The organism is Paenibacillus sp. GYB004 (assembly GCF_036577605.1).
Lineage (GTDB): Bacteria > Bacillota > Bacilli > Paenibacillales > NBRC-103111 > Paenibacillus_AB > Paenibacillus_AB oceani.
Window position 1 is genome coordinate 403,699 of the sequence record NZ_JARBDB010000011.1, and the last position, 56,540, is coordinate 460,238.

Annotated in this window: 50 protein-coding genes; 34 read left to right on the plus strand and 16 right to left on the minus strand. The window is 53.8% G+C overall.

The genetic code is table 11. The features are described from left to right. Nucleotides 1–140: 140 nt before the first annotated feature. Nucleotides 141–2,252 carry a glycosyl hydrolase family 28-related protein gene (locus PV433_RS07665; RefSeq protein ID WP_332071589.1) on the plus strand — a complete coding sequence of 704 codons (2,112 nt, stop codon included), beginning with the start codon at nt 141–143 and terminating at the stop codon, nt 2,250–2,252. Between the two features lie 144 nt (nt 2,253–2,396). Here PV433_RS07665 and PV433_RS07670 read toward each other — a convergent pair whose 3' ends face one another. The 3 genes from PV433_RS07670 to PV433_RS07680 are packed head-to-tail and all read right to left on the minus strand — an operon-like array spanning nt 2,397 to nt 5,220. Next, a complete protein-coding gene (locus PV433_RS07670) occupies nt 2,397–2,864 on the minus strand; it encodes a RidA family protein (protein WP_332071590.1) in 468 nt (155 codons plus the stop codon). Nucleotides 2,865–2,909: 45 nt separating this feature from the next. Continuing rightward, nucleotides 2,910–4,517, minus strand: coding sequence for an N-acyl-D-amino-acid deacylase family protein (locus tag PV433_RS07675; RefSeq protein ID WP_332071591.1), 1,608 nt, complete (start codon nt 4,515–4,517; stop codon nt 2,910–2,912). Nucleotides 4,518–4,560: 43 nt separating this feature from the next. Next, the gene (locus PV433_RS07680) at nt 4,561–5,220 is read right to left on the minus strand and encodes a helix-turn-helix transcriptional regulator (RefSeq protein ID WP_332071592.1); all 660 of its coding nucleotides are present in this window, start codon (nt 5,218–5,220) and stop codon (nt 4,561–4,563) included. A gap of 163 nt (nt 5,221–5,383) precedes the next feature. On the opposite strand from PV433_RS07680, the gene PV433_RS07685 reads away from it, so the two are divergent. The 7 genes from PV433_RS07685 to PV433_RS07715 all read left to right on the plus strand — a co-directional run bounded on the left by PV433_RS07685 (nt 5,384) and on the right by PV433_RS07715 (nt 14,616). Continuing rightward, nucleotides 5,384–7,156, plus strand: coding sequence for a cache domain-containing sensor histidine kinase (locus PV433_RS07685; protein ID WP_332071593.1), 1,773 nt, complete (start codon nt 5,384–5,386; stop codon nt 7,154–7,156). Further along, nucleotides 7,153–8,706, plus strand: coding sequence for a response regulator (locus PV433_RS07690; protein ID WP_332071594.1), 1,554 nt, complete (start codon nt 7,153–7,155; stop codon nt 8,704–8,706). The genes PV433_RS07685 and PV433_RS07690 overlap by 4 nt, the downstream gene beginning before the upstream one ends. 107 nt (nt 8,707–8,813) lie before the next feature. Next, nucleotides 8,814–9,905 carry an alanine racemase gene (locus PV433_RS07695; protein WP_332071595.1) on the plus strand — a complete coding sequence of 364 codons (1,092 nt, stop codon included), beginning with the start codon at nt 8,814–8,816 and terminating at the stop codon, nt 9,903–9,905. Between the two features lie 64 nt (nt 9,906–9,969). Then, nucleotides 9,970–11,160 carry a M20 family metallopeptidase gene (locus PV433_RS07700; protein WP_332071596.1) on the plus strand — a complete coding sequence of 397 codons (1,191 nt, stop codon included), beginning with the start codon at nt 9,970–9,972 and terminating at the stop codon, nt 11,158–11,160. Between the two features lie 210 nt (nt 11,161–11,370). Beyond that, nucleotides 11,371–12,702, plus strand: a complete 1,332-nt coding sequence (locus PV433_RS07705) for an extracellular solute-binding protein (RefSeq protein ID WP_332071597.1) — start codon at nt 11,371–11,373, stop codon at nt 12,700–12,702. A gap of 124 nt (nt 12,703–12,826) precedes the next feature. Then, entirely contained in the window at nt 12,827–13,705 is an 879-nt protein-coding gene (locus PV433_RS07710; protein WP_332071598.1) for a carbohydrate ABC transporter permease, read from the plus strand. Nucleotides 13,706–13,734: 29 nt separating this feature from the next. After that, entirely contained in the window at nt 13,735–14,616 is an 882-nt protein-coding gene (locus tag PV433_RS07715) for a carbohydrate ABC transporter permease (protein WP_332071599.1), read from the plus strand. 61 nt (nt 14,617–14,677) lie between these two features. Here PV433_RS07715 and PV433_RS07720 read toward each other — a convergent pair whose 3' ends face one another. Then, complete coding sequence (locus PV433_RS07720) at nt 14,678–15,751, minus strand: LLM class flavin-dependent oxidoreductase (protein ID WP_332071600.1); 1,074 nt, start codon at nt 15,749–15,751, stop codon at nt 14,678–14,680. A 97-nt stretch (nt 15,752–15,848) separates the two neighbouring features. Beyond that, nucleotides 15,849–16,607 carry a DUF4184 family protein gene (locus PV433_RS07725; RefSeq protein ID WP_332071601.1) on the minus strand — a complete coding sequence of 253 codons (759 nt, stop codon included), beginning with the start codon at nt 16,605–16,607 and terminating at the stop codon, nt 15,849–15,851. A gap of 223 nt (nt 16,608–16,830) precedes the next feature. Here PV433_RS07725 and pdxK point away from each other — a divergent pair, with 223 nt between their 5' ends. From pdxK to PV433_RS07750, 5 genes are all read left to right on the plus strand, one after another. Then, nucleotides 16,831–17,646 carry a pyridoxine/pyridoxal/pyridoxamine kinase gene (pdxK, locus tag PV433_RS07730; RefSeq protein WP_332071602.1) on the plus strand — a complete coding sequence of 272 codons (816 nt, stop codon included), beginning with the start codon at nt 16,831–16,833 and terminating at the stop codon, nt 17,644–17,646. 431 nt (nt 17,647–18,077) lie between these two features. Next, complete coding sequence (locus PV433_RS07735; protein ID WP_332071603.1) at nt 18,078–18,695, plus strand: DNA-3-methyladenine glycosylase family protein; 618 nt, start codon at nt 18,078–18,080, stop codon at nt 18,693–18,695. A gap of 108 nt (nt 18,696–18,803) precedes the next feature. Next, the gene (locus tag PV433_RS07740) at nt 18,804–20,039 is read left to right on the plus strand and encodes a helix-turn-helix domain-containing protein (RefSeq protein WP_332071604.1); all 1,236 of its coding nucleotides are present in this window, start codon (nt 18,804–18,806) and stop codon (nt 20,037–20,039) included. A gap of 42 nt (nt 20,040–20,081) precedes the next feature. Beyond that, complete coding sequence (locus PV433_RS07745; RefSeq protein ID WP_332071605.1) at nt 20,082–21,104, plus strand: iron-siderophore ABC transporter substrate-binding protein; 1,023 nt, start codon at nt 20,082–20,084, stop codon at nt 21,102–21,104. A 55-nt stretch (nt 21,105–21,159) separates the two neighbouring features. Continuing rightward, nucleotides 21,160–22,002: an alpha/beta hydrolase gene (locus tag PV433_RS07750; protein WP_332071606.1), complete on the plus strand. Its 843-nt coding sequence runs from the start codon at nt 21,160–21,162 to the stop codon at nt 22,000–22,002. Nucleotides 22,003–22,047: 45 nt separating this feature from the next. Here PV433_RS07750 and PV433_RS07755 read toward each other — a convergent pair whose 3' ends face one another. Both PV433_RS07755 and PV433_RS07760 read right to left on the minus strand, forming a co-directional pair. Further along, nucleotides 22,048–23,343, minus strand: coding sequence for an MFS transporter (locus PV433_RS07755; RefSeq protein WP_332071607.1), 1,296 nt, complete (start codon nt 23,341–23,343; stop codon nt 22,048–22,050). Between the two features lie 78 nt (nt 23,344–23,421). Further along, entirely contained in the window at nt 23,422–24,081 is a 660-nt protein-coding gene (locus tag PV433_RS07760; protein WP_332071608.1) for an ArsR/SmtB family transcription factor, read from the minus strand. A gap of 217 nt (nt 24,082–24,298) precedes the next feature. On the opposite strand from PV433_RS07760, the gene PV433_RS07765 reads away from it, so the two are divergent. After that, nucleotides 24,299–25,006 (plus strand): DNA alkylation repair protein, encoded by a 708-nt coding sequence (locus PV433_RS07765; RefSeq protein WP_332071609.1) that lies wholly within the window; start codon nt 24,299–24,301, stop codon nt 25,004–25,006. A 95-nt stretch (nt 25,007–25,101) separates the two neighbouring features. On the opposite strand, the gene PV433_RS07770 is transcribed toward PV433_RS07765, so the two are convergent. The 4 genes from PV433_RS07770 to PV433_RS07785 form a co-directional block, all read right to left on the minus strand. Further along, nucleotides 25,102–25,920, minus strand: a complete 819-nt coding sequence (locus PV433_RS07770; protein ID WP_332071610.1) for an SPL family radical SAM protein — start codon at nt 25,918–25,920, stop codon at nt 25,102–25,104. A 72-nt stretch (nt 25,921–25,992) separates the two neighbouring features. Next, nucleotides 25,993–26,709 carry a 2OG-Fe(II) oxygenase gene (locus PV433_RS07775; protein WP_332071611.1) on the minus strand — a complete coding sequence of 239 codons (717 nt, stop codon included), beginning with the start codon at nt 26,707–26,709 and terminating at the stop codon, nt 25,993–25,995. Then, complete coding sequence (locus PV433_RS07780; RefSeq protein WP_332071612.1) at nt 26,702–27,253, minus strand: methylated-DNA--[protein]-cysteine S-methyltransferase; 552 nt, start codon at nt 27,251–27,253, stop codon at nt 26,702–26,704. Before PV433_RS07780 ends, PV433_RS07775 begins: the two co-directional genes overlap by 8 nt. Nucleotides 27,254–27,269: 16 nt before the next feature. After that, nucleotides 27,270–27,845 (minus strand): bifunctional transcriptional activator/DNA repair enzyme AdaA, encoded by a 576-nt coding sequence (locus PV433_RS07785; protein WP_332071613.1) that lies wholly within the window; start codon nt 27,843–27,845, stop codon nt 27,270–27,272. A 190-nt stretch (nt 27,846–28,035) separates the two neighbouring features. On the opposite strand from PV433_RS07785, the gene PV433_RS07790 reads away from it, so the two are divergent. From PV433_RS07790 to PV433_RS07805, 4 genes are all read left to right on the plus strand, one after another. Continuing rightward, nucleotides 28,036–28,512, plus strand: coding sequence for a MarR family winged helix-turn-helix transcriptional regulator (locus PV433_RS07790; protein ID WP_332071614.1), 477 nt, complete (start codon nt 28,036–28,038; stop codon nt 28,510–28,512). A gap of 146 nt (nt 28,513–28,658) precedes the next feature. Next, nucleotides 28,659–30,038, plus strand: a complete 1,380-nt coding sequence (locus PV433_RS07795; protein ID WP_332071615.1) for a serine hydrolase — start codon at nt 28,659–28,661, stop codon at nt 30,036–30,038. 289 nt (nt 30,039–30,327) lie between these two features. Next, nucleotides 30,328–32,148, plus strand: coding sequence for an ABC transporter ATP-binding protein (locus PV433_RS07800; protein ID WP_332071616.1), 1,821 nt, complete (start codon nt 30,328–30,330; stop codon nt 32,146–32,148). Beyond that, nucleotides 32,145–33,959: an ABC transporter ATP-binding protein gene (locus PV433_RS07805; RefSeq protein ID WP_332071617.1), complete on the plus strand. Its 1,815-nt coding sequence runs from the start codon at nt 32,145–32,147 to the stop codon at nt 33,957–33,959. The genes PV433_RS07800 and PV433_RS07805 overlap by 4 nt, the downstream gene beginning before the upstream one ends. An 83-nt stretch (nt 33,960–34,042) precedes the next feature. On the opposite strand, the gene PV433_RS07810 is transcribed toward PV433_RS07805, so the two are convergent. Then, nucleotides 34,043–35,371, minus strand: coding sequence for an ABC transporter substrate-binding protein (locus tag PV433_RS07810; RefSeq protein WP_332071618.1), 1,329 nt, complete (start codon nt 35,369–35,371; stop codon nt 34,043–34,045). A 514-nt stretch (nt 35,372–35,885) separates the two neighbouring features. On the opposite strand from PV433_RS07810, the gene PV433_RS07815 reads away from it, so the two are divergent. The 8 genes from PV433_RS07815 to PV433_RS07850 all read left to right on the plus strand — a co-directional run bounded on the left by PV433_RS07815 (nt 35,886) and on the right by PV433_RS07850 (nt 47,506). Beyond that, a complete protein-coding gene (locus tag PV433_RS07815) occupies nt 35,886–37,211 on the plus strand; it encodes an ABC transporter substrate-binding protein (protein WP_332071619.1) in 1,326 nt (441 codons plus the stop codon). 394 nt (nt 37,212–37,605) lie between these two features. Next, nucleotides 37,606–39,963 (plus strand): response regulator, encoded by a 2,358-nt coding sequence (locus PV433_RS07820; protein WP_332071620.1) that lies wholly within the window; start codon nt 37,606–37,608, stop codon nt 39,961–39,963. A 67-nt stretch (nt 39,964–40,030) separates the two neighbouring features. Further along, nucleotides 40,031–42,367 carry a PAS domain-containing hybrid sensor histidine kinase/response regulator gene (locus PV433_RS07825; RefSeq protein WP_332071621.1) on the plus strand — a complete coding sequence of 779 codons (2,337 nt, stop codon included), beginning with the start codon at nt 40,031–40,033 and terminating at the stop codon, nt 42,365–42,367. Continuing rightward, a complete protein-coding gene (locus PV433_RS07830; protein WP_332071622.1) occupies nt 42,364–42,729 on the plus strand; it encodes a response regulator in 366 nt (121 codons plus the stop codon). The genes PV433_RS07825 and PV433_RS07830 overlap by 4 nt, the downstream gene beginning before the upstream one ends. Nucleotides 42,730–42,771: 42 nt before the next feature. Continuing rightward, nucleotides 42,772–43,830 carry an HD-GYP domain-containing protein gene (locus PV433_RS07835; RefSeq protein WP_332071623.1) on the plus strand — a complete coding sequence of 353 codons (1,059 nt, stop codon included), beginning with the start codon at nt 42,772–42,774 and terminating at the stop codon, nt 43,828–43,830. Between the two features lie 378 nt (nt 43,831–44,208). Beyond that, the gene (locus PV433_RS07840; protein WP_332071624.1) at nt 44,209–45,576 is read left to right on the plus strand and encodes an ABC transporter substrate-binding protein; all 1,368 of its coding nucleotides are present in this window, start codon (nt 44,209–44,211) and stop codon (nt 45,574–45,576) included. A 326-nt stretch (nt 45,577–45,902) separates the two neighbouring features. After that, nucleotides 45,903–46,793 (plus strand): helix-turn-helix transcriptional regulator, encoded by an 891-nt coding sequence (locus PV433_RS07845; protein ID WP_332071625.1) that lies wholly within the window; start codon nt 45,903–45,905, stop codon nt 46,791–46,793. 92 nt (nt 46,794–46,885) lie between these two features. Further along, a complete protein-coding gene (locus PV433_RS07850) occupies nt 46,886–47,506 on the plus strand; it encodes a copper amine oxidase N-terminal domain-containing protein (RefSeq protein ID WP_332071626.1) in 621 nt (206 codons plus the stop codon). A 125-nt stretch (nt 47,507–47,631) separates the two neighbouring features. On the opposite strand, the gene epsC is transcribed toward PV433_RS07850, so the two are convergent. Further along, nucleotides 47,632–48,540 carry a serine O-acetyltransferase EpsC gene (gene epsC, locus PV433_RS07855; RefSeq protein ID WP_332071627.1) on the minus strand — a complete coding sequence of 303 codons (909 nt, stop codon included), beginning with the start codon at nt 48,538–48,540 and terminating at the stop codon, nt 47,632–47,634. Nucleotides 48,541–48,711: 171 nt separating this feature from the next. On the opposite strand from epsC, the gene PV433_RS07860 reads away from it, so the two are divergent. Further along, nucleotides 48,712–49,116: a hypothetical protein gene (locus PV433_RS07860; RefSeq protein WP_332071628.1), complete on the plus strand. Its 405-nt coding sequence runs from the start codon at nt 48,712–48,714 to the stop codon at nt 49,114–49,116. Between the two features lie 74 nt (nt 49,117–49,190). On the opposite strand, the gene PV433_RS07865 is transcribed toward PV433_RS07860, so the two are convergent. Then, on the minus strand, nt 49,191–50,045 hold the full coding sequence (locus tag PV433_RS07865; protein WP_332071629.1) for a sugar phosphate isomerase/epimerase family protein: 855 nt from the start codon (nt 50,043–50,045) through the stop codon (nt 49,191–49,193). Between the two features lie 236 nt (nt 50,046–50,281). On the opposite strand from PV433_RS07865, the gene PV433_RS07870 reads away from it, so the two are divergent. The 7 genes from PV433_RS07870 to PV433_RS07900 all read left to right on the plus strand — a co-directional run bounded on the left by PV433_RS07870 (nt 50,282) and on the right by PV433_RS07900 (nt 55,118). Beyond that, nucleotides 50,282–50,815 carry a sigma-70 family RNA polymerase sigma factor gene (locus PV433_RS07870; RefSeq protein WP_332071630.1) on the plus strand — a complete coding sequence of 178 codons (534 nt, stop codon included), beginning with the start codon at nt 50,282–50,284 and terminating at the stop codon, nt 50,813–50,815. Then, nucleotides 50,808–52,178 carry a DUF4179 domain-containing protein gene (locus PV433_RS07875; RefSeq protein ID WP_332071631.1) on the plus strand — a complete coding sequence of 457 codons (1,371 nt, stop codon included), beginning with the start codon at nt 50,808–50,810 and terminating at the stop codon, nt 52,176–52,178. The genes PV433_RS07870 and PV433_RS07875 overlap by 8 nt, the downstream gene beginning before the upstream one ends. Before the next feature lie 144 nt (nt 52,179–52,322). Next, a complete protein-coding gene (locus tag PV433_RS07880; protein ID WP_332071632.1) occupies nt 52,323–52,772 on the plus strand; it encodes a hypothetical protein in 450 nt (149 codons plus the stop codon). Nucleotides 52,773–52,938: 166 nt separating this feature from the next. Then, complete coding sequence (locus tag PV433_RS07885) at nt 52,939–53,694, plus strand: aminoglycoside phosphotransferase family protein (protein WP_332071633.1); 756 nt, start codon at nt 52,939–52,941, stop codon at nt 53,692–53,694. 518 nt (nt 53,695–54,212) lie between these two features. Beyond that, entirely contained in the window at nt 54,213–54,569 is a 357-nt protein-coding gene (locus PV433_RS07890; protein WP_332071648.1) for a HesB/IscA family protein, read from the plus strand. A 25-nt stretch (nt 54,570–54,594) separates the two neighbouring features. Beyond that, nucleotides 54,595–54,837 (plus strand): indolepyruvate ferredoxin oxidoreductase subunit alpha, encoded by a 243-nt coding sequence (locus PV433_RS07895; RefSeq protein WP_332071634.1) that lies wholly within the window; start codon nt 54,595–54,597, stop codon nt 54,835–54,837. A gap of 23 nt (nt 54,838–54,860) precedes the next feature. Beyond that, entirely contained in the window at nt 54,861–55,118 is a 258-nt protein-coding gene (locus PV433_RS07900) for a DUF1450 domain-containing protein (protein ID WP_332071635.1), read from the plus strand. 96 nt (nt 55,119–55,214) lie between these two features. Here PV433_RS07900 and PV433_RS07905 read toward each other — a convergent pair whose 3' ends face one another. Together PV433_RS07905 and PV433_RS07910 are read right to left on the minus strand one after the other, a co-directional pair. Continuing rightward, nucleotides 55,215–55,490 carry a hypothetical protein gene (locus tag PV433_RS07905; RefSeq protein ID WP_332071636.1) on the minus strand — a complete coding sequence of 92 codons (276 nt, stop codon included), beginning with the start codon at nt 55,488–55,490 and terminating at the stop codon, nt 55,215–55,217. Between the two features lie 130 nt (nt 55,491–55,620). Then, the coding region (locus PV433_RS07910) for an IS1380 family transposase (protein WP_332071637.1) at nt 55,621–56,540 on the minus strand (920 nt) is incomplete at its 5' end.

Here is a 56,540-nt window from a genome sequence, read left to right on the forward strand (position 1 = left end):
CAAGTGCGGCTCCATCGATTAAAGTATGGATCGGAAGGGCACTTATGCGGGGCGGGAAGGATCTGTACGGATGCTTTCCGTCTTTAGCCGATAGTGGACATGCGAGTATAGCCGAACACGGGTGACGGGAGGAATAATCAATGCGTGCAGGGAGTAATGAAGGCGACACAAAGAATCTATTGAAACCGTTTACAGAAGCGGAAATTAAGCAGGAAGGCTGGGAAGGCAAACCGGTGAGCCGCCGCAAGCTGCTCGCAGCTATGGGAGCAGCCGGGGCGGCGCTCACCGCGATGGGCGTTCTGGCCGGTCAATCGGGTGCGGCCGCGAACCGTGCAGGACCGGGCGTACACGGATCGGTGTATGGCGGAGACCCCGAATTTCCGCTATTGGCAGACTGTGTCCGCGGCGTCCGGATCGAAGAGCTGAGAACCGAAACGGCTCCGGTGGAGGGCCGCGTGTATTTCGTAACCGATCCGGGCCAGGAAGGACCGTTCCTGTACGATCCCGCCGACAACTCGGCTGCGGATAATACGGGGACCGTGATTGTATCGGCTATGGGAGCCCGCTTCAAAAGGCGGTACGACGGGAACATCCATGTCAAATGGTTCGGGGCCAAAGGGAATGGCGCCGCGGACGATACGTCCGCAATCCGTGCTGCACTGGCGGCGGCAAGAGGAAAGACGATGTATTTCCCTCCCGGCGTGTTCCGCCTGACGGATACGATTACGATTCCCCGCAATACGTTCGTTCGCGGATCGGGCAGCTCGTCCTGGTTTACGTTCGGACAGCGGCGCAATGTGCTGCCGGACAGCGTGCTCGATATGGAGAACGGCACCGTTCTGGCTTTTTTCGGCAACGGTTCGCAAGCGTTTTCAAGTAATCGCGCCGACTTCCAGAACTTTACGTGCGCGGTCCGGTTCGAGAGCGATGCGGACGGCACGCAGCTGTCCGATCTGAAAATATTGTCCCATTTCCGCATCCGGGACGACCTGGGCGGCATCACTACGCAGCTGACGGACGAGCATGCGATGTACGACGTAGGCTTGTGGATCGATAATGCCGAGCATGTCAAGCTGAACCGGGTATCGGTGGTCGGGTACTGGCAAAAGGCCGGATTGTTTCTGGACGCTTCGGGCCGGCTCGCTGCGACGGGCGAATACGGCTCAATCGAATATGCGACGATCAAGGATTGCCTGTTCCAAGGCAAGATCGGGATGGCGGTGCTCGGAGGAGACGAGGGGAATCCGCCCGACGAGACGGGGTATACGCCTCCGGCCGGCGATGCCTTGACGGAGGGGCAGTTCGGTCTGTCTCATTTATTCGTCTCCGACTGTTTCTTCTCTGGTACGGACCACCATTCCAACGGCTTCGCCTCAGGCTGGCAAAGCCGGATCGAACCGGACAGCACGCCGATCAAAATCGACGGCTTCATCGGCAGCGGATCGCCTTACCGGATCAACAATCCGCGCTTCGTCAACTGCTCGATTCAGACGCGGGAGAGCGCCTCGATCGTTCTGGATCGCGTCATCCGGCCCACCTTCGTGAACTGCCGGGCGGAGAGCGGACCGATCCGCGCCTCGAAGCATACGATCCAGCCCCGGCTGATCGCCTGCGAATTTCCTTATAACCGGACCAACCCGATTTATCAGGAGATCGAGTTTTGCCAGGGCGCGCATATTGAACCTCCGTTCCGGAGACTGGGACACGTTCTCCTTATGCCATACGAATTCCAGATCGAGCTGCGCAACAACGGCGGCGTGATCGAGCACCGGGTGACGAAGCCAAATGCTATCCAGGCGACGGCCAAATCAAAGGCCGCCGAAGCTTTGTTCCGTTACGCCATAGCCGAAGCGGGTTGGAACTACATGCAGTGGACGCCGACTCCCGTTCCCGGGTCTACCGACGATTTTGCGAAGGGTATTTATTTGGGAGAGAAGTCTTTTACGGCCAAATACAACTTGTACACGAGCGTAATTATCGACAATGCGGCCGATTATCAGGAGGTTGAAGTTACGGTTGCCGATTCAAGAGCGGCCGATGCGAATTTATGGGCGAGAGCGGGCACTTTCTCCGCGCAGGCGGTTCCGTACCGGATGAGCAGCTATTCGACCGCGTTGAAGATCGAGCTGCGCAGCGGCACAGGCCCGGCGGCGAATCTGACCGCCAACCTGCCGAACGAAACGAACGGCCCGGCCAGTCTCGTCCTGCGGGTGAGAGGGAAATTTTATGAGCAGACGTACGGAATGGCTTGAACGGAGCTAAGTCACCGGGCACGCTTATGGTGCCGGTTCTCAGCGTACGGAGGGCGGCAGGTTGTTTGGGATATTGCTTAGGAATAGGAAAAGCCGGCCAGGGGGCCGGCTTTTGCGTTATAAGCGAGAAGCATGGCCGGGACATTAGTCCCGGATCTCGACGATCAGCTCGATCTCGACGGGGGTATGGAACGGCAGATCGCTTGTGCCGATGGCGGAGCGTGCATGGCGGCCGTTTTCTCCGAATACTTCCACCAGCAAGTCCGATGCGCCGTTCATGACATACGGCTGGTCGCCGAAGCCGGGGGCGCTGTTGACGAAGCCGAGCATTTTGACGACTTTGACGACGCGGTCCAGATCGCCGAGATACCCTTGGAGCACGGCCAGACAGTTGACGATCACTTGCCGGGCGCATTCCTGGCCCTGCTCGATCGTCAGATCGCTGCCGACTTTGCCTTCATAGATCAGCACGCCGTTAGCATCGCGCGCATCTTGACCGGACAAGTAAAGCAGATTGCCGGTCCGGTTCGCCGGAATATACGTAAACCGCGGCTGGGGCGGGGGTGGGAGCACGATGCCGAGCTGCTCTAGTCGTTGTTCGATGATTGCCATAGTGAGATAACCTCCAGGATGTGTGTTATAGTTTCCGGTAAAAGCTTAATGATGGTGGCAGCATGTGGCGGCACGAATCAGTACGCCTTCACGCGAAGAAGTATGGTTGTAGCCGCTTAAGGTTGCCCGGCCGCCGACCCAAACGTCGGAGATGCCCTCCGGATATTGACGGGGTTCTTCGAACGTCGCGGTATCCCGGATCGTCTCCGGGTCGAATACGACCAGATCGGCGATATAGCCGGGAACGATCAATCCGCGCTTGCCGAGCTTGAACCGCTGCACCGGGAACGAAGTCAGCTTGCGCACCGCCTGCTCGAGGGACAGGACACGCTTTTCCCGTACATATTTGGCAAACACGCGGGGGAACGTGCCGTACAGGCGCGGATGCGGCTTGCCCGTCTCGCAGGTAAGGCTGTCGGAAGCGATCAGCGCTTTCTCGTAACCGATCACTTGAGTAACGTCGTCCTCGGACATATGGAAGTAAACGATCGAGATGCGGCCGTCTTCCTCCAAAAGCAGATCCATCATGCAGTCGGCCGGATGCTGGCTGCGCCGTTCGGCAATCTCCGCAACCGATAAACCCTCCAGATGACGGTTCGCCTCGGTGTGCATGGCGGAGATGATCACGCTCTGCCAGCCGGTCGAGCAGACGAGGTTGTCCCAATCCGTTTGCTCCTGACCGAGCTCGTCCTTGATCCGCTTGCGCAGCGCCGGGTCGCGGAACGCTTCCAGTGTACCTTCGATGCCGCGTTCGAGCACCCACGGCGGCAGCACCGTCGTCAGCGTCGTGGAGCCGGCATTGTACGGATATACGTCGCAGGTGACGTCCATGCCGCGGGCCCGCGCGTCCTCGATCAGCTCGACCGCTTCCAGCACTTTGCCCCAGTTCGCCTTGCCGGCCGCCTTCAGATGGCTGATATGAAGCGGGACCCCGGCCCGTTCGGCGATCCAGATCACTTCCTTCACCGACTTGATCAGATTGTTTCCTTCGCCGCGGATATGGGTGGCGAGCAATCCATCGTGCTTCGGCAGGACGGAGCATAACTCGGCGAGTTCTTCGCGCGTCGTATAGCTGCCCGGCGCATACAGCAAGCCGATCGACAAGCCGATCGCGCCCGCCCGCATGCCTTCGTCCAAGATTTGCTTCATCTGCTCCAGCTCGTCGCGGGATGCCGGCCGGTTGTCGAAGCCCATAACCGAGATGCGCAGCGAGCCGTGAGCGACATAAGTGGCCAGATGCTCGGAAGGGCGGCTGGCCGCCAAGTGGTCCATATATTGCCCCACGGTTTCCCACGGCCATTCCCAATCGGTTTTGCCGAGCACGGGCTGCACATAACTTTTCAGCATTTCCGCCCGGTGCTTCACATAAGGAGCGGGGGCGAGACCGCAGTTGCCGACGACCTCGGTCGTGACGCCCTGGCGAAGCTTGATTTCACTTTGCGGATAATCGAAAATCATCAGATCGGAGTGGCAGTGTCCGTCGATAAATCCGGGCGCGATTACGCGTCCGTGCGCCTCTACCGTGCGGGCGGCCTCCTGATCGAGCTTGCCGACGGCTGCGATGATGCCGTCCTTGATGCCTACATCCCCGGTAAACCACGGGTTTCCCGTGCCGTCGACGATCCGGCCGTTGCGAATGATATAATCCAGCATTAGCTGCCCCTCCCACATGCGGTGACGATACCAAGCCGAGCGATTACGCTTCTTCGGGCGGTTCGTCCGCGTTTTTGCCTTCCTCCATATAGCTGTACAGGGTGTATTTGGAGATGTTCAAATACCCGCACACTTTCTCGCCGCCTTTTTTGATCAGAAAAGCGCCTTTGCGGTCGAGCAGCGATATCATTTTCACTTTGTCTTCCTTCGTCATTAAAGCGACCGGCTTGCCGACATGGTCCTGCGCCTCCTGAATAAGCGCCTCAAGCAGATCGCCGACATTGGTGACGAACGACTCCTTCACGTCGGGCTGAAGATTGGTCATCGTCATCGAGTGGAGCATCTTCTCAGCCATCATCAGAGACGTAATGTCAAAATTGATGCATAACGAACCGATGATTTTGCCTTCGTCGTTTTTCATATAGATCGACGTCGAGCGAAGAATGCGGCCGTCCTTCGTCTGGGTCACGTAGTTGAACTTATTTCCGTTCACCTGATTGCCGCGCAGCAGCTCAAGGCCCAGATTCGTGCCCGGATCGCCGACCTTGCGTCCGGTAATGTGCCCGTTCTCAATCGCGATGATCGTGCTGTCGTAAGATCGGGTCAGATCGTGGAGCACAACCTCGCACGAATCACCGAATTGGGCCGCGATGCCTTTGAGCAGGTCGGTCAAAAAAGCGAGCTCGTGCCGTACCGTTTCCATTCGCCTCAGGACCTCCATCTCTGCGGAAAACCGCCGCAGCCGGTTTGTACTAATTTTACGATGCTTGCGGGAAAATGGTATCATACCGCCCAGAAGAAAATCAAACAAAAAGTTTGTTAGCATCAAAAAAAGTATGATATAGTAGCAGCGAGGAGGGTCGAAAATGAAACGTTGGCTGGCCAATTCCCTGCAGCGCAAGTTGTCGCTGCTGCTGCTGATCGCCGTCGTGCTGCCGCTTATCGCCACAGGCGTCGTTTCTTACCGGATCGCGTCGTCGCTGACGGAGGAGAAGGAGAAGCAGTCGGGCATGAACATGCTGCGCCAGATGGGTGACCGGCTTGACTTTATGGTTCGCGATGTGGAGAGCATGTCCGTATTTATCATCGGCGAGAAAGACATTCAGCAATATTTGGACAACGAACGCGCCGATATTACTCTGTTTGCGAATAACATCGGATTTTTGACCAATCTCGTATTTTCCAAACCTTATATATCCAATGTAACGATAACGCCGACCAGCGACTTCCCGGTACTTTCCAATACGACGATCGTTCACTCGGGACTGACAAAGCAGCTTGAGGAGAGACAGGAACTGATGGCGGGCAGGACGAAAGGATGGACCTCGCTGTATGAAAATCAAACTTCGGCCGACGGTCTGAAACGGGTCGTCTCGCTGGTCCGCCCGATCCGCAGCCTAAGCAAATTCCAGATGCTCGGCGTCTTGTCGATCAGCCTGGACGAAGCGGAGATGCGCAAAATCATTAAGGGCTCCGGCTGGGAGAAAACCGGCTTCGTGATGATCGTCGACGAGAACGATCGGATATTGTCCGGCGATTCGGCCGATTGGCTGAACCGCTCCTTGTATGAACGGCTGCCTCATGCGGGGCCGCTTATCGGCGATGAAGGCGTTTTCACTTATACGGCCGAAAACAAGCAGGAAAATACGGTGTTGTATCACAAGCTGACGCAGCCGGACTGGAAGCTGGTCGGGGTCATTCCTACCGGCGTGTATACGTCGCAGAACCGGTTCGTGCTCACGGTGACGGCAGTGGCGATCGGAATCGCGCTGCTGTTGTCGATTGCTCTCGTGCTCTGGTTTATCCGCTGGGTGACGAGACCGCTGGCCGGGCTTGCCGTCAAGATGAAGGACATCAATCCGGACGAGCCGCTTCCGGCGTTCGAGGTTAAAAGCTCCGATGAGGTCGGTCTCCTGCTCCACAGCTACAACAAGCTGGGCGACCGGATCGAGCGGTTGAAGGATCAGGTGCAGCAAAACGAAGCAAAAAAGAAGGAAGCGGACATTCTGGCGCTACAGGCGCAGATCAACCCGCATTTCTTGTACAATACGCTGTCTTCGATCCATTGGATGGCGCTGATGAACAAAGATCAGCGGATCGCCGGCATGGTCGGCGCCCTCAGCGACTTTTTGCGCTTCAGTCTGAACAAGGGCGAAGAGTTTTGCAGCGTACAGCAGGAGGCTTCTCATGCGCAAAATTACGTAACGATCATGTCCATCCGGTTTCAGGACAAATTCGATACCGAGTTTTATATCGACCCCGACCTGAACGGCAAGCCGATGCTGAAGCTGCTCCTGCAGCCGCTGATCGAGAATTGCATCATGCACGGGCTTCAGAAGAAGAAAGAAAAAGGACATCTGTACGTATACGGCGAGCGGCACGGGGACACGATGACCTTTGTCGTCGAAGATACCGGAGTCGGCATCGGTGAGGAGAAGCTGCGGGAAGTGCGACGCAATCTGAACGCCGCTTCCGGCACGAGCAGTCTGGAGCCCGGGAGGTCCGGGTTCGGTCTGCGCAATGTGCACCAGCGGCTGCAGCTTCATTACGGAGCCGACACCGGGCTGACGATCGAGAGCGAGAGCGGCATAGGCACCCGTTTCTCGTTTGCGATCCCTATTCGGGAGGAACTTATATGAGAATATTGATCGTCGACGATGAAGTGATTATCCGCACCGGGTTGTGCACGGTTATCGATTGGAAAGAGCTGGGTCTTACGCTGCTCGAGCCGGCGGAATCGGCCGAGGAAGCGCTGGAGCGGATTCCGCAAGAGAAGCCGCATATCGTGCTGACCGATATCCGGATGCCGGGGATGGACGGGATCGCGCTGGCGCAAGAGATCAAGAAGCTGCTGCCGGATACGGAAATCGTCATTTTGACCGGATACGACGATTTTGCCTATGCGCAGCAGGCGCTCCGCCAAGGGGTCGCCGATTATTTGCTGAAGACAAGCGGCCCGGAGGAGATCATCAAAGCGGCGTTAAAAGCCCGGCAAACGATTATGGACAAATGGGAGCTGTTGCGCAACGAGCAGGCGCGAACCGCCGCGTTCCGGTACCAGCTGCTGGAGCGGGTGTTCGAGGGCAGGACGGGAAACGATACCGATCCGGCTCAAGTGCTGAACTGGCTTGGCGAGCGGAGCAAGATAGATTTGCCGGCGGACGGAACGTGCCTGATGAGAGTGATTCTGGTCCAGGCAACGGGCTGGGGCGAAGGCCATCTCGCCGATCTGCTGAATGGGGCGGCGGATAACATGCTCAGCGAACTGCTGCCGTCCCTATCGCTCGTGAAAGGAGAACGGATCACGCTCGTCATGCGGGTGGATTCCGCGAATGAGGGAACCGGCGAACTGGAGCGGGCGGTCCGGAGAGTCGGGCAAACGCTGAAGTGTACGGTTTTCGCCGCCGCGGGATGTATCGTCGCACGTCCTCAGGAGCTGCACCGTTCGTTCCGGGAAGCCGAGATCATCTATTCGTACCGGCTGCTGCTTGGCGAGTCGGGCGTTTATGTACTTGGCGACATCGCCTCCCGCAGCGGCGGCAGAACGGTATGCTCGCAGGAAGAGGAGAAGGAGCTCTCCGGTATTCTCGTGAGCAATAATCCCGCCCAGCTGCGCCAATGGGTCAACCGTATCGTGCGCGAACAGATGGATGACGGTACAGTCACGCCGAACTCGCTGCAAGCGTACTTGCAGTCGGTCGTGTTCGCCAGCCACCGCTGGCTGGAGCGGGCGAAGGGAGACGGGCGCGCGTCCGCTCCTCCGGCGACCGCGTATCCGTTCGATACCGATCCGAGGCCGGAGGCGGAGCTGTTCCGCATCCTGTCGTCGCTGATGTCCGCCTTCCACGATACGATCAGCGATTCCCGGTATACGTACATGCAGCGCGCGATCGCGTATATCCGCGATCGTCTCGATCAGCATCTGACGCTGCAGGATGTCGCCCGGTTCGTTCATCTGACGCCGAACCATTTCAGCGAAGTATTCAAGAAGGAGACGGGCCAGAGCTATATCGAGTTCGTCACGCTGGAGCGGATGCGCAAGGCGGCGGACGTGCTGAGCAGTACGCAGATGAAGATCGGCGAAGTGGCCGGCGCCGTCGGCTACGAAGATATTAAATATTTTAGCCAGCAGTTCAAAAAGTATTACGGCAAAACGCCGTCCGAGTTCAGACAGTCGCCGGGAAGCTGAATGCAGCCTTGCCTCTTATCTTGAATCATTCTAGCATAGCATTTGCAAGAAGTACCGGACTTAGGTCCCCGGCAGCAGCCGATTCGACACAAGGGAGAGAGACAATCATGTACAACGAATTGACAACTCCGGCAGTAATCGTAAATTTGGACATTGCGGAGCGCAACATCGGGGGAATGGCTGCCAAGCTGAAGCAGTACGGCATCAGCCATCGCCCTCATATCAAATCGACAAAATCGGTCTATTTCGCCCGCAAGCAGTTGGAGGCCGGGGCGATCGGGATCACGACGGCAAAGCTTTCCGAAGCGGAGACGTTCGCGGAAGCGGGCATCGACAACATCCTGATCGCTTATCCGATCATCGGCGACGACAAGCTGGCCCGGTTCGAGCGGCTTCACAAAAAAGCGGCGGTTATCGCGACGGTAGACAGCGTATACGGCGCGGAAGGCTTGTCCCGTGTAGGCGTCGCGTCCGGGAAACAGGTGGACACGCTGATCGAGATCGACGGGGGGCTGAACCGCGGGGGACGGCAGCCTGGCGAAGATACGGTTGCATTCGCACGCGAGATCTTCTCGCTGCCGGGAATCCGGATTCGCGGCATTATGGGTTACTTCGGCACCATCTACGGAAATACGGATGAAGCTTCGTTCCGTGCCGCCGTACGTCTGGAATCCGATACGATGCGGCAGACGGCACAAGCGCTCGCCGAAGCCGGAATCGCCGTCGATATCGTCAGCACCGGCTCGTCGCCAGCAGCCTTGTTATGCGAGGAGCTGAGCAGCGCCACCGAGGTGAGAGCCGGTAATTATATTTTGTTTGACGTATCCGGTGTCGCCATGGGATTTGCAAGCGAAGAAGATTGTGCGCTGCGGGTCGTCGCAACTGTCGTCAGCACGCCTCTGCCGGGAAGAGCGACGATCGATGCAGGAACCAAGACGCTGACGAGCGACAAGGCGCATCATCGGGAGGGCTTCGGCATCGTAGTCGGCCGGCCGGGTATCCGGATAACCGGGCTGAACGAAGAGCACGGTTTTCTGCAGTTCGATCCGGCGGAAGTGACGTTGTCGGTCGGCGACCGGATCGAGATTATCCCGAATCATTCGTGCGTCATCCCGAATTTATGCGATACGATTGCCGGTGTCCGCCAAGGGCGTGTAGAGCGAAGCATCGCAATCGACGCACGCGGCTGCAATTATTAGTGCGAATTTAAAAAGTCCCCAAAAGTGGACTTTTTGAACAACCTCTATTAAGGGGGATCTTCCCGTGACACTTTATATGGATCTTATCGATGTAGACCGCATAACCGAAGTTTTGTCCGAACTGGTGCGCATTCCAAGCGTGAATCCGGGATTTCCCGGAGGAACCGGAGAAAGGCAGGTCGCCGTTTACGTCCGGCAGTTTTTCGAACGTCTGGCTCTTAGCGTCGATGTGCAGACTGTGGAAGCCGGCAGGGACAATGTGATCGGCACGCTCCTAGGCCGGGGCGATCGTCATTTATTGTGGGAAGCGCATATGGACACGGTTCAGACGTCCGGGATGACGATCGATCCGTTCTCCGCAGACGTACGGGACGGCAAGTTGTTCGGCCGCGGAGCCTGCGATACGAAAGCATCGCTGGCCGCCATGCTCGTAGCACTGGAGACGATGGTACAGCATAAGCTGATTCCGGCCGCCCATGTTCATCTGGCTGCGGTCGTCGACGAGGAAACGACGTATAAAGGCGTATCGGCGCTGGCCGACCGGGTCCGGAGCGGAGAGCTTCGCTATGATGCCGCCATCGTCGGAGAGCCTACCCGGCTGCATCCGATAATTGCGCACAAAGGCGTGCTGCGCTTTCGCGTCGAAGTCATCGGCGTCGCCGCGCACAGTTCGACGCCGGAGCAAGGAGCGAACGCCATCGAGAGCATGGCGGAGGTGATCGCCTGGCTCCGGCAGCACGCACGCGAATCGTTTCCGAACCGGTCCCACGCACTGACCGGGCCTCCGTCGCTATGCATCAGTATGATCGAAGGCGGAGTGGCCCCGAATACGGTTGCGGACCGCTGCACGATCTCGATCGATATTCGTACGGTTCCCGGCCAGGAGTGGGAGGACGTATGGTCGGAGCTGCGCGAGCGTATCCTGCTGCTGCCCATGCCGATCGGCGTGAAGGTCGAGGTGCAACGGCCTTTTTTAACCGACTATGCGATGGAAGTATCGCCGGACCATCCGTTGACGCACACGCTGCTCGCGGCGGCTAATACGTACTCGGCCGGACGCGAGGCGATCGGCGCTCCTTATTGCAGCGACGCCAGCAAGCTGACGCGCGTTTCGGTGCCGGCCATTGTATTCGGGCCCGGCAACATCTCCGAGGCGCATACGGCGGACGAATGGGTGGAGCTCGCCGAAGTCGCGAAGGCCGCCGCCATTTTGATCCACACAGCAATGCACTATGGAGAAGAGGACGAGAACTGATTTTCCTTCAACCCGGATTCGTTATCGCTTGAATATTTCGATGTAATCGTTCGACTTGCCGCCTTATGGCGGTTTTTTTGCGCCTGGGCGGGGGAATTCCGGGAAGAACCGGAATTTGTCTACCTATCGGCTGAAGGTTCTCCCCTACTGGAAACCGCAAGCGCCTTTTATACTTAGGGTATACTTTGAAAAGAAGAGGGGAGCCCAAACATGAAAAAGAAAATTGCGGCAAGTTTAGCATCCGTAATGGCAATAGCGACGATTGCAGCATGCGGCCAGCCTGCAGAAAACGGTGCCTCCGGCGGTGCGAAAACCGATACGCCCGCTGCCGAAAAAGTGAAACTCTCCATCTGGCATAACTTCTCCGGCGACGACCTTCGCGCCAAAGCGGTCCGGGCTCAAATCGACAAGTTTAAAGCGGCTCACCCGGAAGTCGAGCTGGACGCCCAGGCGATCCCGCCGGACGGATACCGTCAGCGGCTCAAGACGGTCGCGGCAGCCGACGAGATGCCGGACGTTTTTTTCGCCCACTCGGGCTCGGGCATTAAGGAATTCCATGACGGCGGGCTGATTCAGCCGATTACGCCGCTGCTTACTAAATACCCGGACTGGAAGAGCAACTTCACGCCGGGTGCGTTCGACCCGCTTTCGTTTAACGATCAAGTGTATGCCGTTCCGATCAATGCGTCCGTCACTTCGTTGTTTTTCTACAACAAATCGTTGTTCGACAAACATGGTGTCACGGTTCCGAAAACTTGGGACGAGCTGCAGACAGCGGTCAAAGCGTTCAAGGAAAAAGGAATGACGCCGATCTCGCTCGGCAACAAAGCCGCTTGGCTCGCCCAATCGAGCATCCTGAGCTCCTTGGCCGACCGCGTGACCGGCAGCGACTGGTTCCTGAAAGCGGCGAAGCAGGAAGGTGCGAAATTCACCGATCCGGAATTCGTACAGGCGCTGACGCTGCTCAAGGGGCTGTCCGATGCGGGCGCCTTCCAGCAAGGCTTCAACAGCCTGGACAACACGCAGATGGAGCAATATTTCATCTCCGGCAAAGCGGCTATGATGATCGACGGCGCATGGGCGCTCACGAACATGGCGGCGACGGGAACGAAGGAACAGCTGGATCAGGTCGAAGTCGCGGTGCTTCCGTCCGTTCCGGGCGGCAAAGGCGACCCGAATACGCTCTCCGGCGGCGCAGGCGGAGGTCTGGCGGTTAACAAAAAGCTGTCGGGCAAAAAGCTGGACGCGGCTCTCGAGCTGATCTATACGGTCAGCGGTCCGGAAGGAATGAAGGCGGTAGCGGAAAGCAATACGATCGTCAATTATAAAGTGGATGTCGATCAGTCGAAGGTCACTTCGCTGTTCTACAAAGCGTACAACTTGTCGAAAACGGTGAAATTCACGCCGGTGTATGACGCCTACTTGAGCTCGCAAGGCGCGGAAGCGATCAACAACGGGCTGCAGGAGCTGCTTATGGGCGGCAAGCCGGAAGAGATCGCGAAGAAGCTGCAGGACGCGCAAGCCCGTTCGTTAGGCAAATAAGCGCGGGATCGGCAGAAGGGGAACCAAACGGTACGGACCGGTCTTTCATACGGGAAGCCCGGTCCGGCTTCCGTTGGAAGACGACGCAACAGCGTACGCAACAAAGCGAAAGGGGAGGTTAGCGATGGCTGCTGCAAGCCGAGTACGGACATTTATTACGTTGGGCCTGCTTCCCGCCTTATCGATTTATTTATTATTTGTTATCGTTCCGATATTCTGGTCGGCCTTTTACGGGTTTTTCGACTGGAAGGGCATTGGTGCGATGAAATATATCGGCTTCGCCAATTATGCCGAGGTCGTGCAGGACCCCATCTTCTGGAGAGCGTTCAAAAATAATCTGATTATCGTAGCGGCGTCGATATTCGGCCAGGTGCCGATCGCGCTCGTGCTTGCGCTTGTGTTGTGGAAAAGCTCTTTCTTTCACCGGTTTATCCGCTCGGCGGTATTTATGCCGATGGTGCTCGCGTCGGTCGTTATCGGGATTATCTGGGGTTACATCTACAATCCGCAAATCGGTATCTTGAACTATATCCTTGAAAATGTCGGCCTAAGCTCCTGGATTCGCGATTGGCTCGGCGACCCGAAGATCAATATGTATTCGGTCAGCGTTCCGATCATCTGGGCGAACATCGGGCCTTATCTCATATTGTTTATCGCTGCGATTCAGAATATTTCTTCGGAGGTCGAGGACGCGGCCAAAATCGACGGAGCCGTCGGTTTCCGCCGTCTGTATCTGATCGTCGTGCCAATGATCTGGAATACGATTAAGGTCGCGATCGTGCTGTGTATCTCCGGAAGCATGAAAGCGTTTGATCTGATTTATGTCATGACGGGCGGGGGACCGGCGCAAGCGACTGAGCTGCTGGCTACTTACATGTACAACAACACGTTTAACATATTCCGCTACGGATACGGCTCATCGGTGTCCACGATGATTATGATCATCAGCATGATTCTGGTTGCGGGCAGCCAGCTTCTCATGAAGCGTAAAGGCAACGACTAAAACCTCACAAAGGAAGGAGACAAGCCGCTATGGAGACAACGGCAAACAAAGCGATCGCCCGCGGCAGCGGTGGGCTTCTGGGAAAGACGGTTCAACGGGGCAAGTCCTGGATCGGCAAGCTGCTGCTGACGATTTATGCGCTGCTGACGCTTTATCCGTTACTATGGCTGTTCATCAGTTCGTTCAAATCGAATCAGGACTTCTACGGCAAGCCGTTCGCCCTGCCTTCGGTATGGCAGTTTGAGAATTTCACCAGGGCGTGGAAAATAGCGGGGATCGGAACGGCGCTTACGAACTCGGTTATCGTCACGTTCACTTCGATGGCGCTTACGCTATTCCTCGGGACACTCGCCGCGTATATACTGTCGAGGCTGCAGTTTAAGCTGAAAGGACCCATCATGGCGCTGTTCGTCCTCGGGATGCTCATTCCGATCCACAGCACGCTCGTGCCGCTCTTCATCATGATGAAGAAAATGATGATCCTCGATACGCATTGGGCGTTAATTCTACCGTATACGGCATTCGAGCTGCCTGTCGCGATTTTTGTCGTCGCCGCTTATTTGACCTCAGTGCCCAAAGAAGTGGAGGAAGCCGCTATGATCGACGGCAACGGATATTGGGGAATCTTCTTCCGCGTCATCTTCCCGCTGTCCGTACCAGCGATGGCGACCGTCGCCATTCTCGCCTTTCTGCGATTCTGGAACGACTTTGCCTTTGCGCTTGTGTTTATTAACAAGCAGGCTCTGAAGACGCTGCCGCTCAGCCTGTCGATTTTCTCCGACGGGTTCGGCACGGACTACAGCTTGACAATGGCCGCGATGACGATCGCCGTCATCCCAACCATTGTCATATATCTGATCTTCCAGGAGCAGATTATGAAAGGGATGGTCGCAGGCGCGGTCAAAGGGTAAAACATGAAAAGCTGCCGGCAACGTGCAAAGTGCCGACAGCTTTTTTAATTGTATCCAGGCGTCAATCGCCGGAGCCGTCCCGAGCCAGCTCCTTGCGGACGATCGGCGCCACCTTGGTTCCGAGCAGCTCGATCGCCCGCAACACTTCACGGTGCGGCATCGTTCCGACATTCACATGAAGGAAAAAGCGGGTCACTCCCAGGTTTTTGCGCAGCAGCACTATTTTCTCCGCCACATATTCCGGATCGCCGACATAGAGTGCCCCTCTGAGGCTGCGCGCTGCATCGTACGAAGCCCGGCTGTACGGCTGCCCCCAGCCACGTTCGCGTCCGATCACGTTCATCTGGGCTTGCGTAGGCGGGAAAAACAGCTCGGCGGCATGATCGGTCGTATCGGCGACGAAGCCGTGAGAGTGGGTGGCGATCGGCAGTTTGTCCGGATCGTGTCCCGCTTTGGCAGCCGCTCTCTTGTATAACTGGACTAGCGGCGCGAAGCTCTCGGGCATTCCCCCGATAATGGCAAAAGCGATCGGCAGTCCGAGCATTCCGGCGCGTATCGCGGATTGCGGAGTTCCGCCGCTGGCGATCCATACAGGAAGCGGGTTTTGAACGGACCGGGGATAAACGCCCAGATTGTCGATAGCCGGCCTGTGGCCGCCGCGCCACGATACCTTCTCCGAAGCCCGAATCGCAAGCAGCAGCTCCAGATTTTCTTCGAACAGTTCGTCATAATCGCTCAGGTCATAGCCGAATAACGGAAAAGATTCGATGAACGAGCCACGTCCCGCCATAATTTCCGCCCGGCCGTTCGAGATGCCGTCCAGCGTAGAGAACGATTGATAAACGCGGACCGGATCGTCCGAGGATAATACCGTGACGGCGCTTGTCAGCCTGATCCGCTTCGTCATCGCAGCGGCCGCGGCCAGTACAACGGCCGGAGAGCTGCCCGCGTAATCGGCCCGATGATGCTCGCCGATCCCGTACACATCCAGCCCGGCCTGATCGGCTGCGACGATTTCCTCCACCGCGTTGCGCAGCCGCTCGGCGTGGCTAATCACGACACCGGTTGACGGGTCGGGAGTCGCCTCCAGAAATGTGCTGATTCCAATTTCCATCCTATTTGCCGATTCGGTCATTTGATTTCTCCTCCTTTGCTTACAGCTTCTACTTTACTAATTTTTATATAGTTTCTCAACTTCGGTAAGTATAATAAGGCAAAAGAATGACGGATTCTCAGTTTTTACCGGATAACCGGCTGGATATCGTCCATAGGAGCGATGCTCCCAAGATCCCGAGCATTCCGCCCGACAGAGGAGCTACGACGAGAATGCCACCTGTATTCGCGCTTTCCGTCAGGAGCAGCTTCAGCGAAACGGTGAGGAGCGCGATCAGTACCGCAACCGACCAGAATAACAGCTTTTGTCGTCCGCTCGTTGCAGGAAGCTTGCCGGTTGAAGGCCGTACTTTGCGTAATAAGCTTACCAGGAGCAGCGCTTGACCGAGCAGCCCGATCAGCGATAAGGAATGTTGAGCGATTTTGTACAGCGGTATTCCGGCGATTGGATGAAGCAAAAACGGGAAACGGCCGACAAAAAAGCCGGATTGGTGCGTAAAGTGATCCACAAACAGGTGCGAATAAAAACCGATCGTAACCGAAATGACGAATATGACCCATTTGACCAGGGAGTTCAAGCTCCACGGACGAAGAAGCTCGTACGCCCGCGAGTCGATCCTATAGAGGGAAGGGAGGTGGCACACGAGCGGCATACGGATGATCCGGTGAAACAGCAGGGCGAACAGCAGGCTTAGCGGCAGCGCTTCCAGCCATAATCCCGCGTGCGTATGGCCGATCCACTGGTGCGGCTCCAGCGCGATGAAATATTCAAAATCCGGCGCCATGCTGCCAAGAACAAGTCCGGTCAAGCTGAAATACGCCGGTTTGATAGAACGTATAGGGATCGCATAGAGGGGATGGGCGAACGTAAACGGCATAGCGCTTATGTACCTCCTTGATCGATATTGCTGCGATGATTGGTTCGGAACTATTATTGTAACAGATCGGCTCGAGTCCGAACCAGAGCGGTATGCCGGGTCAAACACCATCTTGATTTTCCGGACGAACGGGTGTAGGATATGAGAAACTATTAGAGATCGATCGGAGCGGAACCGCGGATACCGCTAGGTGTTCCGTTCTATCGGACAGGAGAGTTCATCGATGAACGCCATTTACAAAGCATTAACGATTGCCGGCTCGGATACTAGCGGCGGAGCCGGTATCCAGGCCGATCTGAAAACGTTCCAGGAGCGCGGCGTCTACGGGATGACCGCCCTGACGACGGTTGTTGCTCAAGATCCTCATAACGGCTGGTTTCATAACGTGTTCCCTTTACCGGTCCATGCGCTTGAGGCGCAGCTCGAAACGGTTATATCCGGAATCGGGGTCGACGCTCTGAAGACCGGTATGCTCGGTTCGATCGAGATTATCGAGCTGGTGGCGCATAAGCTGGAGAAATACGGGATAACGAACGTCGTCGTCGATCCGGTCATGGTATGCAAAGGCGCAGACGAAGCGCTGCATCCGGAGACGAACGACAGCCTTCGCGACGTACTCGTTCCTGCGGCGCTTATCGTGACGCCGAACTTGTTCGAAGCGTCCCAGCTTAGCGGCAATCCGATCCGGACGGTCGACGATATGAAGGAAGCCGCAGCTCGCATTCACGAGCTCGGAGCCCGGTATGTGCTGATCAAGGGCGGCGGTAAGCTCGATCACCCTCGCGCCTTGGACTTGCTCTACGACGGGCAGACATTCGAGACGCTGGAATCGGACAAAATCGGCACCACCTACACGCACGGGGCAGGCTGCACCTATTCGGCCGCGATTGCCGCCGAGCTTGCCAAAGGCAAACCGGTCCGGGAAGCGATCGACACGGCCAAAGCTTTTATTACCGCCGCCATCCGGCATTCGTTCCCGCTTAACTCCTATTTCGGTCCGACCAACCATGCGGCTTACCGGATGTATGAATCCCGATAAGTCGCTTAGCGCGCCCCCTCGTCTTCGCTGTACAAGTGAAGAGGGGGGTTTTTGTGTTTGCTTGTTCATTAAAAGGCGGTAGGTAGAGGCCGAGTAAGGGTGGTTTGTACCCTTTATTTTGACCGAAAACCCGCTTGGGTACGGAATAAGAGCGGTATGAGACTCTTAAAAACCGCGAATCAGCGCAGTCCCGTCAGTTAGCTGAAATAGGGGCTGCAAACCGCTCTTAATCGCTCCTGTCTTGGTAAAAGGCAGAAAATAGAGGCTCCGAAAGACTCGTATTTCAGTATTACTGTATTTCCTGCTTCACAAGATTGCTGTTACACTAGCTGAGCTCGTAAGAGATCACACCAATGAGATATAGTAGGAGGAGCAGCTTCAAGCGAAGAGGGAGCCGCTTTTATACCCTTGTGTACACCGGAGGAACTCTCATGCAGCCGATACAAACCAAGTTTTTCGACTACGGGAAGGAACAGACCGACTACTTAAGTATAGCCGATCCTGTGCTTGGAGCGGCCATATCGCGGATCGGGAAGATAGAGCGCGTAGTGATGCCCGACCCGTTCACCGCGCTCGTATACGCGATCGTCGGACAGCTGATATCGGCCAAAGCCGTACATACGATCTGGGAGAATATGCAGATCAAGCTCGGAGAACTGACGCCGCAACGTCTGGCATCCGTAACAGCGGACGATATTCAGCGCTGCGGTTTAACGATGAAAAAGGCGGTCTGCATCCATCAGATCGCGGAAGCCATCGTTCAAGGAAAGCTCGATTTGAATGAGCTGAACGAGCTTCCGGACGAGGATGTAATACGAAAGTTAATGGCATTAAAAGGTGTGGGCAGATGGACGGCCGAAATGCTGCTCCTCCATGCCTACGAGCGTCCGGATATCGTCAGTTGGGGCGACGTTGCAATACGGCGGGGGATGATGAAGCTGTACGGTCTGGAAGGCTTGACGAAGGATCAGTTCGAGCAATACCGCGCAGGCTATTCGCCTTACGGCTCCGTGGCTTCGATCTACTTATGGGTGATCTCGTTCGAATAAGAGATGGAAAGATTGACCGTATGTCAAACGATATGCTACGTTTATATTTGAAAATGAGAATCATTATCGTCTAATTAATATGCGATCTGTTTTGAAAGGAGGATTCATGTGCATAGGGAAGAAGGGGCGAACAGGGCCGTTGAACCGGCAGTTCCGGCAGACCCGGCTGGTGCGTCTAAGGGGAAAATGGCGGATATCCGGGCCTATATGGAACTCCACTATCACGAACCGGTTACGGTAGCCTCGCTGGCACGAAGGGCCAAGCTGAGTGTCAACTATTTCATCGAACAGTTCAGGAAAACGTACGGCCAGAGCGTGCTTGAGGTGTTGACCGATCTGAGAATCAACCGCGCGAAGCGCTACTTGCTGGAAACCGGGGAGCGCATGAAGGATATCGCCGTCAAGGTCGGGTATAGCGACGAATTTTACTTCAGCCGCAAATTCAAAAAAGAGGTAGGAATGACACCCTCCGAATTCGCCAGAACCGGCAAAAGGCGTATCGCCGCTTATTCCCCGTCCGTTATCGGTCATATGCTTGCGCTGGATCTGTTGCCGGAAGCGGCTCCGCTCGATCCGAAATGGTCGTTTTACTATTACAACGGTTACCGGAACCGGATCAAGTCCCGTCTGAGGCTGACCTTTCCGTATACCCAAGGGACGTTCGAGGAGAACAAGGAGCTGCTGATTCAGCTGCGTCCCGATGCGATTATCGGCACAGAGGGGCTTCACGCTGAGGAGAAGGCCGTTCTGACCGCCATTGCGCCTGCCTGTTTCATTCCCGCTGAAAGTGTCGGCTGGAGGGAGCAGCTTCGCCATACCGCCAAGTTTCTGGACCGTGAAGAAGCGGCGGAGTTATGGATAACCCGCTACGAACATAAAGTAAGATCCGCTCTCGCTCTGATGTCAACGGCGCTGGGTACCGACAGCGTCATCGTGCTGCGTGTGTATGGAAATCAGCTCTATTTATACTGGAATCGCGGAATCGGGGATGTGTTGCATACCGATCTGCAGCTTCGACCATTAGGGGAACCGGAGTCGCGGAAAGGAACTGCGATCACGCCGGGCGAGCTGGCCGAGCTCGACCCCGATCGAATCATGCTCGTCGTCTGCGCCGAGGCGGCCTCCCGGGCTTACTGGCTCTCTTTGCAGCATTCCGCGTTATGGCGAGGGCTTAAGGCGGTGGCCGGCGGTTGTGTATATACGATCCAGTCGGACCCGTGGTTCGAATACTCTCCGGTGTCGATCGTCCGGATGCTGGATGATGCGCTGCTCCTGTTTACGGGGAAATGTCCAAATCCGTACCTTCATAATATCCATGGAGACTCGCATGTTCCTGATTTATAATCCTTCTAGTTGAGAATTATTATCATAGGAGGAACTCAGAACATGCTGCATCACCTGCGTTTGACATGGAGAAAACGGGCGTCCCTGGGACTGGTTTGTGCGCTTGCCGTCAGCTTATTGGTTGCCTGCGGGGGCAGAGAAGGTACGAACGGTGAAGGAAGCTCGGCGCAATCCGGCACGCCTGCAGCAGCTTCGGGCACGAAAAACGCTCCGGATGCCGGAGCCGATAAAGAAACAGCCCGCACAGTCAAGGACGAACTTGGTCATGAAGTGGCGCTGCCCGCTTCGCCGAAGCGGATATTCGCACCTTACCTGGAAGATTCGCTACTCACTTTGGGGATCAAGCCGGTAGCCCAATGGTCGAACGGACAATCGGGTCTCGTCTACTTGCAGGAAGAGCTGAAGGGCGTCCCGATGCTGGATATGTCGGGCGGCTTTCCTTCGCCGGAAGCGCTGCTGTCCCATAATCCGGATCTGATCATCCTGCATACGGCGGCCTATGCGGCCAACGGAGGGTATGAGAAATATTCGAAGATTGCGCCGACTTTTACGTTCAATAATGCATCCGGAGACACCAAGAAATCGCTTGTGGCTCTGGGCGAGCTGCTTGGCAAGACAGCCGAGGCGGAACAGGCGCTGAAGGCGTACGACCAGAAAGTGAAGGAAGCCAAAGAAAAGCTGCCCAAGACGACAGCGGGCCAAAAAATCGGTATCCTGCGCTTCGCTCCCAGAGGGGTTAGCTTGATGGGCGTGGGTCACTTGGCCGGATATGTCGTTCACCAGGATCTGGGGATCGCGACAACGACGCTGCTCGGCAAAGAAAGCAACATCAACGTTTCGATGGAAGTTCTTCCTCAGCTCGATGCCGATTATTTGTTTTTCGTCAACCAATACGGACAAGGAACCGAGCGGATGAAGGAAATGACGGAAAGCCCGTTATGGCAAAGCGTTCCCGCCGTTAAAAAAGATCAGGTGCACGAAGTAAGCGACGAGCATTGGCTGGGCAGCGGACTGATCGCATACGGGAAAATGATCGACGATACGGTTCGGCTGCTCGTGAAATAAGAGGCCGTCCTTACCTCCGCACCATAAAACTATAATCGGGAGTGCTGGTCCTGCCATGACGAATGAAAATCATATGCAAGAGATATCCGCCCGGCGCAGCGGCGTACTGCTGCCGCGAGCCGAGCAATGGACGATGCGTTCCCGCATTCATAACCGCACCTATCGGATCTTTGTCTCCACTCCGGCGGGCACTCCGCCGGAAGCCGGCTATCCGGTCTTGTATCTGCTCGATGCCAACTCCGTATTCCACACCGCTGTCGAATCGATGCGGCTGCAGGGGCGCAGGCCGGATCGCACCGGCGTCGTGCCGGCGGTTATCGTGGGGATCGGCTATGAGTCGGAAGGACCGTTTGACGACAGCCGCTTCTACGATTTCACACCTGCGCCGAACGAGACGACCACGACCCGAAAAGACGGCGCGCCGCTGCCCGAGCAAGGCGGAGCCGAAGCATTCCTGGGCTTTATCGAGGATGAGCTGAAGCCGCTCATCGAGCAGGAGATCCCGATCGACCGCAGCAGGCAAGCGTTGTCCGGCCATTCGCTCGGCGGATTGTTCGTCCTGTATACGATGCTGACGCGGCCGGAAGCGTTCCGGACTTATATCGCCGGCAGTCCGTCGATACATTGGAATCGATCGTTGCTGCTGGAGCAAGAGAAACGGTTTGTATCAGCCTTGCAGCAGCATCCGCGAGAGATCAGCCTATGGTTGTGCTGGGGCGAGCTTGAGCGCCAACATCCGACCGCCAACGCGGTAAGTGCCGGTCAGTTCGCGGAGAGGTTGTCCCTGCTGTCCGGCTGCGGAGTAAAGGTGTCGTTCACGGAATTCGAGAACGAAGGGCACGTATCGGTACTGCCGGCGATGATCAGCCGGGCGCTGCGTTTCGCTTTTCAACCGTAAAAGGCCGCCCCTCCAGTCATCACAAGAGACGGGGGCGGCCTTTTTTTAACTTCTTTTACGATGGGACCAGATCACAACAGGGATCAGCAGCAAGGACAGAAACCCTCCGGCCAGCGAAAGCGTCGCATAACTGGATTGCGCGACCACCATACCGGACAACGCTCCGCCCGAAGCTCCCGCCAAAGCAATCAGCACGTCCACCGAGCCTTGCGTTTTGGCGCGGTTCGACATCGTCGTGGCGTCGACGATCAGCGCTGTGCCGCTGATTAAGCCAAAGTTCCAGCCCAATCCGAGCAGAATTAATGCGATCGTAAGGAGCGGCAACGAATGGGCAGGCACGACAGCCGCCATAACGCCAGCCGCAAGCAGCGTGACTCCGGCCGCGACAGCCATCCAGGTACGGCCGATCTTATCGACGAGATAGCCGGTGAGCAGGGACGGCAGATACATGGCGGCAACATGGAAGCCGATCACAAGTCCGAATTGTCTCAAGCCGTGTCCGTGGTGACCCATATGCACGGGCGTCATCGTCATAATGGCGACCATTACGATTTGGGTGAACACCATGATCGAAGCTCCGGCTACGATACCGCTTTTGTTCACAGCCGCAAGGCCGGAGCTGTCGCCGGTATGCGCCGTTTCGCCCGTTGCGGGCGCTTCGGCGATTGCTTTTGCCACGAGCAGCGGATCAGGCCGAAGAAATAGCAGAAGGATCAACCCCGCTGTAAGAAAAGCGGCTGCCGCCAAAATGAACGGCCCTGCAAGCGCCGGAACCCCGATGCCGGTTGCAAAACGGCCCATCGTATCAACGAGATTCGGCCCTGCGACCGCTCCCAGCGTAGTCGAGACGAGAGCGATGCTGACCGCCGTAGCCCGCTGCTTGGCCGTCGCCAGATCGGTTCCGGCATATCGCGCTTGCAGGTTGGTTGCCGTACCGGCTCCATAAATGAACAAGGAGACCAGGAGAAAAACGATATTATGGGTTACCGCAGACAGGACGACCCCGATCGCGCCGATTCCCCCGGTTATAAAGCCTGCTGCAAGACCGATTCGCCGTCCCATCCGCTGCGAAATCCGGCCTACGATGAGCGCCGCTCCGGCGGAGCCCAGGGTGAACAGCGCAGAGGGGATACCGGCAAAGCCGTCCGTGCCCAGCATGTCTTGAGCGAGAAGCGCGCCGACCGTTACGCCTGCGGCGAGGCCGGCCCCTCCGAATATTTGGGAGAGAACCACGATGATCAGGGTGCGGCGATACAACTGGCGCCGTCTCTCGGGAGAGGCGATATACGACTGGATGTAAGCCGGATGTTTATTCACAGCTGTGTTTGCAGATTGCAACATGAATGTCCGCCTTTCCTGGCTTGCCAGTTTACATGGGATGATAATGACGAATAGGTTTGTGCTGCCGTGGCATTGCCGTTATTCCGCATTTTTGGCGAATTCCTTCCAATCTTGCACGCTATCCTCCAGCCGAAACGCTTTGAATCCTTTGGCTTGTAACAACCCGACCGCTTCGACGGACATTAAGCAGTATGGACCTCGGCAATAAGCGACCACATCGCAGTTCGTCGGCAGGGAAGCGAGCTTCTCCTCCAATTCTTCGATCGGAATCGAGACCGCACCCGGGATATGCGCCGCATCATATTCCACTCTAGGTCTTACGTCAATCAGCATAATTTCGCCAAGCTCCATCCGTCTGCGGAGATCCGCCAGCGTTACGGCTTCCATCTCGGATTGATTCGACATAAACTCTTTCTTTATCTGCTGCACTTGCACAAGCTGCTTCTCCGATAAACGATGCAAGCTGCCCATAAAACCGGAAACCTCGTCGTCCGCTAATTCGTAAAAAACGAAATTACCCTGCTTCCTGTAACTCACCAGTCTTGCATGATGAAGCGTCTGCAAATGCTGGGATACGTTGGCGACCGTCATTCCGGTATCTTTAGCGAGCCCTTCGACCGATTTGGGGCTTTGCGACAGCAGGTCCAGAATCTCCAGCCGTTTTGGACTCGATAAACATTTTCCGATACGGGCAAATTCTTGATACAGCTTATCTGTCAAAGCTCGATCGTTTGTCATTTTCAGTTTCACCTCAACCATTCAATTGTTTTATTGAATAGTTGTATTGTATCCGCTCCGGACATCAACGTCAATCTCTATTCTTAATAAACCGGTATTGATTTCGATATCTTGCTGTCATATTCGGCAATAGCGTTCAGACGAGATTTGTTGAGGTATACTGGCTGTACGGACGTTCGGAATAGAGAGATAGAGAGAAGGAGAACTGGAGAGCAGAATGAAACTGTCGATTAGAGAGCAATTGCTGGAGCTGGCGGACGAGGAATACCGGAAGTTTTCTTCTTCGCTGCTCCCAACGATCGATCATGTGATAGGTGTACGTTTGCCGGAGCTTCGAAAGCTTGCAAAATCCATCGCGCGAAGCGATTGGCGCACCTATCTGAAGCAGGCGGAAGACGATTATTTCGAGGAAGTCATGCTGCAGGGGATGGTCATCGGTTATGCCAAGGCGGAGCTGGAGGAATTGTTGTCTCATGTGGCGGATTTCGTCCCCAAGATCGACAATTGGTCGGTTTGCGACAGTTTCTGTACAGGACTTAAGTTCACCCCTGCGAATAAGAGGAGGGTGTGGGCATTCATCCAGCCTTATTTACGGTCGGAAAACGAATACGAACTGCGTTTCGGCATAGTCATGCTGTTATTTTATTATGTCGATGAGCCGCATATTCAGTCCGTACTGAGTTTGCTGGACTCGATCCGGCATGACGGCTATTATGTGAAAATGGCGGTAGCTTGGGCTTTATCCGTCTGTTATGTGAAGCAGCCCGAAAAAACGATGAATTATTTGCTGAACCATTCTCTGGACGCATTCACCTACATCAAAGCTTTGCAGAAAATAACGGAGTCGAACCGGGTAAGTCCGGAAACGAAACTCAAAATCCGTCAAATGAAGCAAAACGTCTCCAAGCGGCAGATCGAGTCGTAAAGCAAGACGATCAGAAAATGGGCGGTGTAAACATGATCCGGATCAGATGTTACGCCGCCCTGCTACGTTAAGGTGTTTAATAATTCAAGTGTTGGCTAAGGTTCAAATCCTTTCTGGCTGACGAACAGCTCGTCCTCTGCGAAGCTCCTCTTCAATCGATCGTAGACGATCCGGTAAGCGTCAGGGTGATACCACTGCTCCAGCCCCAGCTCCTTATATTTTTGCAGGATGCCGAGGCTTTTGGTCCGTTTGCCGCCGCTGCCGTCCCCCATAAAATAATCGTCCACACAAACGCGGTTTACGAGCGGACGTAACGTTTGAGCAAAGGAGCTGCTGCTCGGCAGAATCGGGGCTATCGTAGCCTGTGTCGGAATTCCGGCGCCGGCCAGTATTTCCAGTGTTTTCAGTCTCGCCGCAATCGGAGGGGCGTAGGGGGAGAAAAACTTCCGGATTTCCTCCAAGTCGGTTTCTACCGTCATGCTTACCCGGACTTTGAGCCCGAGCTGTGCCAACAAATCGATATCTCTGCGAACAAGCGGACTTCGGGTCTGGACGAAAAGGAAATCCGGCGGATCGGCAACCATAACTTCTAGCAGCGACCGGGTAATGTTTTCCTTATATTCGATAGGCTGATACGGGTCGGTGCTCGACGACATGAAGATGGTGACGGGACCTTTTGACTTGGCTTTTTGCAGCTCTTTCCGGAACATGTCCGCCGCATCGCTTTTGATATCGACCCAGGTCCCCCAAGCTTTGCCGCGAAAAGTGGCTACCGGCATTTGCCGGACGTAACAATAGGAGCATCCGAACGCACACCCTGTGTACGGGTTTAACGAATGGCTGTATCCGGCCAGGAAGCCCGTACCTTTGTTAAGAAGCGATTTTGGCGGCTTGTACGTATACTCGGCGTTCATCGTCGTATGGATTCCTTGATCTTCAGTTGGAACAATCTCATATGAATATCCTCCCCGAAACGAAAGTTTCCATTATTTTGCATCGTGGAAAATAACGCCCAGACTGTACCTCGTTCCTGAAACTATAGTGCCGACTCCATGGCGAAGGGTAACCCGGTAAAAACCGCGCGAACCCCGGACGGGACGGTATTGAGTCGGGAAAATAAGTCCTTCGCCTTGCTGCAACGAAATGACATGCCCACGGCTCTGCGCCCTTGGCCGCTGCTCGATCAAAAGAAACTCGCCGCCGGTGTAATCCAACCCGCTCCGGTTAAGCGCAAATACAATCTGGAAAGGGAAGTAGACGTCACCGTATAGGTCCTGATGGAGGCAGTTATATCCGCCGGCTTCGTACTTTAAAATTAGTGGTGTAGGCCGGGTCTGTCCGGAGTCGCGGCATAGCTGCAGAAAATCCGTGTGTGACTCCGGATAGGAAGAACCCGTGCGGCCGAGCTGCTCCAGCCAGCGATTGGCGGTAAGCGCGAGCTCAGGATAAAGGCTGTCCCGAAGCTGCTGAACGATGTCCGGGAGCGGCGCGTCATAATATTTGTATTCACCGATCCCAAAACGGTATCTGGCCATCTGGATCGTTTGGCGGTACAGCCCTTGGACCTCGTAAGATTCGATCAGCGACTTGCATTCGGCTTCATTCAGAAGAGGCGGCAGCTTGGAGTATCCCTGCTCATCGAGCGACTGCCGCAGCTGCTCCCCATTCATCCCGGATATCCGTGCTGCCAGCGAATTAGGCATGCTGCACATCTTCCTTAGGATACGAGACGTTCCGCTCCAGTTCAAGCAGTTTCGTCTTCATATCGAGCCCGCCCCGGTAGCCGGTCAGCGCCCCGTTTTTCCCGATGACGCGATGGCAGGGGACCGTAATCAGGTTCGGGTTGGCTCCGATGGCCGCTCCTACTGCCCGCACGGACGACGGCTTCCGGATCGTCTCGGCGATGTCGGTGTACGTTCTCGTTTGTCCGTAAGGGATGTCGCAGAGCGCCTTCCATACAGCAAGTTGAAAAGGCGTGCCTCGCAAATCGGCCGGGGCTGTGAAGCTTTCACGAGCGCCCTCCAAATATTCGATCAGTTCGTCGGCATACCGCTGCATCATCCGGTCGTCGCGAACGAGCGCGCTGCCTGGAAAACGGGCGGCTGCCCAATCCGCCAGCTCATGGAAGGGGCAGTTTTGCGAGCCTACATAACATAAGCCTTTCTCCGTCGCCCCGATATGCATGTTCCAATCTTGATAAGCGAGCAGCGACCAGAAGATCGGTGCCGCATTCGTGCTTTTTTCCATAAATAAAAATCCTCCTTCAGGACCGGGTTGCCGTGTCGTGGCGGTAGCTCGCCGGCGTATGCCCGGTTTTCTTTTTGAACAAAGTGATGAAATACGGAGTATTCGACAAGCCCACGCCATGGCCAACCTCGGATACCGGTTTCGATGTTCGGGTCAGCTCCGCTTTGGCCTTTTCGATACGTATATCTTGAATATACTCCACCGGCGTTTTCCCTTTCACTTTTTTGAAGGTACGATGCAGATGATAAGGCGTACCGTGGCAGATCGCCGCAAGTGTATCCAGCGTCAGCGGTTCGGCGTAATGGTTGTCGATATAGTCGGTTACTAGCGATATCCATTCTTCGTCAGGCAGCCGTCGCCCTGTCGGCTTGCATCGTTTGCACGGCCGGTAACCTGCGGCTATAGCTTGTTCCGGCGTATGAAAAAGTCCGATATGATCTTGCTTCGGCGGTCTGGATTTGCAGGAAGGACGGCAAAAGATACCCGTCGTTTTTACTGCGTAAAAAAATTGGCCGTCATAGGTTGTATCGTTGTTGACGACAGCTTGCCATTGCTCCGCCGAGAGCGGCTGCGGTCCGGGCTGCTGTTTCACGTTGGTTCACCTCTATCCAAAGTATAACTCTAAAAAGCGGTTTTTGTACGTTTTAACGGATGGAATAGCAAGATAACGAAATAATAGGCGCTATGCTAACATGATCTTTGGAAAGCCAGCTTGCTATTGCCGGGAAAACAAGATAGAATAATTAAGGTATCTTAACTATGAAGGATGCGAACCTATTCCAATGGAGACCTCGAGCGAAGACTTGATCCGGATCGTCAAAGAGATGAATGAAGCGGACTACTCGATGAATGTGATGCTGTTTCAAGCCCATGAAACGCTGCTAGAGAGTGAAATAACGGCCAAGCAAACCATTCTGCTCGAGCATGTCCATAAGCACAACCAGTTGACGGTTAGCGAACTTGCCGAGCGTATGAACGTTTCGTCCAGTGCGGTAAGTCAGATCGTCAGCAAGCTGGAGAAAGCGAATTATGTGATTCGTGAGATCAACCGGAGCAATCGCAGGGAAATTCTCGTTCGTCTTGCCGAGCGCGGGACGGACTATTTCGTCAAGCAGGATCTGCTGGAGCGGACGATCATCGAGCGTTATTACTCGCAGCTCGACTTCGATGAAGTCGTTGCGATGAAGAACACGATCTTGAAGCTGAAGGCGATCGTGGAGAAGGAAGTAAACGGCGATGCCAGCAAAACGATAAAATAATCGCTCACACGGCCTGTGGGCAGGGATAATCGCCGACTGCCGGCGGCGGTTCCTTTGCTTAATAATTAAGATATCTTAACAATTTAAATCTATTTAACATTATAGCCAGTCTGACTGTCATAAACCTTAGACGAGGAGCGGGTTCAATGAATACCAAACGGGAGAAGCTGGAGCACTTGTTTGCTGAAATCGATCGGCAGGGCGGAGTTAACGGGGTTTTCATGGCGGCGGAGCGGGGTGAAGTGATTTATGAAGCGGCATTCGGTTTCGCCGAACGATCTTCGGGACGCCGGTTGACGACAAATACCGTATTCGAGCTCGCTTCGCTGTCGAAGCCGTTCACCGCCTTGGGTGTGATCGTTTTGGAAGAGCAGGGAAAGCTCGCCTACGACGATCCCGTCTCGCTGTGGATTCCGGAACTGCCGTACCCGGGAATTACGGTAAGGCAGTTGCTTGGTCATACATCAGGGTTACCCGACTATATGGAGCTGTTCTTTACACATTGGGACCGGACCCGGATTGCGGCGAATGAAGATGTGCTGGACATGTTGTTGCGCCATCAGCCTCCGGTTTATTTCGAACCCGGTGAAAGCTGGTTATACAGTAATACGGGATATGTGCTGCTCGCCATACTGATCAAGAGAATATCCGGACTTACGTTCGCGGAATTTATGCGAAGCCGCATCTTCCATCCGCTTGGGATGACCCGCACCAGCGTTTATAACAGGAGGTGCCGCCCTGAAACGATTTCCGATTACGCTTACGGATACGTCTTTGACTTTCATTCCGGAGAGTATATGCTGCCCGACGATATCGGGGATACGCAGTATGTCACCTTTTTAGACGGCATCCAGGGTGACGGTACGGTCAATTCGAATTTGAGCGATTTGCTGAAGTTCGACCGGGCTTTGTACACGGATTCGCTCGTAAGCAGACGGTCCCTGGCTCAGGTGTTTGCGCCCATACCGCTCAATAACGGGGATACTTTCGATTACGGTTTCGGCTGGATTCTGGAACAGAAGGAAGGGAAGGGCAGAGCGGTTCTTCACAGTGGAGGCTGGCCGGGTTATGCGTCCGTGATGATCCGGTATATCGATGCCGACATGACGCTGATTTATTTGAGAAACCGGGAGCAGGACGTAGAATTCGATCAGGCTGTCATCTCTGCAGCCGAACATATTTTGCTGGAACTCCCCTATGACATTCCCCGGCTTCCTCCGGAACAAAAAATCGCGTCATTCGACCGGGAACGATACGAGCGTTATGTCGGAACGTACCGGCTGGGAGAAGAAGGGAACGACGGAGATTCGACAATCGCTCGAGTCCTCATCGAGGAAGACCGGCTCTTTATGCAGATTACCGGCAAAGTGCGTCTGGAGTTGTATCCTTCGACACAAACCCGTTTCTTCGTCCGGCTCATACCGGTTGAAGTTGAATTCCTATGCGACGGGGAGGGGAAGGCGGAGAAGCTGATTGTGATCCAGGAGGATGCCGAGACGCCGGGAGTGCGGATCGGAGAAGGATAGACGTACCGGACACCGGTTTATGCGGCTGTTTTAATCGCTTTCGGGATGGTTTCTCCCATAACGACCTGTTTGCGCAAAAAAACCGAGAGCTGATGAAGCATTTGTATACGAAATAGCTCCGGAATTGACCGGCAATATTACGCACTTACGATCCAATTGACAAGCGTGAAACCAAGTCCGCAGGCCGATAACGCCGGCGGGCTTTTTGCTATTTGCTGCTAATATCTCAACTCCGCGAGACCTAATATATGGAAGTTACGTAGTATATTAGGAATGAGATTACATAGCGATGGAGGGGACTGAGCTGATACTTACCGGCAGGACATATGGGATTTGGGACACGTTTCGAATCCCGTTTCAGTGCGCGCCGTTTTTGACGGTACTCGCCATTTTGCAGACGTTATTGGCGGGGGCGGCGCCAACGATGCAAATTGTAGCGACAGCATCATTTATCGATAACGCCCTATCTATCGTTCAGAACGAATCGGACTTGTCGCTTCTTTATCCGTCTATGCTCGCCGTTGTCGCCTTAATTGCCTATCAATGGATGGCAAGGCAGTGGACAGCGCTGATCCAGTTCAGGCTCGAGCTCGCCATCCGCGAGCAGTTTCGTACGGCCATCACAGAAAAACGGGCGAAGCTCGCTTACCGGTATATCGAAAATCACGGGACATGGGACTTGATCTCGCGAATAGCCGCAGCACCGGAAACAAAGATCAGATCCGCCTTTACCGACCTCCTGGCCATCGTATCCAAAGCGATCCAGGTCACGGGAATTCTGATTCTGCTTATTACCCAAGTGTGGTGGGCGGCTCTGCTGATCCTGGCGCTGACGGCGCCTCTGTTCGTCCTGGCGATCAAGAGCGGCCGTTCGACGTACGAAGCCGGCCGTGAAGTATCCAAGTATAAGAGAAGATACGAGTATTTGACCGAAGTGTTGACAGGCCGCGAGGCGGTGGACGAGAGAACGTTATTCGGGTTCGGCGGACTCGTCGGAGAACGCTGGTATCGCCACTACGAGACGGCACGGACCATCGAATTCCGCACGGAACGGAAATGGTTTATTAAAATGAAAGCCGGAAGCGTGTTGACCGCGATCGTCTCGATGCTGATCATTATGGTGCTGATCGGACCTGTGATTGCAGGAGCGGTCACGATCGGTATGTTCATCTCTCTGGTGAACGCCGTCTTCGGCATCGTCCAGATGATGTCGTGGCAGCTCACCGCCAATGTGGACCAACTGACGAAACACCGCGAGTATTTAAAAGACTTGACCGAATTCGCCCGGCTTGAAGAAACGGACGGAGCGGCGGCAGCTCCGGTATTTCCGGCGCCGGTGTTCGAATCGCTCGAGTTCAGAGAAGTCAAATTCGTTTATCCGGGCACGCAGGCGCCGGTCCTAAACGGACTTTCGTTTCGCATACAAGCCGGTTCCCAGTATGCATTTGTCGGCGTGAACGGAGCGGGAAAGTCGACGATTATGAAGCTGCTTACCGGGTTATACGACCAGTACGAAGGCGAGATTCTTTTGAACGGCAAGCCCATTTCCGAATACGGGCAGCATGAACTGAAAGCGTTTTACTCAGTCGTTTTTCAAGATTTCGCCAAATATTACATCCCGCTGAAAGACAATATCGCGGTAGGGGATGTGAATCGGCTGCGTCACAGCGCTGAAGAGGCTACACTAACGCGGATTCGCCAGGCAGCCGGTCAAGTGGGCTTACATACGCTTGAGCAAAAACTGCCTGAAGGCTTCGACACGCCGCTCGGCAAAACCAAAACGGGCGGTCAGGACGTCTCCGGAGGCGAATGGCAGCGGATCGCAATGGCGAGAGCTCTTCTGAATCCCGCACCGATCCGCATACTGGACGAACCGACAGCGGCGCTGGACCCGATCGGCGAAAGCAAGCTGTACGAGCAATTCGAGCAGATCAGCAGAGACAAAACCACGTTGTTCATCAGTCATCGTCTGGGCTCAACGCTGCTGGCCGATATCATATTCGTGATCGGTGACGGACGGATTATCGAGCAAGGCAGCCATCCGGACCTGATGAAAGCCCAGGGCGTATACGCCGGGATGTATGAGAGCCAGAGGAGCTGGTATCAATGAAGAAGAACGATTTTGCGGCAGCCGGCAACCCGATCTCGCTGTTTACTGTTCTGAGAACGCTATTTCCATTCGCCCTCGCTTCGTTTCCGGTATTGTTTCTGCTTACGAATGCGGTCGGCATTGCTCACGGGGCGTCGTTCGGGCTAAACACGTTCCTATCGCAGCATTTTTTCGATTCGGTCACGAAGGCAGTCAGCCAGCAAGCCGAGTTGTCCGTCGTATTAGGGATGGCGGCTGCTCTAGGCGCGGCGACGATCGGTTCCGAGATTTTGAACGGATTGCATAACTTTATGGGCAAAACCTACTACCGGAAGATGATCGGTTATTTAAGCTTACGGTTGAATGAAAAAGCTTCGAGGCTCGATCCGATCGTCTACGAATCTCCGGAACTTCTGGACGATATTAACAAAGCCAATGAGGGGATGAACAACAGTCTCGGCTTATTGTTTACGGCCGTTACGATATTCACGTTTTATATCCCTTACTTTATTTTTATGGGATTTTATTTGTATACTTTGAAGCCGATCCTTGCCATTTCCTTGATCCTCGTTTTTATCCCTGTCGTGATCTCTCAATTGATACGGGGGGCGGTATTCGCGGGGCTGGAGGATCAGGCTGCGCCGATCCGGCGGGAATACGAATATGTGGAGCGCTGCATTTGCGACAGGGAGTACTACAAGGAAACCCGTATTTTAGGAGCATTTGCGTTTTTCATTGACTTGTACCGATCCGCACTATCGCTGCTGGCGGTTAAAACCTGGAAAGCGGAACTAAGGACCAGGCTGCTGGAGCTTGGGATGAAAATGGTAACTTTGGCCGGGTATTTCGGTATCTTGTACATGCTGGTCGCCGCGATGCTGAATGGGGAAATCAGCATTGGCTCCTTTGCCGCCGTATTCGCTTCCATCGGTTTTATGTTCGGGATGATGGAGGAAGTGATTACGAGTCAAATCGGGAGTATGACGAAAAATCTCGGCACCGTGCGAAATTTCATTCGTTTCTTGAAGCTGCCGGAGCGATCCGGCGAAGAGGTGTGGATCAACGCTGGCGACGGCGTTCTACTGAGCGGCGTCTCTTTTGGCTACCCCGGGGCCGATAGCGAATCGCTGACGGACATAACGCTGGAGCTAAAAAAAGGGGAGACCATCGCCATCGTCGGCGAGAACGGGGCAGGCAAAACGACCCTCGTCAAACTGATGACCGGCCTATACGTGCCGAGTACAGGCGTAGTGCGGATAGGGGGCGCCGATACGAGGAACGTCTCCGCGAAGTCGGTTCATCAGGGAATAACGGCCGTATTCCAGAAATACCAGCGGTACAAGATGACGCTGGAGGATAATATCCGAATCAGCGATCTTGACGAAGGGGAAAACCGGCCGGAGCACGACTTGCAGCTCGCCGCCCGGAAAGCGGATCTGGACGTGAATGCGGGTGCATTTCCGGACGGTTACGCTACGATGCTCTCCCGGGAATTCGACGGAACGGATTTGTCCGGCGGGTTATGGCAGCGGGTTGCGATCGCCAGAGGGTTTTATCGCATCCATGGCATGATCGTGCTGGATGAGCCGACGGCGGCTATAGATCCGATCGAAGAATCGAACCTGTACAAGAAGTTCGCGGATATCGCCAAAGACAAAACGGCGATCATCGTCACCCACCGGCTGGGCTCGGCCAAAATCGCCGACCGGATCGTCGTTCTGGATCAGGGGCGGATTGCTGAGACAGGCACGCATGATGAACTGCTACGGAAGGCCGGTAAATATGCCGAGATGTTTAACGCCCAAGCGCAATGGTATTCCGTACAGCATTAAGCAAAAGCAACAGGCTGCCGATTCCGTTCGGCGGCCTGTTGGGCACGGATAGGTGATGAGTGCTCACAAAGATGATCGTCGAACTATTGATTTTTCTTTTCCTCGATAAACTTGTTCGCTTTCTCGTTCGCTGTACGCAGGGCGGTATTGATGTCGACGTTTTCCTGGATGATGCTTTTGAGCGCGTCGTTCAGAAATCCGTAGATGTTCGGATCGTATTTGGACGCTTGCGGCAATGGCGCAGGGGTGACGTTGAATATCCCCGACAAGTTTTTGCCTTCGAAAATTTTCATATCGCGGGCGTATTGCTTGCGAAGCTCCTTGTCTTTCATAATCGTCAACCGGGCACGCTGGTTCATATCTTTTTGCGCTTCCTCGCCGGTTAACAGCTCGATGACGCGGTAGGCTGCTTCCCGGTTTTTGGCAGCCTGGGGCACCATCAGGAGATGGAAATCGACTTCGCGTCCGATTCCCGGCCGGTCGTCATAGGACGGATAACTGATCATATCCCAGTTGAACTGCTTTCCGGGCTCGTCCGGCGTAGTCAGCTGGGTGGCGAAGGAGTCGAGCCAATACGGGTAAAGTGCCAGCTTCCGTTCTTTGAGGAAATAGGCGACCCCGTAGACGTACCGTTTGTTCGGATCGATCACTTGTCCCGGGTAATCGAAGATCCGTTTCGCTTGGGCGAACACTTTTTGGAAGCCCTCGGTCGTGAGATCAGCCTTTTCCCGGCTTTTGTCGAGCAGAGGCAGCGAATAGGCGCGGGACAAAGCGAGCGCGGGGCCCGGATCGATCCCGACATACTGGGTGCCGTCATCATAACGCGTCACTTTTTGCGACAAGTCGATCAACTGATTCCACGTCATATTGTCTTTCGGGTACGGGACTCCGAATTTGTCGAAGATGTCTTTGTTATAAGCGACTAATCCGTAGTTGAGCGAGAAGGGGATGCCGTACATTTCTCCGTTTTTTCCGTAAATGCCTTCTCCGTATCCTTTGACCACATTGACGGCTTCCGGCTCGAACTTGCTCAGATCGATAGTTCCCCGCTTGATCAGATCGCGCAAGTCGCTGCCGAGACCGAGATCGAGAGGCTGGATCAAATAATAGTTGCTTGTGATGATCAGATCCGGAATCTCACCAGCGGCCGCGAGTTCTTCCAGCTTGCGCCCTTTGATCAGCTCGACAGACACGTTCGGGTACTTTTTCTGGATCGGCTCGACGAACGTTTTGTTTAGATCATGGTCCGTATTAATACCGGCTCCGTGATTAAACAGTTTTAAAGTTACGGTCTGCTTGTCAAAATCGTCATCTTTCAACACATTTGTCTGGTTGTCCGACTTGCCGCAAGCCCCGACCGTCAGCGCAATCAAGATGCCGATCCCGACCGACTGCACGTGTTTCATTCGCATTATCATTGTCCTCCTTCTCCGGATCAACTTGTGAAAAATCGCCTGATCCCGGCAAATACGGATGCCCCGGCGCCTGGAAGCGCACCCGATTTGACGTTGGTAGCGATTTCATTCCAATTATATCCTCGAGGAAATAATATTTCAATACACTGTTTAAAATGAAAAATTATATTTCTGAAATTTTTCCGCTTTCCGTTTTCAAGTAAAAGTGGTTGCAATATTTCGTATTCTGTATAATAATAAGAAATAAGGTTTCAGTCATCCCTTTGATGAAAGCGTTTAAAGTTAGGTTAAGGGTGGAGTCCACGAGAGAACCCCGAGGCCATTACGTCTGTTTCGCCAGCCGGCGGAGCGGGTGTTTTGCCCGAGGTTTTTTTTGTTCCATTTTTTCCTGATTCGGCGAGAAGGGGGTGATTTCCATACATCGTGCCTATCGATATCCGTCGCATACGGATTTGTAGCTGTAAGTCGGGGTAACCGCTTTATCCAATACGAATCCTGGAGGGGACTTCAATTGAACAAGCATTTGAAAGGGCTTACAATAAGTTCGATTATCGCCGCGCTGGCCATCACAGGCTGTTCGTCCGGGCAGGGCAGTCAGGGAGGGGATACGTCGGTCAAGGAGTCCGGGTTTGTCGTCTCGACGGAGCCTGTTATTTTGAAGTTTTATGTCAATGTCACGAGATTGTCGGAACTGGAGTTTCAAAACTATTTCGTCGATCCGCTCAAAAAGAAATATCCGCATATTACGCTTCAGAAGCTCGAAGGCGAGATCGATAAGCTGGTTGCCGCAGGGGATGTACCGGATCTGATTATGTCCGATAACGACTGGCATATGCCCTTGAAGCATCTGGATCTGCCGATGGATCTGACCGAGCTTGTGAAGAAATCGGGTTTGGACTTGAACGTGTTCCTCCCTGAATCGATTCAGGCGATCCGCAATCTCGACCCGAAGGGCGGACTGGAGGGCATACCGCTGTTCCTGAATACGGGAGCGCTTTTCTACAACAAAGACTTGTTCGATAAGTTCGGCGTTCCGTATCCGAAGGACGGCATGCTCTGGAGCGAAGTGCTGGAGCTGTCCAGGAAGTTAACGCGCAAGGAAAACGACGTTCAGTATATCGGATGGGACCCCCGGTTCCCCGATCACTTGATCAGCCCGTACTCGCAGGAATTTGTCGATCCGAAAACGAACAAAGCTCTGATCGATACCCCGCATTACCGGAAAATATTCGAATTGTTCAAGCAAGTGTACGACCAGCCCGGCTACATCGGTCCGAAGAATGAATACGCTTACGGACCGGGCGGATTCGTATCCACGCATATATTGGCGATGCAGGCGGACTGGGTAAGCAAGCTGGTAAGCGACCTGCTTCAGGCCGAGGCGAAAGGCGCCGCACCGAACTGGGATCTCGCCACGGTGCCTAATTTCGAAGATACGGTCGGCAAGGGCCGTCATGCGCTGGCGGATATGCTGATTATTACGAAACCTAGCAAGTATAAGGAACAAGCGATGCAGGTGATTCAGATGCTCACTTCTCAAGAGCATCAGATTATGATGACCCGGGACGCCAGACTTACGGTTATGAAGGACAAGGAAGTTCAGAATCAGTTTGGCGCAAACAATCCATCTTTAAAAGGTAAAAATATTGCGGCGATCTACAAGTACCCGCCGTCCAAAACTCCGCAGCCGCATATTGCCGACAAGGAAGTACAAACGATCATCCGCAACATCCGCAAAGAGATGGCCGTCGGCAAAAAGGACATCAACACGGTGCTCCGGGAAGGTCAGGAGCTGGCCGACAAGAAAATTGCGGAGATGACCTCTATGATGAAATAGTAGGCGGGAGAGGCTACTATACGATTGCGGCTGTAACCCTTCAATCCGCCCTAAGCAGCTCGCATCCTTTATGAGGGATGCGAGTTTTTTTGTATATTAAAGTCTTCACCGTGTTAAAGCGGAGAAGGGATCATTTCCCTTGTTGAGTCAGCAAGTGGCGCGGATCACTTCCGTGGGAAGCTGTTTGGATGCGCGCTGCTTGACGTCCTGCCGGACTATAACTTTTCGTAAAATGTTTCCAAGCATTGTAGTATAATAGAGGAGTCTAAGTGCCCATTGATTCCCAGATTGCTAGTTCGGTAGTATGATCGGATTGCCAAGGGTTCGATTGATTTCGACGTTATTTCTCAAAATCCGCTAACGCCATTAGGAGCTTAATGGGGAGGGACTAAAAATGGAACATATACACGGCTCGCATGATCCGGTACTGGTCGTATTTTCGTATATCGTAGCCGTGGTAGCTTCCTATACGGCGCTTGATCTGACAGGCAGAATCAGCACCGCGGAACAAATCAGGCGCTGGTTATGGCTGCTGTTCGGCGCAGCCGCTATGGGGCTTGGCATATGGTCGATGCATTTTGTCGCTATGCTCGCCTTATCGCTGCCCATCCCGGTTGCTTATGATCTCAGACTCGTAACGGTTTCGGTGCTGCCTTCGATTGCCGGGTCATTCGTCGCTTTATATGTAGTAAGCCGCAGCAAAAGGCTCGTAGCGCGAGCGTTATGGGGAGGCGGCCTGCTGTTGGCGGCCGGCGTATCGAGCATGCATTATATCGGCATGGCGGCCATGCAGATCGGCATTACATACGACCCGCTGCTGTTCGGTCTGTCGATTGTGATCGCGATAGCCGCTTCGGTGACCGCCCTGTGGCTGGCGTTTTATTTCCGCCAGGACGGTCAGCGCGGAGAAGGATGGAAGAAGCTCGGCAGCGGCCTGATTATGGGGGCAGCGATCGCGGGCTTGCACTATACGGGCATGCTGGCGGCCAATTTTACGGCAATCAGCGATCCGGATCTGGCGGCAGGCGTCGTGCTGGATCAGAAGTGGCTCGCTTATTTCATATCGGGCGGCACTTTATTTACGCTGGGCTTGTGCTTGCTCGGCATCTTCGTATCCAAACGGTTCTACTTGAAAGATTCAGAGATTCTGCTGAAGTCCAAAGAAATATACAGGATGAATGAAGAATTGCTGAAGCTGAACGGGCATCTGGAGCAATTGGTGAAGGAACGTACGGCCCAGCTGGAGAAGGCGCATGACGAAGCGATTCGCGCGAACCGGATCAAAAGCCAGTTTTTGGCCAATATGAGTCACGAGCTGAGGACTCCGCTTAACGCCATCATCGGGTATAGCGAAATGCTTCAAGAGGATGCGGAGGATCTCGGAGAGGCCGGGTTCGTCGAAGATTTGAGGAAAATCAGCCATGCCGGCAAACATTTGCTTACGCTGATCAACGATATTTTGGACATCTCGAAGATCGAAGCGGGCAAGATGGAGATTTACTTCGAAACCTGCGATCTGCCGGAGCTGATTCAAGACGCGGCGGATACGGTCGCTCCGCTTATGGAAGCGAACGCGAACCGTCTGGAGGTGCATCGCCTGGAAGGTGAGATTACCACCGATGTGACGAAGCTTAGGCAAATTCTGATCAATTTGCTGAGCAATGCAGGCAAGTTTACGAAGCAAGGCCAAGTCGTTCTGAAGGTCGGCCGGGAAGCGAGAGACGGCGAGCCGGGCTACCGGTTTAGCGTGCAGGACAGCGGAATCGGCATGTCGCCCGAACAGATGGACAAGCTGTTTCAGCCCTTCACTCAAGCCGACAATTCAACTACGCGCCAGTATGGCGGTACCGGACTCGGACTGGCGATCAGCCGGCGGTATTGCGAACTGATGGGCGGCGATATCCGTGTCGAGAGCAGTCTCGGGGCCGGCAGCACCTTCGTATGCTGGCTTCCGGCATCCCGTTCGGCTCCGGCGTCTAACGAGCAGGCGGTTGGCCCGGTTGCCGATTCCGAAGCGGAGACGAATTCCGCCCGGATTCTCTTGATTGACGACGAGGAGTCGAGCGAACAATTGCTCCAGCGGTACCTAGCCAAGGAAGGCTGGACAGTCGCCTACGCGGGGAACGGGCAGAAAGGGCTGGCCTTGGCGAAAAAGCTTCGCCCCAAGGTGATCTGCCTCGATATCCTGATGCCCGGCATGGACGGATGGAGCGTGCTGTCCCAGCTCAAAAACGACCCGGACACGAAGGACATTCCCGTTGTCATCTGGTCCATGTCGAGCGATAAACAGCTCGGCTTCGCGCTTGGCGCCGCCGAATATTTGGTCAAGCCCGTACAACGGGAACAGCTCGTCTCGGTAATCGATAAATACGTGGACAAACTCGGGCAGCACTCGGTTCTGGTCATCGAGGACGACCAGTCGGCCAGCGAACTTGCCGCCAGGCTGCTGCGCAAGGAAGGCTATCTCGTAACCGTAGCCGGGAACGGAGCGATCGCCTTGGACTGCTTGACCCAGCACCAGCCTTCGTTAATATTGCTGGATCTGATGATGCCGCAGATGGACGGTTTCCAATTTATTGAGGAGCTGCAGAAGGTCGAGGCTTGGCGGGACATCCCGGTCATCGTAATTACGGCGAAAACCGTCACGGCCGAGGACCGCGCCAAGCTGAACGGTTACGTGCAGAACATTATACAGAAGGGCGGATTCACCCCGCAGTCGCTGCTTGCGGAAATCAGACCGTATCTGGTCTAGGAGGGCCGGATAGGCGAGCAGGGGGAGGACGAATCGCATACCAATCACCGGATGGGAGCTGACAGCTATGTTATCGGATCTGAAAGATGTCAAATATGCATTATCCGCCATCGAAGCATCATCAATCGTGTCGATCACGGACCACGAAGGCACGATCACTTATGTGAACGATCATTTCTGCGAAATATCCCAATACGAACGGAAGGAATTGATCGGAACTAATCATAGGGCGGTCAATTCCGGTTATCATGCGCAGGAGATTTTCACGCATATGTGGGAGACGATCGGCGCGGGACAAGTGTGGAAAGGCGAAGTGAACAACCGGGCGAAGGACGGCAGCGATTATTGGGTGAATCTGACGATCGTTCCGTTTGTTAACGACGAAGGCATCGTCTATCAGCATGTGGCGATCGGGACCGACATTACGAAGCGTAAACAAAACGAAACGAAGCTGCTGCAAATGATGGAAAACTTGCGCGATATCGAAAATGCGCTGGACGAATCCTCGATTGTGGCGATCACGGACGCGAAGGGTGTTATTACATACGTCAATGAAAAGTTTTGCGAAATATCGAAATACGATCGGATCGAGCTGATTGGCAAAACGCACCGGGTAATCAATTCGGGCTATCACCCTAAAACGTTTTTCCAAAACATGTGGGAGACGATTAAAAAAGGAGGGGTCTGGAAAGGCGAGGTCAAAAACCGGGCCAAAGACGGCAGCGAATACTGGATGAATACGACGATCGTGCCTTTTGTCGACGAGAACGGCAGCCCTCATCAATTTATATCGATCCGCTCCGATATTACGGATCGCGTTAAGGCGGAAGCCGCTCTAGCCGAGCGGACCGAACAGCTCGCCAGAGCGCGCGACGAAGCCGTTAAGGCCAGTTTGATCAAAAGCCAGTTTCTGGCAAATATGAGCCACGAGCTGCGAACCCCGCTGAATGCGATTATCGGCTACAGCGAGATGCTCCAGGAGGAAGCGGAGATTTTAGGGGAGCCGGAGTTCGCGGAAGATTTGGCGAAGATCAGCAAAGCCGGCAATCATCTTCTTACCCTGATCAACGATATTCTGGATATTTCCAAAATCGAAGCCGGCAAGATGGAGCTTTTTCCCGAACCGTGCAATTTGCCCGATCTGGTTCAGGATACGATCGCTACGATTCGTCCGCTCGTGGAGAATAAAGGCAACAAGCTGCTCGTGAAATGCGAGCACGAAGGGATGATTACGGCCGATGTGACGAAGCTCCGGCAAATTTTGATCAATTTGCTCAGCAACGCCAACAAGTTCACCGATGCCGGCACGATTACCTTTAAAGTGGTGAAAGCGTCGAAGAACGGACGAGCCGGGTACAGCTTCAGCGTGCAGGATACGGGGATCGGCATGTCTCCGGATCAGCTCGACAAGCTGTTTCAGCCTTTCACCCAAGCCGATGCTTCCACGACAAGGAAGTACGGAGGGACGGGACTCGGGCTTACGATCAGCCAGAGGTACAGCAGGCTGATGGGCGGCGACATCCGGGTGGAGAGTGGCCTGGGCGAGGGCACGCTGTTTACTTGCTGGCTGCCGGCAGCCCCGCAGGATGTGATCGACACGACGATGTGGATGGATACGCCGGGCACCGCGGAAGATGAGGGAGGCGAGATCAGCATCCTGTTAATCGACGACGAGGCTTTTAACCGGGAACTGATGGAACGGTACGTAGCCAAAACCGGCTGGACGGTCGCTTACGCGGACAGCGGGCCGGAAGGACTGCGGCTGGCCAGGAAGCTTCGTCCGAAGGTGATCTGTCTCGACATTCTCATGCCCAGCATGGACGGGTGGAGCGTGCTGTCCGCCCTGAAGAACGACCCGGAGCTGGCGGATATCCCGGTTGTCATCTGGTCGATGACGAGCGACAGGCAGCTTGGCTACACGCTTGGCGTATCGGAATATTTGACGAAGCCGGTTGAACGGGACCGGTTAATTAAAGTGATGGAGAAATATATCCCTTCCAGCGAAGAACACCTTGTTCTCGTCATCGAGGACGATGCGACGGCCAGCGAGCTGATGACCCGCCTACTGTTGAAGGAAGGATATGCCGTCTCCCGTGCCGGCAATGGGCGGATTGCGCTGGAGCAGATGGCCGCTGCGCTTCCTTCGCTCATCTTGCTGGATCTGATGATGCCGGAGATGGACGGGTTTCAATTTATAAGCGAGCTGCGCAAGGAGGAGAGCTGGAAGGCTGTGCCGATCGTGGTAGTAACGGCGAAGACGGTTACGCCGGCGGAACGGGAGATATTAAACGGGTATGTGCGCAACATTGTTCAGAAGGGCTCGTTCGACTACAATTCGCTGGCTGCGGAGATTCGTCGAATTTTAACGCCGATGAGTGAAAATGCAGAGGGAGAATGCCAATGATCACCGTTCTTCTAGTCGAAGACAACGAAATGAATCGGGACATGCTCTCGAGACGGCTGGAGCGCAAAGGGTACCGGATCGTCACGGCTGAAGACGGCGCGCAGGGAGTGGAGCTTGCGGCTCAGCTGCATCCGGATCTGATCTTAATGGATATGAGCTTGCCGATTCTGGACGGATGGGAAGCTACCCGGTTGTTGAAAAACCGAGCGGATACAAGCTCGATCCCGATTATCGCGTTGACCGCCCATGCGATGGCCAGCGACGAAGAGAAAGCTTACCAGGCCGGGTGCGACGATTTCGATACGAAGCCGGTTGTGCTGGATCGACTGCTGGAGAAGATGCGCACCGCGCTCGGGAACTGATACCGCCTCATCCAGGCCCGCATACAGAAATGGAGATCAAAGATGGAAGACATCAAGCTGGCAAAACTTCTGATCGTCGATGACCAGGAATACAACATCAGCCTGCTCGAGCGGATACTGGCCCGTGCCGGATTTATCCATATCCACAGCCTGGCGGACCCGCTGCAAGTCCGGGATCGGATGACTCAGGTAGAACCGGATATCGTGCTGCTCGATATGCATATGCCGGGAATGGACGGGCTGCAGGTGCTGTCGCTTATCCGGGAGATGACGGGACCGGACATCTATTTGCCCGTATTAATGCTTACCGCCGATGCTACGCCCGCCATGAAGCAGCAAGGGCTGCAGGCGGGGGTTAACGATTTTTTGACCAAGCCTTACGACCGGACGGAAGTGATCCTTCGGATTCATAATTTATTAAAAACGAGACAGCTGCATATTCAGCTTCAGCAGCATAAAAACACGCTGGAACAAAGAGTGCGGGAAAGAACCGAGGAGCTGCAAAAGGCGAGAAATGAAATTTTGCAATTGCTTGGGCGTGCGGCGGAATATCGCGATGATATGACAGGCAGCCATACGTTTAGGGTGGGCAGATTGGCCGGATTAATCGCCTGCCGGATCGGGCTTTCGGAAGAGGTGGTTAATTCGATCCGGTTGGCCGCCCCTCTTCACGATATCGGCAAAATTGGAATTCCGGACGACATTTTATTGAAGCCGGGACGGTTCGAGCCGCACGAGTTTGAACGGATGAAGGAGCATACCCGGATCGGCAGCAGCATCTTGGATGGAAGCTCATTCTCGATTCTGAGATTGGCCGGCGTCATTGCCGAAGCGCACCACGAGAAGTGGGACGGTTCCGGTTACCCGAGCGGACTGAAGGGGGAGGCGATTCCGCTTGAGGCGCGAATCGTTGCGCTTGCCGATTTTTACGATGCCTTAACTCATGAGCGTCCGTACAAGAGAGCCTGGACTCCGCAAGAAACGATGGACGAGATCGTCAAGCAGAGCGGCTTGCATTTCGATCCGGCCATTGTCAGCGCGTTCGTGCAGCTGTATGAGGAAGGCAAGCTGGTCAAACCGGATGGAGAAGGCTGGGAATAAGAGGGAAGGATGTCGCCGTTCGCTTCCGGTTCAGGAGGCGGGCGGTGTTTATGTTGGTGCAAATTAATATTAATGACATTAATGATAAGCAACATTAATTAAAATAATTCGCTTTCCCTACATGCTAGAAAAACCAATTCTGCATAAAGTCGTCGCCAGCTACTCAGTGGATACCCCGCTCTGACAAGCGTCGCACCGCATGGCCGGTGTCAGGAAGGCGAATCCGACTGACTGCCGTAAACTTGAAAAAGAGCTCAATTGCGCATAAGAACTTGCGGCAGCCTGCCTGTAACATAGAAAGTATCGCACCGGTTAAACAATTTTCGAAAGCGTATTCATATCCGGGGCGGAATTACAGGCTAAAGGGGCTGAGTTCGAATGGGATTTATCAGGACATGTACAGGGGTGCACAGGAGCAAGCTGATCGTTGCTCTGGCCGCGCTCTCCTTGCTGGCAGCATGCACAGGCAGCGGGGAAGCCGGCAGTGACAGCAAACAAGAGGGAGAAACCCAAATACCGCCAAACACTGCTGCACCGGAGCCGGTAACCTTAACGTTTTTCGAGCCTTCCACGGGGCAGTCCAAGCAATTGTTCATGGAACAGTATGGGGCCGCGATCGAGAAAAAATTTCCCCATGTGAAGACGAATTTCGTCCACATTACCCCTAAAGAGGGAGGAGGCTATATTTTACTGCCCGATCTGCTGGCCGCCGGCACGCACATCGATATTGTGTTCTCCTCGATCGGAGCGATCCACAGCCGGTTTATCGATTTCAATTTGCAGACGGACATCACCGATCTTATTCAGAAATACAAATTTGATCTGTCCCGTCTCGACGATACGGCCGTCGGGCTTATGAAGGAAATTGCGGGCGGCGGCATGTACGGTCTGCCGGTCACGAACAACCCGAGCGTGCTTGTGTACAACCGGGATCTGTTCGACAAGTTCGGAGTGTCTTATCCGAAAGACGGAATGACTTGGGACGAAATTTACGAGATAGCCAAGAAATTGACCCGCAAGGAAGGCGATGTGAATTACCGCGGCTTCGTCACGTCATTCAGCCATATCGCTCTGATGAACCAGCTGTCGGCCCACTTCGTCGATCGCAGCACGTTCAAGCCGCTGTTGGTGACCGACGACAAATGGAAGAAACATGCGGATAATCTGATCCGTTTTTTCCGGATTCCCGGCAACGATGTACAGAGCACGAATCTGGCCCAGATGAATAAATGGTTCGTGGAGGAACGGATCGCCGCGATGAATGCGACCCAAGTATGGCTCGCGCCGTCGGACCCGATGAACCTGGTGAACTGGGACATGGTGAGCTTGCCGGAATACAGCGACCTGCGGGGCGTCGGCTCGCAGCCGTATCCGACGTACTTCAATATTACGAATATGGCCAAAGGAAATGCCAGAGATACCGCATTTCAGGTGATCGCTTGGCTGACCAGCGATGAGTACCAGTTGGCCAAGTCCAAAGAAGGCGTGCTGCCGATGAACAAAAATCCGGACATCCGCGCTGCCTTCGGGGCGAATATGCCGTTTCTGCAAGGGCGGAACGTCAAAGCGCTGATGCCGGCCAAACCGGCGGACGCCAGCGTCTGGACGAAGTATACTCCGGTTGCGAACAGCGCGATGCTGGAGCAGCTGGATCTGGTGCTGCGGGGTGAGATTGATGTCAATGTGGCGCTGCGACAAGCGGCGGAAACGGTTGAGAAAAAGGTTGCCGAGGACAAGGCGAAGTAAGGTATTGGGAATTGCAGGATCGTACAGGGAAGTGAAGGTAGTCGAACTAGCTAGTACAACGGTATAGGATTTCGGATGGACGGCCCGGAACGGCGACTTGTCGCTGGAAGGACCGTCTTTTCGTGTTATTGGGGTAGCCCGGCGTATACCGATTCACTTATGTCCGGGGTACAGTCCGAATTTACAGTTGCCTCACCCCGTTTTTACATGGAATCCTCCGGTAATTGCAGTTTCCCGCCTGACTGAACCGGATTATGATGAAATCGCAAGAAACGGCCAACCTGTCGGGTCAAGCGGTTCGAGAGCAAATACAAGGGGGACGGCTGATGACAACGCCCGGAGTGATCCAGAGCTTCATGCACCGGATTGAAAGCGGATGCACAGTATGCCTGCCGGAGCAGAGCGGTTATGAGATTTGCTACGTGCATTCGGGGAATTGCTGGTACTACTCGGAGCCGGATTTTTGCTATCTGGAGGAGGGGGATCTGCTCATCCGCGGCCGCGTATGCCATGGCATGCATGCAGCGGTGGTAAACTTCTGCGGAACTCGAACGAACATCCGGTTTGACGAGCCGGACACGCAGGCGATGGGGCCTGCTTATTGGCCGGTAGACGTATGGGCCCCTTTTCGACAGGCGGGCTTGCTCCGATGGAGGCTGGAACGCGACCAAAAGATAGCGCTTGAATCGATTTTCAACAAAATGGCCGTATGCCAGCTGCAGGCGAATCCGGTTAGCGTCCATCGGTTTCACCACGCCTTTCTGGAGGTACTGCTGCTCATATGCGAACTCTGCGGTGAATCGAAGGGCCGGGAGCCGGAGCGGTCCAAAGAAAAGGAAGCTCACGTCCGGCACCTCGTTTCTTATATCGGAGACCATTACGGTGACGAATTAACGCTGGAGCAGCTGGCGAAAACCGTCAATCTGAACAAATATTACGCAGGCAAGCTGTTTAAGGAATCAACAGGATTGACCTTATTCGACTATATTCGAAAACGCCGGGTCGTCGAGGCGAAACGGCTGCTGCTCCAAGAGCCGGAACGGTCGGTTACGGACATCAGCCTCGAGGTCGGCTTTAAGCAGCTTTCGCATTTCTCATCCAGTTTCAAGCAGATTACGGGGGTGTCCCCCGAGCAGTTTCGTAAATGCTGGCAAGCGGCGGGGAGTCGCGAATTATCGGCAAGCTGTCCGGCCGTGCGCGAACGGGCGTTTTTATAAACAATGGAAGGATTATCCAAACCTCTGTAGAAATCATAATAGAAAAGATGTTCATACCAAATCGATCCGTAAACCGTTATCGAGAGGCAGAGGTGAATGAATTGAAAAAGTTTATTGGCGGGATCTTGTGCGGCATCCTGATTAGCTTAAGCACGGCAGCGTATGCCGATAAGTTGGGAGAGTGGAGTCTATTTCCGGTGGCGTTTAAGTTCAATAACCAAAATGTGAGTCTGGGCGAACACGATGTATCATTGAATTACGAAGGGAAAACATACGTTCCGCTGCGATTTATCGCCGAGAAATTGGGAGCGGCCGTCAGCTATGATCCGGCCTCAAGCACCGTGTCGGTTTTGTATAACGAATCCAACCGCCCGGTCTTGCGCGATCCGTCCTATCCGAGCGTGGCGATAGGGAATTTAAAGCCCGTAAAAGATGGAGAAAAGACACGATTGGGCGGATATTTGTTATTCGACAGCTCGGATGAACATATTCAAGCGGAACAGGTGATGCAAATGCGAATCCAGCTGACGTTTTATGACCGGAATCAGAAGCAGATCGGGATATCGACGAAGCTGATCACATTCAGCGGCTGGGCGGACAATCCGTTTGAAGTCGTCCCCTTTCACGTTTGGGTTGAGGGGGATATGCCCCACTACGATCATGCCGAATTAACAATATTGTATCTAGGCAAACCGCTTCATGACTTTCATTGATGAATCGGGGATGGAAACGGACTCTCAATGACAGAGGGTCTGCTGTAATAGCAACAGAGAGGTTTGGCACCAGCTGTATAGGAAAAGCCCTGTATTCTCCGTGTGAAGAGAGACAGGGCTTAAGTTTATTTGATATTCGGAGAAGGCTGAGAGTTATACACTTTGGAGTAGGGAAGCACGGACTGGGTGAGCCAGATGTTTCCACCGATAACGGAGTTGTGGCCGATCGTCGTATCCCCGCCAAGTATAGTCGCCCCGGCGTATATTACCACATGGTCTTCGATATTCGGGTGTCTTTTGATTCCTTTGATCGGATTGCCGTGTTCGTCCAGCGGAAAGCTTTTGGCACCAAGCGTGACCCCCTGGTAAATCTTCACATGCCGCCCGATCGTGCACGTTTCGCCGATGACGACTCCCGTTCCGTGATCGATAAAGAAATATTCGCCTATGGATGCCCCCGGATGAATATCGATACCGGTCAGCTGGTGGGCGTATTCGGCCATGATTCTCGGAATGATGGGTACGTCCAGTTTATACAGCTCGTGAGCAATTCGATGAATGCTGATCGCTTCTACCGACGGATAGCTTAGCAGAATTTCTTCCGTGGAGCTGGCGGCCGGATCTCCGTCATAGGCGGCTTGAATATCCGTCTGGATTTTTTGGCGAATGTCCGGCAGCAGCTTCAAGAGTTGGATGACGATCTCGTCTGCTTTTGTGTAGCATTCCGTACGTGTCTCGGCACAATCCGCCTTCGCGCGTTTATTCAGCAGCACTTTCTGGATCAAATCCTTGAGGTCCAAGGCGGACGTCCTAAGACGGTTCCCGATAATAATATTGATTCTCGTCTCGTCGATCGGGTACTTGTCATATACGCCAGGGAACAGCGCGGAACGGAAATCGTACAGAACTTTATAGATGGTTTCCTTCCCGGCAAACCCGATCGTTTTCTCGATAAAAAAATGGCTTTTATTAATATCTTCCAAAGCTTTGGCGATCCCTGGAATCTCTTCATTCAACCATTCGTTTAAATTCATAGCTTGTTCGACCTCCACGAAAGGATTTTATCACAGATCAGCCTTATGCAGTACTAGAAATCGAAGAAAGGGGTCGAAGCGGGCTTACCCGACAAATTGGTTTACTTCCGTTCACGATACCCTTTATACTATTTTTAACAAATAGGGCTAAGATGGGAATGGAGGAACAGAATGGCAAGTTTTCGGCGTACATTGGCTAATATGTTGAGAGCGGGGTTTCCGCTCATCCATGTTAGGACGTGGGAAGAAGACCGCACGCTAGAGACGATTAAACAAATTGCAAGCAATGACGCACTTATTAAAACGTCTCGCCACTTATATACTTGGAATCTGCTGGAGACGGACGACGGGAATGGGAAAACGAATGAAACGAAGCCTAAAAGTTTGCTGGATTTTCTGGGTCGGATCGAACTTATTACATGGCCGGCCATTATTGTAGTGTACGATATTCATTCCTTCTTCACTAGCAATACCACAGAAAAATGGGCCCAGGAAAGAGCGATTCCTGCTACCTCGAATTCAACCTATACGAGACCAGATCCGCGTTTTCGACCGCCGGATTGGTTTAATCGGTAGGCGAAATTGAGATATGATCCACAAAAGCCCGAACCCCGATCGATATGATCCAAGGTTCGGGCTTTTTACGCGCGCTACTGTGCCAACTCGTAATAACGCTTCATATTGTCGATGCTGATCGGCAGCCATTTGTCCGTTGGCTCTGGAGCATCGTACTCGGCTGAAAAATAACCGTCATAGCCAATCGCGCGCAAGATCCGGAACACTTGCTGAAATTGGATCGCACCGTGACCGATTGCCGTATCGCGCAAAAAATTACCGCTGCGGGTCACATGCCACCCTGGACCGGGATGAGCTCCGCCGCCGCTTTTCAGCAAATAGTCTTTGACGTGGACATGGACGATCTCGTTGGAGAAGCGCCCTACAAACTGCTCCGGGGTCTCGTCCGCAAACATGATGTTACCGAGGTCCGCAACAACGCCAACGTCTTCGCGATCCAGCTCCACCAGGAAGCGGCTGAACCGCTCCACCCCGTTAAAAACAAAGCCCTGATCCTCGTATACGCACCGGATGCCCCGCTCCGAAGCATAGTCGCAAACTTCTCTTACGGCAGGTACAATTTGAGGAAGCAGCTGCTCGAAATCGGCTTGGCCGAAGCGAAGAGGCTTCAGATGCGGAATGAGCGTATGATGAAAATAAGGCGAACGCAGCAGGACGGCGATGTCGATATAATGTTTAAGCCGTTCGACAGCCGAAGCGATATCGGGAGCCAGCAAATCGCAGCCCATCGAAAAACAGCTGACGGGAATGCCGCGCTCCCCGCAATAATCGGCCAGTCGCCGTGCGTCTTCCAATGTGGCCAATTCCTTGGTCGGATACGGTTCGATGGCGTCAAACCCTTGCTTGATGGCCAAATCAACCGATTCCAGCAATGTCATACCTTTGGCGTAATAAGATCCGTAGCTGCACAGAAATACGCTGGTTTTCATAGAACCCTCCTGATCATAAATGGGGTCATCATAGATTTGATTTCAAGTGATGTTTGATGTAAACATATTGATGTTATAATTAAACATTTTATCACGAGTTAAGAGAACTCACTATTCCTAATTTTGCAGACTTTCTTACTGCTTCTTTAGAAAAGTTAGAATTTCAATAAATGTTGAGAACCGGATCGATCCCATTCTGATCTATAGAGTAGACGGCTAATTAGAGAGGTGAAGTTGTGAACGAGGATCTGGTCCAGACGGTTCGGCGCGCACAGAAGGGGAATCACGACGCTTTTGTCCGACTCGTCAAGGAATACGAGAGTACCATGTATCGCGTAGCCGGGGCGTTTCTGCGATCCGATTCGGAATGTGCCGATGCGATGCAGGAGACGGTGATCAAAGCGTACAAGTCGATTCGGAATCTGAGAGAACCGCTATATTTTAAAACCTGGCTGCTGCAAATCTTAATGAATGAATGCCGCAAAATATACAATCAGCGCAAGGGTATCATTCCTGTAGCAGAACCGTCAGAGGAGTCTTACCACCCCGATCCGTCGGGTAAGCTGGTGGTGACCGACGCCTTACAAGAGCTCGAGCACGAGCTTAGAGTTGTAATCACTTTATATTATTTGGAAGATTTACCGGTGAAAGAAGTAGCCCGATTGTTGGATACTCCCGAAGGTACGGTAAAATCCAGATTGGCCCGTGCCAGGGAGAAGCTGGCTGTCATTATGCAGCCACCCGCAGAAGGGAGGGTGTCCTATGAATGAGCAGCAATTTGATATGCATGCGAGACAACAGCTCGCTCCCGCCTCTGGCGAAGTGCCCGAATGGATTAGCAAAAAGATGGACGAGACGCTGTCCGAGCTGAAGCGCAAGCGTAAACAAGGGCTCCGCCGGAAAATCGTATACGGAGCCGCCGCGGCATGTATTGCTTTCGGAGGGATCGGGGGGGCCGCTCTGGTGAATCCGCCGTTTGCGGAAGCGCTGCGGAACATTCCGTTGGTAGATTCCATTCTCAAGCTGGCTGGGGACTCCGGAATTCGGCAGGGAGACGAATTGGGGCTGGCCACCCAGTTAAATATTTCGGCCGAGGATCAGGGGGTTCGCATAACGGTCAAAGAAATGCTGTACGATGGGGTTCGGCTCACCTTGGGGTATCGGATCGAAGGCAATTCTGCATATATGCCGACAACTCCACAGTGGTATATCGATGGAATCCAGGTAGACGGCGGTACTTCGCAGCGGATCGGGAAGACCGGGGATGGCACCCAAATCGGGGTGATATCGTTCACGCCGAGTAAGGCGCTCCCTGCACGAGCCCTCCTCGAGCTGCGCTTTGGTTCCGTATTGGATCGAAACAAGCACGCCGAGGGCCATCTGGTTACTTCGCCAGGACACTGGTCTTTGCAGCTTCCCCGGATTCAGTCGAATGTTACAACGTGGACCAAAAAAATCGCGGGAGCGGCATCCGAATGGAACGGCCAGAAAATTACGGTAACCCAGGTGAAGTCTAGTCCGGCTGTTACGCGAATCGAGTTTGAAACGATAGGGCCGAACGAACCGCTTGTCGATGTGGCTCATCCGAATACATCCAAGGGTTATCAAGTTCTCGATGATTCGGGGATGTACTTGGAAGTGTTCGGAGTCGGGGGATCGAGCGGACCGCACAAGACCGGGGATCAGACGGTTAGCGTGAAGCGTTATATCGAGATGGCTCCATTGCAACGAATTCCGGACCATTTGATACTTCGACCGTATTCCCGTACCTTCGATTATGCGAACGCGCGTATTACCACTGAGCTATGGAATCCCGATGGGCCTCCGATCACTTTATCTCAGGGAGCTGTAGGCGAAGTTACCATAAATGAAATCGAATTCACTGCGGAGAAAACATTATTGCACTTCCGCGTCCATGGAAACGATCCGTACCAGCAAGCCGAGGGATTATGGCTGGAAAACGCCTCGGGACAGAAATGGACAGGAGATGTCGTGTTCTCGGACGCCGAATCGATGCTGTTTATTAAAGAGCTGCCGGCGATCGATTCCAGCCAGGATGTACGGGTTGCGGCGGTAGAGGTCCCGAATCCGGAAATAACCCACCAACTGGAGGTTAAGATTCCTTTGGAATAGAACTTCTATTAAACGACAGTCCGGTTCCTCGCGAATCGGACTTATTAACGCTGCCGGACATGCGTAAACCATGGCAAAATATCCGAATTCTGACGTATGCCGAAAACCGGATAGGGCAAGCTACGGTTGGAGGTGTAAGGACGAATGCGAAAGTTTTTGATGGGGATGTTAATTTGTATGCTGGCCGTCGGGGGGATGTCGTCCGTGACCGTATTCGGCGAAGCTTACGAAATCGAGCGGGAAAGCGAGCAGCCGGGAACGGTGCAGCCGTATAAACGCGGCGGCTACCGCTCGCCGACCCGAACCTATAATCCCGGAGCGACCAATCCGGCTCGCACGACTCCGAATAGACCGGAAAATGCAGCGCGCAATCCTGCTCCAGCCCGTACAACACCGGCTCCGCGAACGGGCTTCGGCGGATTTTTCGGAGGAATGTTTGGCGGTTTGGCGTTGGGAGTGATACTGGGTTCTTTGTTTAACCCGTTCGCCGGATTTTCGATGGGAGCTCCGTTTCTCTCGTTGTTAAGCTTCCTCCTGTGGGGCATCGTTATTTATGCTGTGGTCCGGATGTTCCGCAGACGGAGAGAATATTGATACGAGTGGCCGGTTGTGTTGGTTCCTGACTCGCGACGAATGAAGCAGCTTACCCCGAGCTGCTTTTTTGGCTTTTTAAAAAATAGGCTGATCCCCTGTTATTGCAGGAATAGTCTGGTACTATAAGAAGAAAGGCGAATATTCCAAACGAATCGGGGAGGAAGAGATGAACGCAATCGAAGCCCTTTTAAAAGAACGATATGCTTTGAACGCAACGGAAGTATTGCCGCAACAAGGCGGCTGGGCAGCGCTTGCTTACAGGGTAAATTGCGACGACCAAACCTTCTTTTTGAAAAAGTACGAAAAAAGCAGAGCGTCCACGGCGGAGTTAACAACGTACATCGACAATTATGTGCCCATCCTGCTCTGGTTATTAAATCATACCGGTCTCAAGGGCAAAATACCGGTGCCTCTGCTGACGGCCGCCGGCAATTACAAGTGCGAAGACGATGAGGGGGTGTATCTGCTCTATGAATACATCGCCGGGGAAACGATAGGAGCCCAAGATTTAAACGAACAGCAAGTCGTCCAATTGTCCGAAATCATAGGAGAGCTTCATCGATACGGGGACAAGATCCCAGTGGATAGGAGCAAGGTAAAGGAAAATTTCGAAGTTCCTTTTATCCGCAACTTGTGCAGCGTGTTCGAGGAGGAGTTTGCCCGTTTGCCCGCCGATTTGAAGGACCGGCTTCGGCCCTATCAGGAGCCTATTCGGAATAAAACGAGCGAAGTCGAGCAGCTCTCAGCTAAATTGCGCAAGAGCGTCCCTAAAATGGCACTATGCCACACCGATATCCATCATTGGAATCTGATGCAGTCCGGCCGGCAGCTCATTCTGATCGACTGGGAAGGGTTGAAGCTGGCGCCCGTTGAAGCGGATCTGATGTTTTTGGAAGACCAGCCCTACTATGATCTTTTTTAAAAGTTTACAAGAACTATCACAACGACTTTGAAATCAACCCCGATGCGCTGCGGTTTTATAAAGGGCGGCGTTTGCTGGAGGATATATGGCAGTTTATCGAGCAGCTATTATATGACCATCAAAGCGAAGCCGATCGGGCCGTTACATTAAATTGGTTGTCCAAGGAATTAAAAAGCATGGACGAGTAACCATTGAAGAAATCGCAGGCGATAAAAACAAAAAAACAAGGCTGTCCCTAAAGCGTTTCACATGACACGGGAGCGTCCCGGTTTCCAAACCAAGAACCTCAAATTCCACGGTAAGATGGAGGATGAGGTTCTTTTTCTTGCAGAAAATCAGTTCTAAGTAGGGCTCATAAGTTGCAATATGAGTTGGGCGGAGCCCTTCGTCACATTCAATTAAATAAAGATTTATCTATAAAAAGTTTGGCGGAACCGTTGACAAGAGCGGCTTCTTTTATCATAATTTAATATACATAATACTATATTATGTATATATTTATCAGGGAGGGAATCAAGATCATACACATAAGCGAGACGGCCACTGGAAAAATCGCTGAGATGTTGCAAGACATCGGCGCAGATCAATATTTTTTGCGTCTGGGTGTCAATGACGGCGGGTGCAACGGTTTGTCTTACAGTATCCGTTTTGACGATTCGCTGGATGAGGGAGACCGGGCTTTCGTGTGGGGAACGTTTCAAGTCGTTATGGACCCCACGAGCGAACCGTTCCTCGAAGGAGTTCACATCGATTACAAGGAAGCGGGCATGACCGGAGGCTTCACGATCGACAACCCCAATGCCAAATTCACATGCGGCTGCGGAGCCAGCTTCCGAACGGCTACATACCGGGGCAAAGCGAAAAAGTGCGACTGAACGTCGGGAGAAGGGAGGATCGGATATGACTTTTGTAATTACGTCGGCCTGTATCGGAGAAAAAGCGGAAGATTGCGTTGATGTGTGCCCAGTCGATTGTATTAAAGACGGCGGGGATCAGTATTATATAGATCCCGATATTTGTATTTCTTGCGGGGCGTGTGAAGTGAACTGCCCGGTCTCGGCGATTTATTATATCGACGATGTTCCTGAAGAAGAGGAAGCCTATATTCAGAAGGCAGTCGATTTTTTCAAAAAGGGCAATTGATTGAACCCGGGAGGGAAACGTTTTTGTCGTTAGGACTTGTTGTTGTGGAAGTTTGCGAGCGAAACCTTCTGGCATCCACTCCACTGGAAGAACTGGAGGACCGTTATCCGGAGATCGCGGTACAAAGGACGCCATGTTTGTTCATGTGCCATCTGTGCAGGGCGGTTCCTTATGCCATGGTGAACAGCAAGCGGGTTTATGCCAAGACGGTAAACTCGTGTCTGCACGATATTCAAGTAGCGGCCGTCAAGGAAATCGACGATTTCATGGGAACCGAATAAGACCCAGGCCGCGGTCTTCCCGATGAATTCATAAATAAAACAGCATCTGCCGCTCGTGCAGATGCTGTTGTGCTTCAAGCAGGAATCGTTGCTAACTCACAGGTGGAAGCGTGTTGTCGTATAAGGCCCATTTCTGGTATTCGTATGGATGATGTGCTCGGCAAGCTTGTTAAACAGTTTGCCGTTCGTTGACTCCGGTGCATACACCGAAGGCAGAGTATGAGGGTTTAACAAATCCGGTTCCGGCGGCGCGATGGGGATCTGGGCGAGAAGCTTCGTCTGAAGCTGTTCGGCAAGCAGGGCGCCGCCTTGTTGTCCGAAAATATAATCCTGAATTTCGAAAGCCCATAATCTTAGAACTGAGTAGTTCATCAGTAGAATACAATCTGTAAATAACAGGAAAACAACCTAGTGCACAAAGCATAGGTAGGGAAAACGGATAGTTTTTCCCCCTCCCCATTGTGCGGGGCAGTTAGGTTTCCAAGTTAGATTTTGGAATTATTCATTCCAACAAAGCAACTCTCGCTTCAATCCTTTTCCAGGCATATCGGTTCGTGAAGTCCAGAACCAGCTTGAGTATGACTTTGCGGCTGTGTTTAACGATTGTCGCAGCGCATTGGAAGAATTCAAGACGAAACCGAGCAATCGTGTAGCCCCGATGAATCGGTTCGCAGCATTCAAACTTGAATCGCTCGTAGAGGTTATACGCGAGCAATTTGACCAGCAGGTCGATCTCGTTTGCCTCAAAATCACCTGTCGCAATCCGATCCATGGAAAACCCGCGTTTGGCTTCCTTGATGTAGTTTTCCATGCAGCAACGCTGGTTGTAGAAGCGCCAAAGATCGAGGGGCTCCCATTCGAGATTTGTCACTATGGCTTCGTACCGCCAATCCGTATCAAGCAGCATGCGGCACTGGCCATCTTCGATGAGCTGCGCTTTACGGATGACCGCAACGCGACGGGGTTTATCCCATGAAGTTGCTTTGTAAATGAGCGTGATCCCTTCGATGACCCAGTCCTCATCGACAAATCGTTTCCAGTAGCGGCAGGCCGCAACTTCCGACGCAAGACGCTGGGTCCACTTCAACTTGCCGACATAGCCGATTTGTCTACCCTCCCATAGGCGGTAGAAGGTTTCGCCTCCAAAACCTTTGTCGAACCGGGCATACTTCACGGGACGCTTACCGATGAGTTCTAAGGTTTCGTTCAGGAAGGGAACAGCATCTGTTGAAGAATGCGTATTACCTGCGCGAAGAACCGCATTCAGGCACAAACGGGATTGCCCTTCAAAAGCCAGAAGCGGATGGTAGCTTTTGCGGCCGGGTTTGTGCGGATTCGTTCCCTTGGCCGCTCCGGTTTGGTTGCCATATACCGTTTCCACCGTGGAGTCCAGATCAAGAATCAACTCCGAGGGCAAACAGG

What these genes read in the sequence shown, in the direction of transcription:
- PV433_RS07665 (WP_332071589.1), top strand. Translation starts at nt 141, where the DNA reads ATGCGTGCAGGGAGTAATGAAGGCGACACAAAGAATCTATTGAAACCG.
- PV433_RS07670 (WP_332071590.1), bottom strand. Translation starts at nt 2,864, where the DNA reads ATGGCAATCATCGAACAACGACTAGAGCAGCTCGGCATCGTGCTCCCA.
- PV433_RS07675 (WP_332071591.1), bottom strand. Translation starts at nt 4,517, where the DNA reads ATGCTGGATTATATCATTCGCAACGGCCGGATCGTCGACGGCACGGGA.
- PV433_RS07680 (WP_332071592.1), bottom strand. Translation starts at nt 5,220, where the DNA reads ATGGAAACGGTACGGCACGAGCTCGCTTTTTTGACCGACCTGCTCAAA.
- PV433_RS07685 (WP_332071593.1), top strand. Translation starts at nt 5,384, where the DNA reads ATGAAACGTTGGCTGGCCAATTCCCTGCAGCGCAAGTTGTCGCTGCTG.
- PV433_RS07690 (WP_332071594.1), top strand. Translation starts at nt 7,153, where the DNA reads ATGAGAATATTGATCGTCGACGATGAAGTGATTATCCGCACCGGGTTG.
- PV433_RS07695 (WP_332071595.1), top strand. Translation starts at nt 8,814, where the DNA reads ATGTACAACGAATTGACAACTCCGGCAGTAATCGTAAATTTGGACATT.
- PV433_RS07705 (WP_332071597.1), top strand. Translation starts at nt 11,371, where the DNA reads ATGAAAAAGAAAATTGCGGCAAGTTTAGCATCCGTAATGGCAATAGCG.
- PV433_RS07710 (WP_332071598.1), top strand. Translation starts at nt 12,827, where the DNA reads ATGGCTGCTGCAAGCCGAGTACGGACATTTATTACGTTGGGCCTGCTT.
- PV433_RS07715 (WP_332071599.1), top strand. Translation starts at nt 13,735, where the DNA reads ATGGAGACAACGGCAAACAAAGCGATCGCCCGCGGCAGCGGTGGGCTT.
- PV433_RS07720 (WP_332071600.1), bottom strand. Translation starts at nt 15,751, where the DNA reads ATGACCGAATCGGCAAATAGGATGGAAATTGGAATCAGCACATTTCTG.
- PV433_RS07725 (WP_332071601.1), bottom strand. Translation starts at nt 16,607, where the DNA reads ATGCCGTTTACGTTCGCCCATCCCCTCTATGCGATCCCTATACGTTCT.
- pdxK (WP_332071602.1), top strand. Translation starts at nt 16,831, where the DNA reads ATGAACGCCATTTACAAAGCATTAACGATTGCCGGCTCGGATACTAGC.
- PV433_RS07735 (WP_332071603.1), top strand. Translation starts at nt 18,078, where the DNA reads ATGCAGCCGATACAAACCAAGTTTTTCGACTACGGGAAGGAACAGACC.
- PV433_RS07745 (WP_332071605.1), top strand. Translation starts at nt 20,082, where the DNA reads ATGCTGCATCACCTGCGTTTGACATGGAGAAAACGGGCGTCCCTGGGA.
- PV433_RS07750 (WP_332071606.1), top strand. Translation starts at nt 21,160, where the DNA reads ATGACGAATGAAAATCATATGCAAGAGATATCCGCCCGGCGCAGCGGC.
- PV433_RS07755 (WP_332071607.1), bottom strand. Translation starts at nt 23,343, where the DNA reads ATGTTGCAATCTGCAAACACAGCTGTGAATAAACATCCGGCTTACATC.
- PV433_RS07760 (WP_332071608.1), bottom strand. Translation starts at nt 24,081, where the DNA reads ATGACAAACGATCGAGCTTTGACAGATAAGCTGTATCAAGAATTTGCC.
- PV433_RS07765 (WP_332071609.1), top strand. Translation starts at nt 24,299, where the DNA reads ATGAAACTGTCGATTAGAGAGCAATTGCTGGAGCTGGCGGACGAGGAA.
- PV433_RS07770 (WP_332071610.1), bottom strand. Translation starts at nt 25,920, where the DNA reads ATGAACGCCGAGTATACGTACAAGCCGCCAAAATCGCTTCTTAACAAA.
- PV433_RS07775 (WP_332071611.1), bottom strand. Translation starts at nt 26,709, where the DNA reads ATGCCTAATTCGCTGGCAGCACGGATATCCGGGATGAATGGGGAGCAG.
- PV433_RS07780 (WP_332071612.1), bottom strand. Translation starts at nt 27,253, where the DNA reads ATGGAAAAAAGCACGAATGCGGCACCGATCTTCTGGTCGCTGCTCGCT.
- PV433_RS07790 (WP_332071614.1), top strand. Translation starts at nt 28,036, where the DNA reads ATGGAGACCTCGAGCGAAGACTTGATCCGGATCGTCAAAGAGATGAAT.
- PV433_RS07795 (WP_332071615.1), top strand. Translation starts at nt 28,659, where the DNA reads ATGAATACCAAACGGGAGAAGCTGGAGCACTTGTTTGCTGAAATCGAT.
- PV433_RS07800 (WP_332071616.1), top strand. Translation starts at nt 30,328, where the DNA reads ATGGAGGGGACTGAGCTGATACTTACCGGCAGGACATATGGGATTTGG.
- PV433_RS07805 (WP_332071617.1), top strand. Translation starts at nt 32,145, where the DNA reads ATGAAGAAGAACGATTTTGCGGCAGCCGGCAACCCGATCTCGCTGTTT.
- PV433_RS07810 (WP_332071618.1), bottom strand. Translation starts at nt 35,371, where the DNA reads ATGCGAATGAAACACGTGCAGTCGGTCGGGATCGGCATCTTGATTGCG.
- PV433_RS07820 (WP_332071620.1), top strand. Translation starts at nt 37,606, where the DNA reads ATGGAACATATACACGGCTCGCATGATCCGGTACTGGTCGTATTTTCG.
- PV433_RS07825 (WP_332071621.1), top strand. Translation starts at nt 40,031, where the DNA reads ATGTTATCGGATCTGAAAGATGTCAAATATGCATTATCCGCCATCGAA.
- PV433_RS07830 (WP_332071622.1), top strand. Translation starts at nt 42,364, where the DNA reads ATGATCACCGTTCTTCTAGTCGAAGACAACGAAATGAATCGGGACATG.
- PV433_RS07835 (WP_332071623.1), top strand. Translation starts at nt 42,772, where the DNA reads ATGGAAGACATCAAGCTGGCAAAACTTCTGATCGTCGATGACCAGGAA.
- PV433_RS07840 (WP_332071624.1), top strand. Translation starts at nt 44,209, where the DNA reads ATGGGATTTATCAGGACATGTACAGGGGTGCACAGGAGCAAGCTGATC.
- PV433_RS07845 (WP_332071625.1), top strand. Translation starts at nt 45,903, where the DNA reads ATGACAACGCCCGGAGTGATCCAGAGCTTCATGCACCGGATTGAAAGC.
- epsC (WP_332071627.1), bottom strand. Translation starts at nt 48,540, where the DNA reads ATGAATTTAAACGAATGGTTGAATGAAGAGATTCCAGGGATCGCCAAA.
- PV433_RS07860 (WP_332071628.1), top strand. Translation starts at nt 48,712, where the DNA reads ATGGCAAGTTTTCGGCGTACATTGGCTAATATGTTGAGAGCGGGGTTT.
- PV433_RS07865 (WP_332071629.1), bottom strand. Translation starts at nt 50,045, where the DNA reads ATGAAAACCAGCGTATTTCTGTGCAGCTACGGATCTTATTACGCCAAA.
- PV433_RS07875 (WP_332071631.1), top strand. Translation starts at nt 50,808, where the DNA reads ATGAATGAGCAGCAATTTGATATGCATGCGAGACAACAGCTCGCTCCC.
- PV433_RS07880 (WP_332071632.1), top strand. Translation starts at nt 52,323, where the DNA reads ATGCGAAAGTTTTTGATGGGGATGTTAATTTGTATGCTGGCCGTCGGG.
- PV433_RS07885 (WP_332071633.1), top strand. Translation starts at nt 52,939, where the DNA reads ATGAACGCAATCGAAGCCCTTTTAAAAGAACGATATGCTTTGAACGCA.
- PV433_RS07895 (WP_332071634.1), top strand. Translation starts at nt 54,595, where the DNA reads ATGACTTTTGTAATTACGTCGGCCTGTATCGGAGAAAAAGCGGAAGAT.
- PV433_RS07905 (WP_332071636.1), bottom strand. Translation starts at nt 55,490, where the DNA reads ATGAACTACTCAGTTCTAAGATTATGGGCTTTCGAAATTCAGGATTAT.